This window comes from Streptacidiphilus sp. EB103A, from assembly GCF_041261405.1.
Taxonomy (GTDB): Bacteria; Actinomycetota; Actinomycetes; order Streptomycetales; family Streptomycetaceae; genus Streptacidiphilus.
In genome coordinates this window covers 1-56,634 of sequence record NZ_JBGCAQ010000028.1, presented here as the reverse complement: position 1 = coordinate 56,634, position 56,634 = coordinate 1, and the positions used below count along the sequence as shown (strand labels likewise).

Annotated in this window: 51 protein-coding genes and 1 pseudogene (1 of these 52 only partly in view); 31 read left to right on the top strand and 21 right to left on the bottom strand. The window is 70.2% G+C overall.

Features of this window, described 5'->3' with window-relative positions; all coding sequences use genetic code 11:
* Window positions 1–113 carry the 5' portion of an exodeoxyribonuclease VII small subunit gene (locus ABH941_RS35990; protein ID WP_370134529.1) on the bottom strand. Its footprint begins 130 nt before the window's first position, so 113 of the gene's 243 nt are visible here — the first part of the coding sequence; its start codon is at window positions 111–113; its stop codon lies off the left edge, out of view.
* A gap of 52 nt (window positions 114–165) precedes the next feature.
* The gene (xseA, locus tag ABH941_RS35985; protein ID WP_370134526.1) at window positions 166–1,392 is read right to left on the bottom strand and encodes an exodeoxyribonuclease VII large subunit; all 1,227 of its coding nucleotides are present in this window, start codon (window positions 1,390–1,392) and stop codon (window positions 166–168) included.
* 91 nt (window positions 1,393–1,483) lie between these two features.
* On the opposite strand from xseA, the gene ABH941_RS35980 reads away from it, so the two are divergent.
* On the top strand, window positions 1,484–2,455 hold the full coding sequence (locus tag ABH941_RS35980; protein WP_370134524.1) for a 4-hydroxy-3-methylbut-2-enyl diphosphate reductase: 972 nt from the start codon (window positions 1,484–1,486) through the stop codon (window positions 2,453–2,455).
* Between the two features lie 130 nt (window positions 2,456–2,585).
* Window positions 2,586–3,326 (top strand): polyphosphate--glucose phosphotransferase, encoded by a 741-nt coding sequence (ppgK, locus tag ABH941_RS35975; protein ID WP_370134522.1) that lies wholly within the window; start codon window positions 2,586–2,588, stop codon window positions 3,324–3,326.
* A 168-nt stretch (window positions 3,327–3,494) separates the two neighbouring features.
* Here the strand turns inward: ppgK and ABH941_RS35970 are convergent, their stop codons facing one another.
* Window positions 3,495–4,073 carry a DUF6542 domain-containing protein gene (locus tag ABH941_RS35970; protein ID WP_370134520.1) on the bottom strand — a complete coding sequence of 193 codons (579 nt, stop codon included), beginning with the start codon at window positions 4,071–4,073 and terminating at the stop codon, window positions 3,495–3,497.
* 184 nt (window positions 4,074–4,257) lie between these two features.
* Here ABH941_RS35970 and ychF point away from each other — a divergent pair, with 184 nt between their 5' ends.
* Window positions 4,258–5,331, top strand: a complete 1,074-nt coding sequence (gene ychF, locus ABH941_RS35965; protein ID WP_370134517.1) for a redox-regulated ATPase YchF — start codon at window positions 4,258–4,260, stop codon at window positions 5,329–5,331.
* Between the two features lie 396 nt (window positions 5,332–5,727).
* A complete protein-coding gene (locus ABH941_RS35960) occupies window positions 5,728–7,191 on the top strand; it encodes an ATP-binding protein (protein ID WP_370134514.1) in 1,464 nt (487 codons plus the stop codon).
* 89 nt (window positions 7,192–7,280) lie between these two features.
* Here ABH941_RS35960 and ABH941_RS35955 read toward each other — a convergent pair whose 3' ends face one another.
* Together ABH941_RS35955 and ABH941_RS35950 are read right to left on the bottom strand one after the other, a co-directional pair.
* Window positions 7,281–7,544, bottom strand: coding sequence for a type II toxin-antitoxin system RelE/ParE family toxin (locus ABH941_RS35955; protein ID WP_370134512.1), 264 nt, complete (start codon window positions 7,542–7,544; stop codon window positions 7,281–7,283).
* Complete coding sequence (locus ABH941_RS35950) at window positions 7,537–7,803, bottom strand: type II toxin-antitoxin system Phd/YefM family antitoxin (RefSeq protein WP_370134508.1); 267 nt, start codon at window positions 7,801–7,803, stop codon at window positions 7,537–7,539. The genes ABH941_RS35955 and ABH941_RS35950 overlap by 8 nt, the downstream gene beginning before the upstream one ends.
* A gap of 369 nt (window positions 7,804–8,172) precedes the next feature.
* On the opposite strand from ABH941_RS35950, the gene ABH941_RS35945 reads away from it, so the two are divergent.
* Window positions 8,173–8,367, top strand: coding sequence for a ribbon-helix-helix protein, CopG family (locus ABH941_RS35945; RefSeq protein ID WP_370134506.1), 195 nt, complete (start codon window positions 8,173–8,175; stop codon window positions 8,365–8,367).
* Window positions 8,364–8,732 (top strand): type II toxin-antitoxin system death-on-curing family toxin, encoded by a 369-nt coding sequence (locus ABH941_RS35940; protein WP_370134502.1) that lies wholly within the window; start codon window positions 8,364–8,366, stop codon window positions 8,730–8,732. Before ABH941_RS35945 ends, ABH941_RS35940 begins: the two co-directional genes overlap by 4 nt.
* Window positions 8,733–8,878: 146 nt before the next feature.
* On the opposite strand, the pseudogene ABH941_RS35935 reads toward ABH941_RS35940, so the two are convergent.
* A pseudogene (locus ABH941_RS35935) lies at window positions 8,879–9,448 on the bottom strand (GNAT family N-acetyltransferase).
* A gap of 172 nt (window positions 9,449–9,620) precedes the next feature.
* Here ABH941_RS35935 and ABH941_RS35930 point away from each other — a divergent pair.
* From ABH941_RS35930 to ABH941_RS35895, 8 genes are all read left to right on the top strand, one after another.
* Window positions 9,621–9,773 carry a hypothetical protein gene (locus ABH941_RS35930; RefSeq protein WP_370134500.1) on the top strand — a complete coding sequence of 51 codons (153 nt, stop codon included), beginning with the start codon at window positions 9,621–9,623 and terminating at the stop codon, window positions 9,771–9,773.
* Window positions 9,774–9,797: 24 nt separating this feature from the next.
* Window positions 9,798–10,235 carry an SRPBCC family protein gene (locus ABH941_RS35925; protein ID WP_370134497.1) on the top strand — a complete coding sequence of 146 codons (438 nt, stop codon included), beginning with the start codon at window positions 9,798–9,800 and terminating at the stop codon, window positions 10,233–10,235.
* A 15-nt stretch (window positions 10,236–10,250) separates the two neighbouring features.
* Window positions 10,251–10,526: a hypothetical protein gene (locus ABH941_RS35920; protein ID WP_370134677.1), complete on the top strand. Its 276-nt coding sequence runs from the start codon at window positions 10,251–10,253 to the stop codon at window positions 10,524–10,526.
* A gap of 93 nt (window positions 10,527–10,619) precedes the next feature.
* Complete coding sequence (locus tag ABH941_RS35915; RefSeq protein WP_370134494.1) at window positions 10,620–11,597, top strand: metal ABC transporter solute-binding protein, Zn/Mn family; 978 nt, start codon at window positions 10,620–10,622, stop codon at window positions 11,595–11,597.
* 5 nt (window positions 11,598–11,602) lie between these two features.
* Window positions 11,603–12,466 carry a metal ABC transporter ATP-binding protein gene (locus ABH941_RS35910; protein ID WP_370134491.1) on the top strand — a complete coding sequence of 288 codons (864 nt, stop codon included), beginning with the start codon at window positions 11,603–11,605 and terminating at the stop codon, window positions 12,464–12,466.
* Entirely contained in the window at window positions 12,453–13,361 is a 909-nt protein-coding gene (locus ABH941_RS35905) for a metal ABC transporter permease (RefSeq protein WP_370134488.1), read from the top strand. Before ABH941_RS35910 ends, ABH941_RS35905 begins: the two co-directional genes overlap by 14 nt.
* Window positions 13,358–14,254 carry a metal ABC transporter permease gene (locus ABH941_RS35900; protein WP_370134485.1) on the top strand — a complete coding sequence of 299 codons (897 nt, stop codon included), beginning with the start codon at window positions 13,358–13,360 and terminating at the stop codon, window positions 14,252–14,254. The genes ABH941_RS35905 and ABH941_RS35900 overlap by 4 nt, the downstream gene beginning before the upstream one ends.
* A gap of 255 nt (window positions 14,255–14,509) precedes the next feature.
* Complete coding sequence (locus ABH941_RS35895; RefSeq protein ID WP_370134481.1) at window positions 14,510–15,589, top strand: AbfB domain-containing protein; 1,080 nt, start codon at window positions 14,510–14,512, stop codon at window positions 15,587–15,589.
* 12 nt (window positions 15,590–15,601) lie between these two features.
* Here the strand turns inward: ABH941_RS35895 and ABH941_RS35890 are convergent, their stop codons facing one another.
* A complete protein-coding gene (locus ABH941_RS35890; RefSeq protein WP_370134479.1) occupies window positions 15,602–16,045 on the bottom strand; it encodes a MarR family winged helix-turn-helix transcriptional regulator in 444 nt (147 codons plus the stop codon).
* A gap of 96 nt (window positions 16,046–16,141) precedes the next feature.
* Here ABH941_RS35890 and ABH941_RS35885 point away from each other — a divergent pair, with 96 nt between their 5' ends.
* On the top strand, window positions 16,142–16,945 hold the full coding sequence (locus ABH941_RS35885) for an SDR family NAD(P)-dependent oxidoreductase (protein WP_370134476.1): 804 nt from the start codon (window positions 16,142–16,144) through the stop codon (window positions 16,943–16,945).
* An 86-nt stretch (window positions 16,946–17,031) separates the two neighbouring features.
* Here ABH941_RS35885 and ABH941_RS35880 read toward each other — a convergent pair whose 3' ends face one another.
* On the bottom strand, window positions 17,032–17,217 hold the full coding sequence (locus ABH941_RS35880; RefSeq protein WP_370134472.1) for an antitoxin: 186 nt from the start codon (window positions 17,215–17,217) through the stop codon (window positions 17,032–17,034).
* A gap of 146 nt (window positions 17,218–17,363) precedes the next feature.
* Between ABH941_RS35880 and ABH941_RS35875 the strand changes: the two genes are divergently transcribed.
* The 4 genes from ABH941_RS35875 (at window position 17,364) to ABH941_RS35860 (ending at window position 23,815) form a co-directional block, all read left to right on the top strand.
* On the top strand, window positions 17,364–17,711 hold the full coding sequence (locus ABH941_RS35875; protein ID WP_370134469.1) for a VOC family protein: 348 nt from the start codon (window positions 17,364–17,366) through the stop codon (window positions 17,709–17,711).
* A 42-nt stretch (window positions 17,712–17,753) separates the two neighbouring features.
* Window positions 17,754–18,155 (top strand): (deoxy)nucleoside triphosphate pyrophosphohydrolase, encoded by a 402-nt coding sequence (locus ABH941_RS35870; RefSeq protein ID WP_370134466.1) that lies wholly within the window; start codon window positions 17,754–17,756, stop codon window positions 18,153–18,155.
* Window positions 18,156–18,249: 94 nt separating this feature from the next.
* Window positions 18,250–20,898, top strand: coding sequence for a SpoIIE family protein phosphatase (locus ABH941_RS35865; RefSeq protein ID WP_370134463.1), 2,649 nt, complete (start codon window positions 18,250–18,252; stop codon window positions 20,896–20,898).
* Window positions 20,899–21,298: 400 nt separating this feature from the next.
* Entirely contained in the window at window positions 21,299–23,815 is a 2,517-nt protein-coding gene (locus tag ABH941_RS35860; RefSeq protein WP_370134675.1) for a SpoIIE family protein phosphatase, read from the top strand.
* A gap of 64 nt (window positions 23,816–23,879) precedes the next feature.
* Here the strand turns inward: ABH941_RS35860 and ABH941_RS35855 are convergent, their stop codons facing one another.
* From ABH941_RS35855 to ABH941_RS35840, 4 genes are all read right to left on the bottom strand, one after another.
* Window positions 23,880–24,647, bottom strand: a complete 768-nt coding sequence (locus ABH941_RS35855; RefSeq protein WP_370134460.1) for a succinate dehydrogenase/fumarate reductase iron-sulfur subunit — start codon at window positions 24,645–24,647, stop codon at window positions 23,880–23,882.
* Window positions 24,644–26,626, bottom strand: a complete 1,983-nt coding sequence (locus ABH941_RS35850) for a fumarate reductase/succinate dehydrogenase flavoprotein subunit (protein WP_370134457.1) — start codon at window positions 26,624–26,626, stop codon at window positions 24,644–24,646. The genes ABH941_RS35855 and ABH941_RS35850 overlap by 4 nt, the downstream gene beginning before the upstream one ends.
* Before the next feature lie 15 nt (window positions 26,627–26,641).
* Window positions 26,642–27,427, bottom strand: coding sequence for a hypothetical protein (locus ABH941_RS35845; protein WP_370134674.1), 786 nt, complete (start codon window positions 27,425–27,427; stop codon window positions 26,642–26,644).
* Window positions 27,428–27,559: 132 nt separating this feature from the next.
* Window positions 27,560–27,865, bottom strand: a complete 306-nt coding sequence (locus tag ABH941_RS35840) for a hypothetical protein (protein WP_370134455.1) — start codon at window positions 27,863–27,865, stop codon at window positions 27,560–27,562.
* Between the two features lie 364 nt (window positions 27,866–28,229).
* Between ABH941_RS35840 and ABH941_RS35835 the strand changes: the two genes are divergently transcribed.
* The 7 genes from ABH941_RS35835 to ABH941_RS35805 all read left to right on the top strand — a co-directional run bounded on the left by ABH941_RS35835 (window position 28,230) and on the right by ABH941_RS35805 (window position 38,289).
* Window positions 28,230–29,972 (top strand): ABC transporter family substrate-binding protein, encoded by a 1,743-nt coding sequence (locus ABH941_RS35835; protein ID WP_370134453.1) that lies wholly within the window; start codon window positions 28,230–28,232, stop codon window positions 29,970–29,972.
* A gap of 219 nt (window positions 29,973–30,191) precedes the next feature.
* Window positions 30,192–32,057 carry a translational GTPase TypA gene (typA, locus tag ABH941_RS35830; protein ID WP_370134451.1) on the top strand — a complete coding sequence of 622 codons (1,866 nt, stop codon included), beginning with the start codon at window positions 30,192–30,194 and terminating at the stop codon, window positions 32,055–32,057.
* A 366-nt stretch (window positions 32,058–32,423) separates the two neighbouring features.
* Window positions 32,424–34,064 (top strand): ABC transporter substrate-binding protein, encoded by a 1,641-nt coding sequence (locus ABH941_RS35825; RefSeq protein WP_370134448.1) that lies wholly within the window; start codon window positions 32,424–32,426, stop codon window positions 34,062–34,064.
* 98 nt (window positions 34,065–34,162) lie between these two features.
* Window positions 34,163–35,086, top strand: a complete 924-nt coding sequence (locus ABH941_RS35820) for an ABC transporter permease (RefSeq protein ID WP_370134445.1) — start codon at window positions 34,163–34,165, stop codon at window positions 35,084–35,086.
* Window positions 35,079–36,107, top strand: a complete 1,029-nt coding sequence (locus ABH941_RS35815) for an ABC transporter permease (RefSeq protein ID WP_370134443.1) — start codon at window positions 35,079–35,081, stop codon at window positions 36,105–36,107. The genes ABH941_RS35820 and ABH941_RS35815 overlap by 8 nt, the downstream gene beginning before the upstream one ends.
* Before the next feature lie 18 nt (window positions 36,108–36,125).
* Window positions 36,126–37,184 (top strand): ABC transporter ATP-binding protein, encoded by a 1,059-nt coding sequence (locus ABH941_RS35810; RefSeq protein WP_370134672.1) that lies wholly within the window; start codon window positions 36,126–36,128, stop codon window positions 37,182–37,184.
* Window positions 37,177–38,289 carry an ABC transporter ATP-binding protein gene (locus tag ABH941_RS35805; RefSeq protein WP_370134440.1) on the top strand — a complete coding sequence of 371 codons (1,113 nt, stop codon included), beginning with the start codon at window positions 37,177–37,179 and terminating at the stop codon, window positions 38,287–38,289. Before ABH941_RS35810 ends, ABH941_RS35805 begins: the two co-directional genes overlap by 8 nt.
* Before the next feature lie 72 nt (window positions 38,290–38,361).
* On the opposite strand, the gene ABH941_RS35800 is transcribed toward ABH941_RS35805, so the two are convergent.
* From ABH941_RS35800 to ABH941_RS35765, 8 genes are all read right to left on the bottom strand, one after another.
* Entirely contained in the window at window positions 38,362–40,065 is a 1,704-nt protein-coding gene (locus tag ABH941_RS35800; RefSeq protein WP_370134437.1) for an ABC transporter family substrate-binding protein, read from the bottom strand.
* 91 nt (window positions 40,066–40,156) lie between these two features.
* On the bottom strand, window positions 40,157–42,337 hold the full coding sequence (locus ABH941_RS35795) for a dipeptide ABC transporter ATP-binding protein (RefSeq protein ID WP_370134435.1): 2,181 nt from the start codon (window positions 42,335–42,337) through the stop codon (window positions 40,157–40,159).
* On the bottom strand, window positions 42,334–43,356 hold the full coding sequence (locus ABH941_RS35790) for an ABC transporter permease (RefSeq protein WP_370134431.1): 1,023 nt from the start codon (window positions 43,354–43,356) through the stop codon (window positions 42,334–42,336). Before ABH941_RS35790 ends, ABH941_RS35795 begins: the two co-directional genes overlap by 4 nt.
* A gap of 67 nt (window positions 43,357–43,423) precedes the next feature.
* Window positions 43,424–44,404: an ABC transporter permease gene (locus tag ABH941_RS35785; protein WP_370134429.1), complete on the bottom strand. Its 981-nt coding sequence runs from the start codon at window positions 44,402–44,404 to the stop codon at window positions 43,424–43,426.
* A 596-nt stretch (window positions 44,405–45,000) separates the two neighbouring features.
* A complete protein-coding gene (locus tag ABH941_RS35780) occupies window positions 45,001–47,235 on the bottom strand; it encodes a hypothetical protein (RefSeq protein ID WP_370134426.1) in 2,235 nt (744 codons plus the stop codon).
* Between the two features lie 271 nt (window positions 47,236–47,506).
* The gene (locus tag ABH941_RS35775) at window positions 47,507–47,965 is read right to left on the bottom strand and encodes a DUF6113 family protein (protein WP_370134424.1); all 459 of its coding nucleotides are present in this window, start codon (window positions 47,963–47,965) and stop codon (window positions 47,507–47,509) included.
* Entirely contained in the window at window positions 47,962–48,939 is a 978-nt protein-coding gene (gene mshB / locus ABH941_RS35770) for an N-acetyl-1-D-myo-inositol-2-amino-2-deoxy-alpha-D-glucopyranoside deacetylase (protein ID WP_370134422.1), read from the bottom strand. Before mshB ends, ABH941_RS35775 begins: the two co-directional genes overlap by 4 nt.
* A gap of 103 nt (window positions 48,940–49,042) precedes the next feature.
* The gene (locus ABH941_RS35765; protein ID WP_030257722.1) at window positions 49,043–49,237 is read right to left on the bottom strand and encodes a hypothetical protein; all 195 of its coding nucleotides are present in this window, start codon (window positions 49,235–49,237) and stop codon (window positions 49,043–49,045) included.
* 284 nt (window positions 49,238–49,521) lie between these two features.
* Between ABH941_RS35765 and ABH941_RS35760 the strand changes: the two genes are divergently transcribed.
* The 5 genes from ABH941_RS35760 (at window position 49,522) to ABH941_RS35740 (ending at window position 55,403) form a co-directional block, all read left to right on the top strand.
* Window positions 49,522–51,675, top strand: a complete 2,154-nt coding sequence (locus ABH941_RS35760) for an alpha/beta fold hydrolase (protein WP_370134419.1) — start codon at window positions 49,522–49,524, stop codon at window positions 51,673–51,675.
* Window positions 51,676–51,832: 157 nt separating this feature from the next.
* On the top strand, window positions 51,833–52,825 hold the full coding sequence (locus ABH941_RS35755; RefSeq protein ID WP_370134418.1) for an ABC transporter ATP-binding protein: 993 nt from the start codon (window positions 51,833–51,835) through the stop codon (window positions 52,823–52,825).
* Entirely contained in the window at window positions 52,822–53,544 is a 723-nt protein-coding gene (locus tag ABH941_RS35750) for an ABC transporter permease (protein WP_370134415.1), read from the top strand. The genes ABH941_RS35755 and ABH941_RS35750 overlap by 4 nt, the downstream gene beginning before the upstream one ends.
* Window positions 53,545–53,583: 39 nt before the next feature.
* Complete coding sequence (locus ABH941_RS35745; protein WP_370134412.1) at window positions 53,584–54,801, top strand: sensor histidine kinase; 1,218 nt, start codon at window positions 53,584–53,586, stop codon at window positions 54,799–54,801.
* 29 nt (window positions 54,802–54,830) lie between these two features.
* The gene (locus ABH941_RS35740) at window positions 54,831–55,403 is read left to right on the top strand and encodes a DNA-binding response regulator (RefSeq protein ID WP_370134670.1); all 573 of its coding nucleotides are present in this window, start codon (window positions 54,831–54,833) and stop codon (window positions 55,401–55,403) included.
* A gap of 7 nt (window positions 55,404–55,410) precedes the next feature.
* On the opposite strand, the gene ABH941_RS35735 is transcribed toward ABH941_RS35740, so the two are convergent.
* Window positions 55,411–56,259, bottom strand: a complete 849-nt coding sequence (locus ABH941_RS35735; RefSeq protein WP_370134410.1) for a transglutaminase family protein — start codon at window positions 56,257–56,259, stop codon at window positions 55,411–55,413.
* Between the last annotated feature and the right edge of the window lie 375 nt (window positions 56,260–56,634).

Below are 56,634 nucleotides of genomic sequence, written 5' to 3'. Positions count from 1 at the left end.
AGCGACGTCCCTCCGGTCTCCAGCGTCCGGACGACCTCCAGCAGGGCGTCCCGGGCCTGCTCGTAGCCCAGGGTGTCGTCCACCGCTGCCTCACCCGCCGACTTCTTTGCCATGACCCCAGCGTAGGGGCCTGCTCTGACAATTCGGCCCTACGTCCGCGGAGGCTCAGTCCTGATCCACCGTCACCGCATCCACCGTCACCGCGAAGCCGCCCTCCGCGACCCGGGCCCGCAGCCGCTCGCCGGGGGTGACCTGCGCCGGGTCGCGCACCACCACGCCGTCCTCCCGCTGCAGCACCGCGTACCCGCGCTGCAGGGTCGCCGCGGGGGAGAGGGCGACCACCCGGGCCAGGGTGTGCTCCAGCTCGGAGGCGGCCCGGGCCAGCCGGTGGTCCAGGGTCCGCCGGGAGCGCTCCAGCAGGGCGCCGAGCTCGGCGGCCCGCTCGTCCACCATCCGGTACGGCGCGGCCAGCACCGGCCTGCTGCGCACCGAGGCGAGCCCGGTGGTCTCCCGATCAAGCCGGGCCTGGACGCCGTACCTGGCGCGGTCGCGCAGCCCGTGCACCCGGGCGAGCTCCTCCCGGACGTCGGGGACGACCCGTTTGGCGGCGTCGGTGGGGGTGGAGGCGCGCAGGTCGGCGACGTAGTCCAGCAGCGGCTGGTCCGGTTCGTGGCCGATGGCGCTGACCACCGGCGTACGGGCCGCCGCGACGGCGCGGACCAGCTGCTCGTCGGAGAACGGCAGCAGGTCCTCCACGCTGCCGCCGCCCCGGGCGACGATGATCACGTCCACGTCCGGGTGGTCGTCCAGCTCCTTGACGGCCGCGATCACCTCCGGGACCGCGTGCACCCCCTGCACCGGGACGTTGCGGACCTCGAAGCGGACGGCCGGCCAGCGGCGGCGCGCGTTCTGCAGCACGTCGCGCTCGGCGGCGGACGCGCGCCCGGTCACCAGGCCGATGCACTGCGGCAGGAACGGCAGCGGCTTCTTGCGCTCGGCGGCGAACAGCCCCTCCGCGCCCAGCGTGCGCTTCAGCAGCTCCAGCCGCGCCAGCAGGTCCCCCAGGCCGACCAGCCGGATCTCGGCGGCGCGCAGCGACAGCGTGCCGCGCGGCCCGTACCACTCGGGCTTGGCGTGCACGACGATCCGCGACCCCTCGGTCACCAGCTCCGCGACCGGTTCGAAGACGGCGCGGTAGCAGGTCACCGAGAGCGAGACGTCCTCTGAAGGGTCACGGAGCGTCAGAAACACCACGCCGGCGCCGGGGCGCCGGCTCAGCTGGGTGATCTGCCCCTCCACCCAGACCGCGCCGAGACGGCTGATCCAGCCGCCGATGAGCTGGGACACCTTCGCCACCGGGATGGGGGTGTCCGCCGAAGTGTCCAAGGCCATGCGTCGAGACTATCGGCAGGGTCCGACAGCGCCGAGAGCCACGACCGGTCGGCCCGGGGAGCCGCCGTCCCCTGCCGGTAGGCTGGGGACCATGCCTGCTACCGCATCCCGCCGTGTCCTGCTCGCCGCCCCGCGCGGTTACTGCGCCGGTGTCGACCGTGCCGTCATCGCCGTGGAGAAGGCTCTGGAGCAGTACGGGGCCCCCATCTACGTCCGCAACGAGATCGTCCACAACAAGTACGTCGTGCAGACGCTGGAGAAGAAGGGCGTCATCTTCGTCGGCGCCACCGAGGAGGTCCCCGAGGGCAACATCGTGGTCTTCTCGGCCCACGGCGTGGCCCCCGAGGTCCACGACGAGGCCCAGCGCGGCAAGCTGGCCACCATCGACGCGACCTGCCCGCTGGTCACCAAGGTGCACAAGGAGGCCCTCCGCTACGCGGAGGAGGACTACGACATCCTGCTGATCGGCCACGAGGGCCACGAGGAGGTCATCGGGACGATGGGCGAGGCGCCCGAGCGGACCCACCTGGTGGACGGTCCGGGTGATGTCGACAAGGTGCAGGTCAGGGACGAGTCCAAGGTGGTGTGGCTGTCGCAGACCACCCTCTCGGTGGACGAGGCGATGGCCACCGTCGGCGCGCTGAAGACCCGCTTCCCGCTGCTGACCAGCCCCCCCAGCGACGACATCTGCTACGCCACCCAGAACCGGCAGGTCGTGATCAAGCAGATCGCGGCCGACTCGGACCTGGTCATCGTGGTCGGCTCACGCAACTCCTCCAACTCGGTGCGGCTGGTCGAGGTCTCCCTGGAGGCCGGAGCCAGGGCCGCCCATCTGGTCGACTTCGCCGACGAGATCGAGGAGGCCTGGCTGGAGGGCGTCACCACGATCGGCGTCACCAGCGGCGCCTCCGTCCCGGAGATCCTGGTCGACGGCGTGCTGGAGTGGCTGGCCGCGCGGGGCTTCGGTGACGTCGAGGTGGTCCGCACCGCGGACGAGCACATTCAGTTCTCGTTGCCCAAGGAACTGCGCCGGGACCTGCGCGCCGAGGCTGCGGGGAAGTAGTAGAGGGGAAGCAGTAGCGGGGAAGTAGTACACCTGTACGAAGCACGTCCTGCCGGTACATGAGGCGGCCCGGCGGGGTAGGTCCTACGTTGGCGTTATTCGGTTCAACGACGAACAGGGGATTCTCGACGTGAACGTCTTCGGCGTGGACATCGGCGGTTCGGGCATCAAGGGTGCGCCCGCCGACCTGGATCGGGGCGCACTCGCCCAGGAACGGCACAAGGTGCTCACCCCGCAGCCGTCCGAGCCGAAGGCGGTGGTCGGGGCGGTCCAGGAAGTGGTCCGCCACTTCGACTGGCGCGGCCCGGTCGGCCTGACCTTCCCCGGCGTGGTGGTGGACGGGCACACCCGTACCGCCGCCAATGTCGACAAGGGCTGGATCGACCTGGACGCCAGGGCGCTGTTCTCCGAGGCGCTCGGGCTGCCGGTGGCCCTGGTCAACGACGCCGACGCGGCGGGGCTGGCCGAGGTCGCCTACGGCGCGGGCAAGGACCGCAAGGGCGTGGTGCTGCTGCTCACCCTGGGCACCGGGATCGGCAGCGCGCTGTTCATCAACGGTGAGCTGGTGCCCAACACCGAGCTGGGCCATCTGGAACTGCACGGCAAGGACGCGGAGAAGCACGCTTCCTCGGCGGCCAAGGAGGAGCACGACTGGAGCTGGGCGCAGTGGGCCGAGCGGCTGGACGACTACTTCGGCATGGTGGAGCAGCTGTTCTCACCGCAGCTGATCATCATCGGCGGCGGGGTGAGCCGCAAGGCCGACAAGTTCCTGCCGCTGCTCAAGCCGCTGCGCGCGGAGATCGTGCCCGCGCAGCTGCAGAACGATGCGGGCATCGTGGGCGCGGCGATGGCTGCGGCGAAGCTGGGCTAGGCATCTCTGGGACCTTTGGCTGCGGACCGTAGTTGGCTGGTCGCGCAGTTCCCCGCGCCCCTAGCACGCTGCAACTGACCCACTGTGGGCAAGTTGCACTATCCAGGGGCGCGGGGAACTGCGCGACCAGCCAGGCAGACGCCACGGCCGAAAACAGACAGAAACCCCTCAGCCCCGACGCCGAGCCCGAGTCAGGGCGATGTGGCGAGCCAAAGCGATCACCGCAGACAGCGCCGTGCCCGTGAACAGCCACCCCGCCTGCAACGCCAGCCCCGTGGCCAGACTGACGATCCGTCCGACGAGGCCGCCGCCAGGCCCTCCCCCCAGCACGAGCAGGGTGATCGCGAAGGCGATCGGCCCGCTGATCGGGGCGACGGCCAGGTCCGCGGGGCGCAGCCGCACCGCGACCTGGAAGCAGGCGGCGACATAGGCGAGCCCCATCACGATGCCGGAGCCGCCGAACAGCCAGAAGTCCAGAGTGCCGCCCAGAAAGGTCGCCCCGAGGGTGACCACGGCGCCACCCACCGCGGTGAGTCGATGTGGGGTCCTCGGCCCCGTACTCGCCCCCGCCCCCGCCCGCTGGGCCGGCCGCGCGGCCGGTCGCCGGGCGCCGCCCCCGCGCTGCTCGGGGGTGCGCGGCCCTGGGCCGGCATCAGGGTCGTGGGAGCGTGCCGGTCCGGGCACGGCTGCGGCCCGCCCGGGCACTGCGGCGGCCCCGGGGCGGTCGGTGGTGCGTGCGTCAGACATGCGTCGGTACTCCACGGGTCCAACGTACGGTCGGATGAACGCCACTCCCGGTGACGGACACGCCGGTGCCGCGTCTCCGTCACCCACTGTGCCTAACGTCCCCCCGAACGTCCGTAGACTGGGGCACCGACCCCTTGTCCTTCTCGTCGCCTCCGGGCTGCCTCCTCCACCAGGATCTCGCCACATGTCGCTTTCGATCGGAATCGTGGGCCTGCCGAACGTCGGCAAGTCCACGCTCTTCAACGCCCTGACCAAGAACGACGTGCTGGCGGCCAACTACCCGTTCGCGACGATCGAGCCCAATGTCGGCGTCGTCGGCGTCCCGGACCCGCGCCTCGCGGTACTGGCGAAGATCTTCGGATCGCAGCGCATCCTCCCGGCGACGGTGGACTTCGTGGACATCGCCGGCATCGTCCGCGGCGCCAGCGTCGGTGAGGGCCTGGGCAACAAGTTCCTGGCGAACATCCGCGAGTCCGACGCGATCTGCCAGGTCATCCGCGCCTTCGAGGACCCGGACGTGGTCCACGTCGACGGCAAGGTCTCGCCCAAGGACGACATCGAGACCATCAACACCGAGCTGATCCTGGCGGACCTCCAGTCCATCGAGAAGGTGCTGCCGCGCCTGCAGAAGGAGTCCCGCCTCAAGAAGGAGTCGGCGACCCTGCTCAAGGCCGCCGAGGCGGCCCAGGCGGTGCTGAACTCCGGCAAGACCCTCTTCGAGTCCGGCTTCGACCGCGACTCGGTCCGCGAGCTGCACCTGCTCACCGTCAAGCCCTTCCTCTACGTCTTCAACGTGGACGAGGACGAGCTGACGGACGAGGACTTCAAGGAGGCCCAGCGCGCCCTGGTGGCCCCCGCCGAGGCCATCTTCCTCAACGCCAAGATCGAGTCCGAGCTGATCGGCATGGACGAGGACGAGGCCCTGGAACTGCTCCAGTCCATGGGCCAGGAGGAAGCCGGCATGGCCACCCTCGGCCGCGTCGGCTTCGAGACCCTGGGCCTGCAGACCTACCTCACCGCAGGCCCCAAGGAGGTCCGCGCCTGGACCATCAAGAAGGGCGCCACCGCCCCTGAGGCCGCCGGCGTCATCCACACCGACTTCCAGAAGGGCTTCATCAAGGCCGAGATCGTCTCCTACGACGACCTGGTCGCATGCGGCTCCATCCCCGAGGCCCGCGCCAAGGGCAAGTCCCGCATCGAGGGCAAGGACTACGTCATGCAGGACGGCGACGTGGTCGAGTTCCGCTTCAACGTCTGAACGGTCACCTGGGATCGCTCTGAATCCAGCATGGGATAGGCCGAGGATACGGATGTCCGGGGGATTTGAACGCGATCTGGGTGCTGGATTTTCTGCCGTTCCGTCATGAGCGTCGTCGCAGGTCAGCCGAAGCGCCGGGCCGACTTGTCGGTACACGTTCCAACTGCAGTGCTGGATATGTGCTGGATCTCCGTGAGGCGCGGTCCGCCCTGATTCCGCTGGTCGGTGCATGCGTCGTGGGGGTCGTGCCGCGCGGAATGTGGGGAGCGTCGCCAGTCGGTCTGTGGGGCCCGTGTGGTGACGGGGCGACGGAGCGGGTGCGAGGTTCCCGCCCTCGTATCCATGCTGAGATATACTTCAGTGAAGTATGATTCAGTATGTTTGGCTGGAGACGGCGTGACCAGGAAGCCTGCGCATGTGTTCGACCGAGCCCAGGAGTGGGGCGGCCTTGCTGCCTTCGTCGCGCGTGAGCAGCCTCCGGCCACCTTGGGTGTGGTCAGCGGTCGGCGGCGGCAGGGGAAGAGCTTCCTCCTTGAGGCGCTGGCCCGGGAGACGGGGGGCCTGTACTTCGGCGCGACCGAGGCCACTGAGGCCGAATCGCTGCGCCTGTTCGCGGACGCGCTTGTTCGTCACACCCGGGCAGTGATCGAGCATCCCTTCCGCGACTGGAACGATGCGGTCTCCTACCTGTTCCAGCAGTACCGCGATCATCCGACCGCCGTCGTCATCGACGAGTTCCCCTTCCTGGCCAGGACGTCACCTGCGCTGCCGTCGATCATCCAGCGCGAGCTGGGGCCCGGCGGCAGCGGGCGCGCAAGCCAGGCCCGACTGCTGCTCTGCGGGTCCGCGATGTCCGTGATGGGTGGGATGTTGTCCGGCCAGTCACCGCTGCGCGGAAGGGCTGGACTCGAAATGGTCGTCCAGCCCTTCTCCTACCGCGAGGCCGCGCTGTTCTGGGGCATCGAGGATCCACGACTCGCGCTGCTCGTGCACATGGTGGTCGGCGGAACTCCGGCCTATCGTGAGGAATTCGTCAGCGGTGACGCTCCCTCGAGCCTCGCGGACTTCGACGCCTGGGTCCTGCGGACTGTGCTCAATCGCCAGAGCCCGCTGTTCCGCGAAGCCCGCTATCTCCTGGCGGAGGAGTCCGACATCAGGGACCCGGCCATCTACCACTCCGTCCTGGCCGCGATCGCCACCGGGAACACCGCCAACGGCGCGATCGCGAGCTATACCGGCCGCAAGTCGGACCAGATCGCGCACCCGCTCAACGTGCTCGAGGGCTGCGCCCTCATCGCCAAGGAGCCCGACCTCTTCCGCGCCGGCCGCTCCCACTACCGGATCGTGGAGCCGCTCATCACCTTCTACGAGGCGATCATGCGACGCCGCTGGACGGAACTCGAGCGCGGCAGGAGCGAGGCTGTCTGGGAGGCCACCTGGCCGACCTTCACCAAACAGGTGGCCGGACCGCACTTCGAAGCCGTCTGCCGTGACTTCGCCGCAGAGGCGGAGGGCGACCTGTTCGGAGACCTGCCCGCCGAAGTCGGATCCGGTGTGGTCAATGACCCGGCCGCGCGCAGTCAGATCGAGATCGACGTGGTCGTACTCGCGGCCCAGGACTCGAACGCACCACGCAGAATCCTGTCCCTCGGCGAGGCCAAGTGGGGCGAGGTGATCGGGCACAGTCATGTGCAACGGCTCGAACGCGCCCGCGAGTTGCTCGCAAGCAAGGGCTACGACACCCGGGAAACCGTGCTGGCCTGCTACTCCGGGGCGGGATTCACCCAGGAACTATGGGCTGAACGCCGCCGGGACCTCGTCCTGATCGGCCTGGATCAGCTCTATGCACACAAAGGCTGATGGGGCTTTTTCGCGGCAGGAAACTCCGATGTCCCTCCTCGGCCCCCGCGTCGGATCGGTGCCGGGATCTGTGGCCCGGTATAAGGGGGTCACGTGTCGTAGACGGTGGATCGGTGTCCGACGTGGACGACCCATACCACCAGTTCCCCGTTGTCGATCGTGTAAATGACGCGGTAATCGCCGACTCGGACGCGACGACGGTCGGGCTGGGACACGAGAGCTGTGGTGTTGAACCCGAACGGGTCGCTCTCCAGTTCTGTCAGCTTGGCCAGGATACGGAGAGCCATGTCCCGGGGGATCTTGCGAAGTTCGGCCTGAGCCTCGGGCCGGAAGACGGTGCGGTAATCACTCACTGCGCGCCAGCGTCTCCCTCATGACATCCTCGATCGGGACACCGGCGGCCGGATTCGCCATGCGCTCGTCGATGATCCGGTTGATCTCGCGCTCTTCCCATTCCTGGTACTTGCGCAGTACCTCGATCGACACGACGGCAGCGACCTGCTTGCCGCGGCGTGTGATGACCGTAGGTACGTCGTCGTGGTCGGCCCGCTCCACGACCTCGGCCAGGTGTGCGCGGACATCGCGGATGGACTCTATGGGCATCTGGCTCATGGGCTTAAGTGTACCGGGTGTCCCATGTGTACACAAGATGTATCCTTCCCTGGCTCGGGCGGGGAGGTGGCAGGATGCGCGGACTTGATGAGAGGGGCCGGGCCGCACTGGGGGTCCGCGACCTCTTCGAAAGCCTCGATGGCGGTCAACTGGCCGAAGCCAGATCGGCTCCGCGCGGGCGTTGTGCGATGCGCTGGCCATCAGTCCAGTTGCTGGACGAGCGCCCGCCGTCCCTCGTTGGCCGCCATTCAGAGCCACTGCGGCTCGGGCACCCGCCGCGGTGCTCCGGGGCGAATGCATGTGCGTGACCCGGGTCGAGCAGCCTGACGGTCTGCGTCCCGCTTGATACCATGGTGATACCATGATGCTATGGCGATGACACTGCGACTTCCCGAAGACGATGACAAGCTGCTGACCGAGCGCGCACGGGCCGAGGGTCGCAGCAAGCAGGAGTTGGCCACTGAGGCGATCCACATCTTCGTGACCCGGCGAACCGAACTGTTGGGCGACATTCTGGATCAGATCATGTCGGAGGATGCCGAACTTCTGGAGCGTCTGGCGTGATCTACCTGGAGTTGGCGGAGCTGCTGCTGATCGTGGAGCGCGTCACCGGCTCCCGTCACACGGTGCGCGACTTCGGCCTCCTGCAGTCCGCGCTGTACCGCCCCCGGACCGACGTATTCGGCGTCGAGGCATACCCGACGCTCATGGAGAAGGCTGCCGCCCTGTTGCATTCCTCGGCGCGCAATTACGCCCTCGTGGACGGTAATAAGCGCGCCGCTTGGGTCGCCGTGCGGGCCATGCTGCGGCTGAACGGTGTCAGCCTGACCGCTCCGGTGGACGACGCTGAGGTGTTCGTCAATGCCGTGGCCACGGGTGAGCTAGAGGTCCCCGAGATCGTCAAGCAGCTACAGCTCTGGGTTTCCTGACCCACGACCGACGGCGGCCCTTCGTCGACCGTGCTGGATGTTCCGCTTCGATGTATGGAAAGCTCGTGCCATGGGTTGAAGAGGCCACTCCCGGTCGGGAGTGGCCTTTCGTCAGGACAGAGCCGGGCAGCACGACGGGGAGAGGGTCAGCGCTGCTCCCACTGCTCCTTGGTGATCTCGTACCGCACGCCCCCGTGCTCGGAACCCTCGACCATCTCCATCTCCATGTCGGAAGGAGTGGGGATGGTGTGCGCGAGCCTCATGGCGAGCTTCTCCATGACGTTGCGCGAGCCGCGGTTCACGGCCATCGTCTCGGCCCAGACCATGCGCACTCCGAGCCCGGTGAACCCCTTGTGCAGCAGAGCCTGCGAGCCTTCGGTGGCATAACCCCTGCCCCAGGACGCCTGTCGCAGCCGTTAGCCGAGTTCGGGCTCGTCCCGCGGGCCGTCCGGCTCGGGGCGCAGGCAGAACCAGCCGATGAACGCGCCGCCGTCCCGCTCCTGCGCGGCGAACAGGCCAAAATCGCCGTGCCACTTCTCGTAACCGGCGATGACGGACGGCAGGTGGCGTTCGCGGACGATCTCCGGGGCGGTCGCCTCGCCCCCGGTCAGGTATCGCATCACCGCTGGGTCGCTGTCCAGCTCGATCAGCAGGTCCGCGTCGTCGGCCGTGAAGCGGCGCAGGGTCAGGCGCTCGGTCTCCAGGTAGGTGTCCACGGAGCGGATCATGCCCGAGGCGGGCCGGGCCGTTCCACGGCTTTTCCCGGCGGGGCCGCGGTTGCCGCCGGCCTGGATGGCCGTCGGGGCTGGGGAGGAGGACCCTGGAAGGTGGCGGCGAGCGTTCGTTCCGGTCCGGCCCGGCCGCTCTCATTCCGTGAAGGAGGAACCCATGCCGACCGTGGAGGCCCCGGATGGGGCCGGCGAGCGCGTCGAGAACGAGGACGAGGACGAGGCTCCGGTGGAGGGCCAGACGTCCGAGCAGACCCTGCACGCGCAGGACGAGTCCCGGGCCGAGGGCGAGCCGTACGAGGCTGAGGAATGACCAGCCGAGGAGGCCAGGTTTCAGATGCCGACACTCGAAGAACAGATTGACGTTGCGGTCCCGGCTCACACGGCCTGGCTGCAACTGCACCGCGTCGATGAGTTTCCGCGGTTCGTCGGCGGCGTGCTGCACTCGCACGCGGACGACACGCACCATGCCCGCCTCGACATCAAGGCCGGCGGGAACGAGCAGAGCCTCGACATCGAGATGGACGATCGCGACCAGGACCGGCGCATGGTCCTGCAGTCGGTCGACGGACCGCACCTCAAGGGGGAGTTCACGCTCCTCCCGCTGGACCCGGAGCACACGAGGTTGCAGATCCGGCTCGAGTACGACCCCGAGCTCGTGAGGCAGCACTTCCACGGCTCCAAGGGATTCGCGCTCGTCAACGCGATCCAGCGGACGGTCGAGGAAGACCTCAAGCAGTTCAAGGGGCTTGTCGAGGGCGGAACGAAGGGTTAGCCGTCTCCCCAGCTCCTGGCCAAGGCCGAGCGCGACGAGGTCGACGAGGCCGAGTTCGTCCAGACTGTGCGCACGTCGCTGCCCTACGCCTGCCGCACGGTCACCACCCCGCCGCCCTCGGAGGCCGCGCGGGGCCAGCTGCTGCGCGCGCTGGCCAGCGATGGCATCCGCGGTTCGCTGGAGCGCCGCTTCGGTGTGCGCCTGGCCTTCATGAACTGCCGAGTTCCGCGACTGCTGACGCCAAGGGCGAGCGGTTTCTGGTCAAGATTTGGTAATGGTTTTCATCCTTAGGTCATATGAGGTGGTGGTGAAAACCGTTTCCATCTAGCGTTGCTCCTAGCCCGCAGACCTGTCCTGCCTGCCCTGCTCAAGGAGATTCGCACCATGAAGGCCATACCGTCCCGCACCGTCAGCCGCAGGGCGCTCCGGTTCGTGCTCGGTGCCGCAGGCGTCGTGGCACTCGCGGCCACCAGCGCCTGCGCCACCAGTTCCCCGGCCGCGTCCACTGCCCCGGCCTCCGGCAGCAGCGGTGCGGGCAGCGGCACGGTGATCCAGGTGGTGGCGGCGGAGAACTTCTGGGGCAGCATCGCCGGCCAGCTCGGCGGCAGCCACGTCCAGGTGCACAGCATCATCACGAACCCGGACACCGACCCGCACTCCTACGAGCCCACCGCCGCCGACGCGCGGACGGTGACCACCGCGCAGTTCACGATCGTCAACGGCATCGGCTACGACGCCTGGGCGGACAAGCTGCTGTCCACCAACCCCGGCAGCGGACGCACCGAGCTGAAGGTCGGCGACCTGGTCGGGATCAAGCCCGGCGGCAACCCGCACCGCTGGTACTCACCGGAGAACGTGCACCAGGTCATCGAGGCGATCACCGTCGGCTACAAGAAGATCGACCCGGCCGACGCCGCCTACTTCGACCAGCAGAAGACCGCGTTCGAGACCCGGACGCTGGCTCCGTACAACCAGGTGATCAGCGACATCAAGGCCAAGTACGCAGGCACCCCGATCGGTGCGTCCGAGTCGATTGTCACCCCGCTGGCCGAGGGCCTGGGACTGAAGATGCTCACCCCGGAGAGCTTCCTGGACGCGATGAGCGAGGGCACCGACCCCACCGCCGCTGACAAGGCAGCCATCGACCAGCAGATCAGGACCAAGCAGATCAAGGTCTACGTCTACAACAGCCAGAACTCCACCCCGGACGTGGTCGCCCAGGTGAACCTGGCCAAGTCCGAGGGCATCCCGGTGGCCACCGTCACCGAGACGCTCGCCCCGGTCGGCGACACCTTCCAGCAGTGGCAGGTCGCCGAACTGCAGGGCATCGAAGCCGCCCTCGCCAAGGCCACCGGGAAGTAGGACCGATGAACCCGATCACCGGAGCCCCTGCCAAAACCGCCGCCCCGGCAGCGCAGCCCGTGCTGGAACTGCGCGGCGCGGCCGCGCACGTCGGCGGACGGACCCTGTGGTCGGGCGTCGACCTCACGGTCCGCGCGGGGGAGTTCGTCGCGGTGCTGGGCCCCAACGGGGTCGGCAAGTCCACCATGGTCAAGGTCCTGCTCGGGCTGCTGCCCGCGGCAGCCGGCGAGGTCCGGGTGCTGGGCGGTCGGCCGGGCCAGACAGCCGGGGCCCGGATCGGCTACCTGCCCCAGCGGCGCAGCTTCGACCCGAGTCTGCGGATCCGCGGTCTGGACGTGGTCCGGCTCGGTCTGGACGGCGACCGCTGGGGAGTGCCGCTGCCGTTCGGCAGCGCCCGCCGCCGCGACCGGGAGCGCGTCGCGGAGGTCGTCGAGCTGGTCGGCGCGAGCACGTACGCGCGCCGTCCGATCGGGCAGTGCTCCGGGGGCGAGCAGCAGCGGCTGCTGATCGCCCAGGCGCTGGTGCGCCGTCCCGAAGTGCTGCTGCTGGACGAGCCGTTGGACAGCCTGGACCTGCCCAACCAGAGCGCCGTGGCGGCGCTGATCGGACGGATTTGCCATGAGCAGGGCGTGGCGGTGGTCATGGTCGCCCATGACGTGAACCCGATCCTGCACCACCTGGACCGGGTGGTGTACCTGGCCGAGGGTGGCGCTGTGGCCGGCACCCCGGCCGAGGTCATCACCTCCGAGACCCTCACCCGGCTCTACCGCACCCCCGTCGAGGTACTGCGCACCGGCGACGGCCGCCTGGTCGTCGTCGGACAGCCCGAAGCCCCCTCCACGCACGGGGGCCACCATGCTGCTCGCTGACGCCGCGACCCCGTTCTCGTGGAACCTGCTGACGGACTTCCAGCAGATGTGGTCCTACCCGTTCATGGTCAACGCCTTCCGCGCCGGCGCGATCGTGGCCGTGGTCGCCGCGGTGGCGGGCTGGTTCATGGTGCTGCGCCGGCAGACCTTCGCCGGACATTCCCTGTCGGTGGTCGCCTTCCCCGGCGCGGCCTTCGCGACCCTGGTCGGGATCAGCCTGAGCCTCGGCTACTTCGGGTTCTGCGTGGCGGCCGCCCTGGCCATCGCCGCGCTGCGACGCGACGGACAACCCGGCGGCGCGGGGGAGTCGGCCGCCACCGGTGTGGTCCAGGCGTTCCTGCTGGCCTGCGGCTACCTCTTCATGGCCCTCTACAAGGGCCTGCTGGAGGGCCCGCAGGCGCTGCTGTTCGGCAGCTTCCTGGGCATCACCACCGGCCAGGTGCTGACCCTGGGCATCGTGGCCGTGGCCGTCCTCGCGGTGCTGGCGGTGATCGGGCGTCCGCTGCTGTTCGCCTCGGTCGACCCGCAGGTCGCCGCCGGACGCGGAGTTCGGGTGCGGCTGCTCTCGACGCTGTTCCTGGTGCTGCTCGGCGCGGCAACCGCCGAGGCCGCCCAGATCACCGGCGCGCTGCTGGTGTTCGCGCTGATGGTGCTCCCTGCCGCCACCGCCCAGCAGCTCACCGCCCGACCGGGCCCGAGCCTGCTGCTGAGCGTGGTGATCGGCCTGGCGGTGACCTGGCTCGGGCTGGTCGCCGCCTTCTACTGGCCGTACCCGCTGGGGTTCTTCGTCAGCACCTTCGCCTTCGCCGCCTTCCTCGCCGCCCACGCCGTGCGCGCACTGGCGGGCGTCCGTGCCCGCTCCGGCCGCCCCGTCCTGCTGGGAGGCGCCGCATGAACCAGCTCGCCGTCTCGGCCTGGTCCCAGCCCTTCTTCCACCACGCCGTGCTCGCCGGAACGTTCATCGCGCTGGCGGCCGGGCTGGTGGGCTACTTCCTGGTGCTGCGCGCCCAGGTCTTCACCGGCGACGCGCTCAGCCACGTCGCCTTCACCGGCGCCATGGCCGCCCTGGCCGGCGGCTACGACCTGCGCCTCGGCCTGTTCGTCGGCTGCATCGGCGCCGGACTGCTGCTGGCCGGGATCGGACGGGCCGGACGCGCCGACGACGTGGTCATCGGCAGCGCCTTCGCCTGGACCCTGGGCCTGGGCTCCTTCTTCCTCACGCTCTACACCACCTCCCGCAGCGGGGCGACGGGCGGCGCGGGCACCACCGTCCTCTTCGGCTCGATCTTCGGCCTGAACAGCAGTCAGACCCTGGTCGCGGTCCTGGTCGCCGCCGCGATCAGCGCCGTGGTGCTGCTGATCGCCCGGCCGCTGCTGTTCGCCACCCTGGACGAGGCCGTCGCCGCCGCGCGCGGCGTCCCGGTCCGCGTGCTGGGGTTCGGGTTCCTGGCCCTGGTCGGCGCCTGCGCCGGGGAGGCCACCCAGGCGGTCGGTTCACTGCTGCTGCTCGGCCTGCTCGCCGCCCCCGCGGGGGCCGCGGTCCGGCTGACGGACCGGCCCTTCCTGGGGCTGGCCCTGTCCGCGGGGCTCGCCGTGGGCGAGATGTGGGCGGGTCTCGCTACCAGCGCGCTGATACCCGGCCTGCCGCCGAGCTTCGCCGTCATGGCCGCCGCCACCGCCGCCTTCGGCGCCGCCCTCCTGGTCCGACCCATGGCTCGGGTAGGGCGAACTCTCGTTCGTAGTCGCTCAGTTGGCCTGGAGCCGCACGCTGCACACCAGTCACTGTGATTTCAGCGGATTCAGTCACCATTCGGGCAAACGTTGGATACCGTGACGCCTGCCGGTAGGCCGACACGAACTCTTCACAACACCTCGGCCGACCGCCACCGCATGCGCGGAATCAGTCGAAGGGGACTGCGAATGACGGCCGACGAGCCGAACATCGACTCTCAGGTGCCAAGCCCACGCCCCTCGATGCGAATACCGCCGTATCTGGGGCCGGTGGTTGACGGTTCGTCGGGTCCGGCTGCGATTCCCGGTGCGATGCCCGCCGAGACAGCGCCCGCCGATACCGCGCCCGCTGAGACCGTGCCCGCGGAGCAGGGTGCCGGGGGCGGGGACTCGTCCGCGTCGGAGACCACGGCGGTGCTTCCGGTGGTGTCCGTACCCGAGGCGGCGTCCCAGGCGGTCCCGCCGGGCCCCGACGGACCGGGCGTGGCGGCGACCGGTGCCGAGCTCGTCCTCAGGCCGGTCCACCGCCCCGTGCGTCGGGCCGTGGTGCCGTCCGCCCTGCCCCGACTGCGTGACCCGCGCCGGGTGATGACCCTGGTCCTCAGTACCGCCGCGGTCTTCTCACTGGCCACGGCCGTCTTCGTCATCTACGAGGCGACCCGGGGCGACACCGGGACCAGGCCGGCAGCCGGGGCACTGCCGACACCGGCCCCGACGGACGCCACGACGCCCTCCGCCACGGCTTCGGAGGTGAGTCCCTCGGCCGTGCCCTCGTCCGCAGCGGCCCAGCCGGTCACCGTCACCAGTCGATCCGCGTCGACCGGCAACCCCACCGCGCTCACCCGCTCGGGGGGCGGGGCCTCCTACGCCCCGACCACCCCTGCGAGCACACGCGCCGCCACACCGACTCCCACGCCGACCGCTGCCACGGGCGGAACGGGACTGACTGCGGGGACCACCTACTCGATCGAGTCGGTCGACGCACCCGGCCAGTACTGGTTCGTCCAGCACTATCTGGTGTACCTGGGGTCGGCCCAGGCCCAGCGGGGGCCCGGCCCCGGGCCCGGGGCCTGGAACGAGACGGCGTTCAGGCTGGTGGCCGGACTGGCCGATCCGAGCTGTTTCTCCTTCCTCGCGGCCGACGGTGACTACCTGCGGCACCAGAACTTCCGTCTCAAGCAGGCGCCCGACGACGGCTCCCCGCTGTTTCAGCACGACGCGACCTTCTGCCCGCGCGCGGGGTCCGCCACGGGCTCCTTCGCCTTCGAGTCGGTCAACTACCCGGGCTACTACCTGCACCACCGCGGCGACGAACTGTGGCTGGACCAGGACGACGGTTCTTCGTCCTTCCGCTCCGACGCCTCCTTCTGGGCGACCAGCCCGGTCCTCTGACGCCAGGGGGTCTCAGCTGTCCTTGGTGGCGTTCGCCGCGAGGCGGTCGAGGATGTGCTCGAAGCGGTCCAGGTCCTCGTCGGCGAGGCCGGCGCGGAGGCGGTGGTTGAAGTCGAGGGCGACCTCGCGGAGGCGGAGGAAGAGCTCTTCGCCGGCGGGGGTGAGTTCGACCGCGTGGACGCGCCGGTTCTCGGGGTTGCGGGCGCGGGTGACCAGGCCGGACTTCTCCATGCCGTTGAGGTGGTGGGTGAGCGTGGCGCCCTGGATGCCCATGGTGGCGGCGAGCTCGCGCTGGTTGCCGGTCTGACGGCTCTTGACCGCGATCAGCACCTGCCAGATCGCCATGGAGCCCCCGGCGGCGGCCATCTCCTCGTCGAAGGCGCGGCTGATCGCCTTTGCGGCAGCCGCGAGCCGCAGGCCGACGGGAGGGCGGAAGGGGACCGGCGGATTGGTCATGGGGTCGATTTTAGCATTGACTTCTAAGCGTTCGATATCTAATGATGAGATATCGAAGGGATCGGGGGAGAAGAGACGAAGAGACGGGGTATCGCGATGACCAGTACCAGTACCGACTCGACCTACCGGCCGCTCGCCGGAGCGGTCGCGCTGGTCGCCGGGGCGAGCAGAGGCATCGGCGCGGCCACCGCGCTGGCGTTCGCGCGGGCCGGGGCCGCCGTCGTGCTCGGGGCCCGGGACGGGGACGGGGTCGAGGCGGTGGCCAAGGAGATCCGCGCCGCGGGCGGCCAGGCGCTGGCCGTGCGCACGGACGTCGGCGACGCCGGGTCGAGCGCGAACCTGGTGCGGCAGGCGATGGACGCGTACGGGAGGCTCGACGCCGCCTTCAACAACGCCACCGACGGCCCGCGTCCGGCGCCGCTCGCCGAGATCGACCCGGACGACTTCGACCGTGGGATCAGGACCAACATCCGCGGCACGTTCCTGGGCATGAAGTACCAGATCCCGGCCATGCTCGCGTCGGGCGGCGGCGCGGTGGTCAACATGGCGTCGACGGCCGGTACGCACGGCGTCTCCGGGCTGGCCGCGTACAGCGCGGGCAAGGCCGGGATCATCGGGCTGACCAAGGTCGCCGCCCTCGACTACGCGGACCAGGGCGTCCGCGTCAACGTGGTCGCGCCGGGCCCGATCCTGACCCACCACCTTGAGGCGGCCGGCCCCGAGGCCCGCCGTGGTGCGGCGATGGCGGTGCCGATGGGCCGCGCCGGCCACGTCGACGAGGTGGCGGCGACGGTGGTCTGGCTCTGCTCCGCGCAGGCCTCGTTCATCACCGGCGCCTTGATCCCGATCGACGGCGGCCAACTCGCGGGCAACAAGATCCGGCGGCCGATGGGCAGTTGACCCCGATCGCGGTACGCACGCCTGCGCCCGCCCGGAGGGTTCTCCGGGCGGGCGGGACGGACGGGAGTGATCAGCGACAGGCGTGATCAGGAGGGGTCGGTCGGGGGCGTTTCGCCGAACTGCTTCTTGGCCTGGTCCTGGACCATGTCGACCTGGCTGGTGAACTTGTCGCCGGTCTTCTGGTCGACCATGTCGCCGGCCTTGTCGACGGCCTGACTGGCCTGGGCCTCGTGGCCCTTGAGCGCACCCTTGATCTTGTCGAGCACGGACATGACGGTCCTCCTCACGGGTTACTGACCTCACCAGCATCAGCGCCCCGCACGCAGTCCGCATCTTCAACGCCTCCCGCACCGCGGCGCCGGGGATATTGCCGTGCCCTCCGGCCGGTCCGTCGCTAACCTCGATCCGGAGGTGAGCGATGCCCACAGCGCGTTTCAAGGACCTGTGCCTGGACGCCAACGACGCCCCGGCGCTGGCGGACTGGTGGTGCACGGCGATGGGGTACCGGCGCCGTGACGACGGTCCCGACGGCGGGGGCTCCATCCCGATCGAGGACCCGTCCGGCGCCGGGCCGCTGATCTGGGTCAATCCGGTGCCCGAGGCCAAGTCGCTGAAGAATCGGATGCATCTGGACGTCGTCGGCAGCACCGAGGAGCTGGTCGCCCTCGGCGCCACCCTGGTCCGTCCGATCGGCGGCGACATCGAGTGGGACGTCCTGGCGGATCCCGAGGGCAACGAGTTCTGCTGCTTCGCCCCGGGGGACTGAGCCGGCGTCAGCCATGCAGTGTCAGCCATAGAGTTCTGCCCCATGAGTGAGATGCGGATCGTCGTCGGCGGGGCGTTGCTGCACCGGGGCCGGGTGCTCGCCGCCAGGCGCAGCGCGCCGGCCGAGACCGTCGGGCGCTGGGAGTTCCCGGGCGGCAAGGCCGAGCCGGGGGAGACTCCGCCGCAGGCGCTGGTGCGTGAGCTGCGGGAGGAGCTCGGGGTCGAGGCCAGGGCGCTGGAGCGGATTCCCGGCGCCTGGCCGGTCCGGGCCGGCCTGGAGCTGCACATCTGGACGGCCGAGCTGCTGTCCGGCACCGCCGCCCCGCTGCAGGGCCACTCCGAGGTCCGCTGGCTCTCCGCCGCCGAGCTGCACCAGGTCGACTGGCTGGACCAGGACCGCTTCGCCCTCCCCGAGGTGGCCCGCAGGCTGTCGTCAGCGGTATGACCCGAACGGCGGGGTACGTAAAGGTTTGAAAGGGTATGCCCGTATTTGGCCACCGTCGACGAGTGGCCCACGAGCCTACCCGGACGGGGACTACGTGAGGGAGCCACGCCGCAGGCCCAGCAGCGCAGCCGCCCATGCCCGGCTGCGCCGCGGCGCCGTCGCCGCACGGGCGGAGGCCCCGCACACGCCCCCTCGGTCAACCCGTACGGACCAGCCGGCCACCCCCACTCAGCAGCGCGCCCGTCCGGCCGCCCCGTACCCCGTCGCCGACGACCCCGCGGTCCCGAACGGCCCGCGCGGCGGCGGGGTGCTGGACGTGGTCCGGGTCGCCATCGTGATGATGGACACCTCCGGCCGGTTCGTCCTGTGGAGCCCCGCCGCCGAGGAACTGCTCGGCTGGCCCAGCGAGACCCTGGTCGGCCGCGGCCTGGAGGCCCTGCTGGGTGACGACCCCGAACTGCTGCGGCGCGGCCGGGAGGTGATCGCGGCGGTGCTGCGCGACGGCGGCTGGCGCGGCCCGGCCCTGCTCCGCAACCGGGACGACGAGGAGGTGGCCCTGGACGCCCGGCTGTCGCTGCTGGTGGACGGGGACGGCGTCCCCTTCGTCCTGGTACGGCTCGCCGACGCGGCCAAACTCGGCGCGGTCGAGCGCGACCTCGCCCTGCAGGACGCCCTGTTCGAGCAGTCGCCGCTGGGCATCGCGGTGTTCGACCGGCAGCTGCGCTATGTCCGCGTCAACGAGACCCTGGCCAGGATGAACGGTCTGCCGATCGCCGACCACCTGGGCCGGACGGCCGGCGAGACCCTGCCGGAACGCGCCGCCGACGAGGTCAGCGCGATCCAGCGGCAGGTGCTGGCCACCGGCGAGCCGGTGGTCGACCTGACCGTGGCCGGGCCCGACCCGCGCAAGCCCGGTTTCCGCTCCATCTCCTACTCCCGGCTGCACGACCGCACCGGGCGGGTGCTGGGCGTCACCGGAATGATCATGGATGTCACCGACCGCTACCGCGCCGTCGCCAAGCTGGAGCACGCCCGGCGCCGCCTCGCCCTGCTCAATGAGCTGGGCACCAGGATCGGCGACCTGCTGGATCCGGTCCGAATCGCCCAGGAGCTGGCCTCCGCCCTGGTCCCGGCGCTGGCCGACTACTCCGGAGTGGTGCTGCTCCAGGCCGTCGCCGACGGTGACGACCTGCCGCACCACCCGCACACCCGGCTGACCCCGCTGGTCATGAGCGGCACCGCGGCCGCCGAGCCCAGCCCGCTCGCCGACACCATGATGACGCCCGGAGCCCCCATCACCATGACCGAGGGCTCGCTGTTCGCCCGGGTGCTGCGCAGCGGTATCGCCGAGCAGCTGGAAGCCCCGGCGCTGCTGGAGGAGGCCACCACCCCCGACGACCCCCGGCTGCGGGCCAGCTACGAACTGGGCGTGCACTCGATACTGACGGTGCCGCTGCGGGCCCGCGGCATCGTGCTGGGCCTGCTGGTGCTCAGCCGGGCGGGCCGGCGCGAGGGCTTCGACCGCGACGAGCTGGCCTTCGCCGGGGAGTTGGCCGACCGCGCGGGTTCCTCCATCGACAACGCCCGGCTCTACGCCCGCGAGCGCGCGGCCGCGCTGATGCTGCAGCGCAGCCTGCTGCCGCAGTCCGTGCCGCAGCTGCCCGGAGTGGAGATCGCCCACCGGTACGTCCCCGGCAGCATCGGCACCGAGGTCGGCGGCGACTGGTTCGACGTGATCCTGCTGCCGCAGGGGAGGGTCGCCCTGGTCGTCGGCGACGTGATGGGCCACGGCCTGCGCGCGGCGGCGACGATGGGCCGGCTGCGCACCGCCGTCCGCACCCTGGCCGGCCTGGACCTGCCGCCCGCGACGCTGCTCCAGCACGTCCACGACCTCGCTGACGACCTGGCCCAGGGGCCGGAGGAGGCCCTCATCGCGACCTGCGTCTACGCCGTGTACGACCCCGCGAGCCGGCGGCTGGTGCTGGCCAAGGCCGGGCACACCCCGCCGCTGCTGATCCCGGTCGGCGAGTCGGCGCAGGTCCTGGACCTGCCGTCGGGAACGCCGCTGGGCGTCGGCGGGGTGCCCTTCGCCTCGGTGGAGCTGACCGTCGCCGAGGGGACGCTGCTGGTGCTCTACACCGACGGGCTGGTCGAGTCGCGCACCGAGGACATCGACGTGGGGACCTCGCGGTTGAGCGCGGTCCTGGAGGGCAGCGACGCCTCGGTCGAAGAGCTGTGCGACCGGGTCATCGGCACCCTGCAGCGCGAGCAGGAACCGGACGACGTGGCGCTGCTGCTGGCCCGGCTCGGCAGCAGCGGCCCGCTGGTCGGCGGCGGTTCCGACCCGTCGGTGCTGAGCCTCGCCTGGACCCTCGCCGCCGAGCCCACCGCGGCCTCCCGGGCCCGTCGGCTGGTCCGGGCCACTCTGATCGACTGGGGCCTGCTGCCCCTGCTGGACACCGCGCAGCTGCTGGTCAGCGAGCTGGTCACCAATTCCGTCCGGTACACGGAGGCACCGATCGGGCTGCGGCTCAGTCGTGGCCGGACGCTGCTGGTGGAGGTCTCCGACCCGTCGCCCGACCCGCCGCTGGAACGGGACTCGGCCGGCACCGACGAGGGCGGGCGCGGGCTGCAACTGGTGCACCGGCTCGCGGACCGCTGGGGCACCCGGTCCGAGGGGAGCGGCAAGGTCGTCTGGTTCGAGCAGGCAGTACCCCCTGACCCTCCCGTTCATGGTGGCTGAGGCGTAGGGTTCCGTTCCTCTGCGGGTCTCGTCTGTCGGTGATGGGTCCTGTAGTCGGAGCTGGGCCGACTGGGACAGATTTGGCAATTCCTTACCTCGATTTGATGTTGTGTACTCCTGGGACGTGTGCCGCTGCCCCGGGATGATGAATACTCGGACCAGCGACATCCAGGTGCCGAAGGCTGGAGGAGTCGGGCAGTTGAGCGATTTGCCGACACGCAATGCACCTCTGGGCAGCGGAACGGGCCCAGGGTCCGCCGAACACGACCGGAGGGGCGGCATCCCGCGCCCGGCCGCCGGTGACGGTCCGTCCGACCATCCCCAGGAGCTGCAGCACCCGGACCCGCAGCACCAGGACCGCCCGCAGCACCCGGACCCCGACGGCATCGGCTCTGGAGCCATGGACCCCGCACCCTTCACGCCCCCCGCCGCCCCCGCCGGCTCCTCCGTCGGCTTCGACGCCGAGGCGATCGAGAACTGGGGCCATGGCGAGCCGGGCTCGATCTACGACTACATACGGGTCGCCGCCTTCGCGATCGGCCCGGACGGCCTGATCAGCCAGTGGAGCGACCGCGCCGCCGAGTTCTTCGGCATCCCGGCCGAGGAGGCCGTCGGTCACGACCCGGTCACCAGCTTCGCGCCGCGCGAGCTGTGGCGGCGCGGCCGGGAGCGGATGGCCGAGATCCTGGCCGGCCAGGAGTGGGTCGGCACCGCCCCGTACCGGGACAGCGAGGGCAACGAGAGCATCGCCGAGCTGTACCTGATGCCCGCGCAGGGCGAGGACGGCCGCAACGGCGCCGTGTGCATGGCCGTCGACCTGCGCAGACTCCGCCGGATCGAGACCGACCTGGCCGCCTCCGAGGCGGTCTTCGGGCAGGCGCCCACCGGATTCGTGCTGTTCGACCGTGACTTCACCGTCCAGCGGGTCAACGACAGCTTCGCCGAAGGGCTCGGGACGGCCCCCGCCGACCTGCACGGACTCTCCGTCAAGGACCTGCTGCCGCGGCCCGAGGCGGAGCGGCTGGAGCAGGCGCTGCGTACGGTGATGGAGTCCGGCGAGCCCGTCGTCGACCTGCGCTTCAACGGCGCCGTGCCGACCCGTCCCGGCCGCCGCCGCTGGTCCATCTCGCTCTACCGGCTGCTCAGCGCCGGCAACCGGCCGATGGGCGTGGCCGGACAGGTCGTCGATGTCACGGGCCGTCAGCGGGCCGAGCGCGAGGCCGCCAGCGTGCGCCGCAGCCTGGCCCTGCTGAACGAGGCCGGTGCGCACATCGGCTCCACGCTGGACCTGGAGACCACCGCCCGCGAGCTGCTGGACGTCACCGTCCCCGGCTTCTGCGACGTCGCCGCCGTCGACCTCTACCAGGGCGTTCTCGCCGCCGACACCGACCTGGGCCTCGGCCACCTGGGCCGGCCCGACGGCGCCGGCGAGCTGCGCCGGGTCGCCTCCGCCAGCACCGTCTCGCACTTCTCGGTGCTGCACCCAGAACCGGAGCACCGGGGGCCGCGGGCCGAGATCGGCGGCACCTTCTGCTACCCGCCCGGCTCCGCCTACGCCAAGGCGCTGCGCACCGGACGCAGCGTCACCCTCACCGGTCCCGGCAACCCGGACCCCGACCCGATGATCGCCAGCACCGTGATCGTCCCCATGGTCGCCCGCGACATCGTGCTCGGCCTGGTCCAGCTGTCCCGGGCCAAGGGCAGCGAGCCCTTCGACCCCCGCGACGTCGCCATCGCCAACGAGCTGGTGGCCCGCGCCGCCGTCTGCATCGACAACGCCAGGCTCTACCGCCGCGAGCACGAACGCGCCCTGATCCTGCAGCGCAGCCTGCTGCCCCCGGGCAGCCCGGCCGCCTCGGGCCTGGAGATCGCCTGCCGCTACCGCCCCGGCAGCAGCGGCACCGAGGTCGGCGGCGACTGGTTCGACGTCATCCAGCTGCCCGGCAACCGCACCGCCCTGGTCATCGGCGACGTCATGGGCCGCGGCCTGCGCGCCGCCGTCGCCATGGGCCAACTCCGCACCGCGGTACGCACGCTGGCCATGCTGGACCTGGACCCGGCCGAGGTGCTCACCGCCCTGGACGAGATCGCCCGCGGCCTCGGCGACGGCGACGAGCCGGAGCCCGACGACTCCGACCGGGTCGAGCTCTACCTCGCCACCTGCGTCTACGCCGTCTACGACGCGGTCACCCGCCGATGTACGTTCGCCAACGCCGGGCACCTCCCGCCGGTGCTGCGGGTCCCCGGCGAGGAAGCGCTGATGCTGGACGTGCCGCCGGGACTGCCCCTGGGCGTCGGCGGCGAACCGTTCGAGGAGGTCACCGTCGAGCTCCCGGACGGCGCCCTGCTCGGGCTCTACACCGACGGACTGGTCGAATCCCGCAAGCACCAGCTGGAAGAGGGCCTGTCCGCGCTGCGGGACACCCTCTCCGGGCCGCCCCGCGAGCTGGAGAACCTCTGCGACCACCTGCTCACCGCACTGGACCCGCACCACGGCGAGGACGACATCGCCCTGCTGATGGCCCGGGTGCACGCCATGCCGGACGACGCGGTCGGCGACTGGACCCTCCCCTCCGAGCCCACCTCGGTCGCCCGGGCCCGCGAGCTCGCCTGCGCCTGGCTGCTCGCCCGCGGCCTGGACGACCTGATCGACACCGTGGAACTCCTGGTCAGCGAACTCGCCACGAACGCGCTGCGGCACGGCCGCGGGGACATCCGGCTCCGGCTGCTCCGCGACCGCACCCTGGTCTGCGAGGTCTGGGACAACGGCTACGCCCAGCCCCGCCAGCGCCGCGCCCGCGACACCGACGAGGGCGGCCGCGGCCTCCAGCTGGTCAGCCTCCTCGCCGATCGCTGGGGCTCACGCCGCACCCCCATGGGCAAAACCGTCTGGTTCGAACTCAACCTGCCCAGATAGCCCCGACAGGGGCGCGGGGAACTGCGCGGCCAGCCCCCCGCCGAGGTAGAGCCCCTCATCGACCCTAGTTGCCGCGGCGGAGGATCTTCGACCCCAGCCACACCAACGGATCGTACTTCCGATCCACGGCCCGCTCCTTCAACGGAATCAGCGCATTGTCCGTGATCTTGATGTGCTCCGGGCACACCTCCGTGCAGCACTTGGTGATGTTGCACATCCCCAGCCCGTGCTCCTCCTGCGCCGACCGCTTCCGGTCCAGCCCACCCTCAGCGGCAGCGTCCAGCGGATGCATGTCCAGCTCTGCCACTCGCATGAGAAACCGCGGACCGGAGAAGGCCGTCTTGTTCTCCTCGTGGTCGCGGACCACATGGCAGGTGTTCTGGCAGAGGAAGCACTCGATGCACTTGCGGAACTCCTGCGACCGGTTCACATCCTCCTGCTGCATCCGGTACTCGCCCGGCTTCAGCTCCGCCGGCGGGACAAAGGACGGCACCTCCCGCGCCTTGGTGTAGTTGAAGGACACGTCCGTCACCAGGTCCCGCAGCACCGGGAAGGTCCGCATCGGAGTGATGGTGACCGGCTCGTCCGCCGGCAGCGTGGACATCCGGGTCATGCACAGCAGCCGGGGCCGTCCGTTGACCTCGGCGCTGCAGGACCCGCACTTGCCGGCCTTGCAGTTCCAGCGGACCGCGAGGTCGGGGGCCTGGGTGGCCTGGAGCCGGTGCACGATGTCCAGCACCACCTCGCCCTCGTTGACCTCCACCTGGTACGGCTCCAGGCCGCCGCCCGAGGAATCGCCGCGCCACACGCGGAAGTTGGCCTGGTAGCTCACTGCTCGGCTCCGTCCGTCACGTCGGCGTCCGCGTCCTGTCCAGCACTGCGTTGTTCCGGGATCTGGACCGACGGCAGTTCGCCCTCGGTCAGGTACTTCTTCAGCTCCGAGGTCTCGAACAGCGCCAGCAGGTCCGGCCTGATCGGCGGGTTGTCCTGGTGCACCAGGGCGATCTGCCCGTCCGAGCCGCCCTTCTCCGCCAGCGAGCAGATCAGGTTGACCTTGCGCCAGGCGCTGTCCATCTCCGGGTGGTCCTCACGGGTGTGGCCGCCCCGGCTCTCGGTGCGTTCCAGGGCCGCCCGGGCGACGCACTCGGAGACCAGCAGCATGTTGCGCAGGTCCAGCGCCAGGTGCCAGCCGGGGTTGAACTGCCGATGGCCCTCGACGACCGCCCGCTCGGCCCGCTCCCGCAGCCCGACCAGCCGCTGCAGGGCCTCCGCCACCTCCGCCTCCCGGCGGATGATGCCGACCAGGTCGTTCATGGTCTGCTGGAGCTCCTGGTGCACGGTGTACGGGTTCTCCGACGGGCCGTCGGTCACCGCTCCCTCGAACGGGTTGAGCGCCTCGGCGGCCGCCGCGGTGATCTGCTCCTCGTCCAGCTCGGGCCGTTCCGCCAGCGCCGCCGCGTACAGCGAGGCGTGCAGCCCGGCCCGGCGGCCGAAGACCAGCAGGTCGGAGAGCGAGTTGCCGCCCAGCCGGTTCGAGCCGTGCATCCCGCCGGCCACCTCGCCGGCCGCGTAGAGCCCTGGCACCGACGCGGCCGCCGTGTCCGGGTCGACCTCGACCCCGCCCATGACGTAGTGGCAGGTCGGCCCGACCTCCATCGGCTCGGCGGTGATGTCGACGTCCGCCAGCTCCTTGAACTGGTGGTGCATCGACGGCAGCCGGCGGCGGATCTCCTCGGCCGGGAGCCGGGTGGAGACGTCCAGGTAGACCCCGCCGTGCGGGGTGCCGCGACCGGCCTTGACCTCGGAGTTGATGGCGCGGGCCACCTCGTCCCTGGGCAGCAGTTCCGGGGGGCGGCGGTTGTTGGCCTGGTCGGCGTACCAGCGGTCGCCCTCGGCCTCGGTCTCCGCGTACTTCTCCCGGAAGACGTCGGGGATGTAGTCGAACATGAAGCGCTTGCCCTCGCTGTTGCGCAGCACCCCGCCGTCGCCCCGGACCGACTCGGTGACCAGGATGCCCTTCACCGACGGCGGCCAGACCATCCCGGTGGGATGGAACTGGACGAACTCCATGTTCACCAGGGTCGCCCCGGCCAGCAGCGCGAGCGCATGGCCGTCCCCGGTGTACTCCCAGGAGTTGGAGGTCACCTTGAAGGACTTGCCGATGCCGCCGGTGGCCAGGACCACCGCCGGCGCCTCGACGGTGAAGAAGCGGCCGGACTCGCGCTGGTAGCCGAAGATCCCGCTGACCCGGTCCTCGCCGCGGGCGCTGCGGCCCTTCAGAACCCTGGTGACGGTGTACTCCTGGAAGACCCGGATCCGGGCCTCGTAGTCGCCGTACTCCTTGAAGTCCTCCTGCTGCAGCGAGACCACCTTCTGCTGCAGGGTGCGGATCAGCTCAAGCCCGGTCCGGTCGCCGACATGCGCCAGCCGGGGGTACTCGTGCCCGCCGAAGTTGCGCTGGGAGATCCGGCCGTCCTTGGTGCGGTCGAACAGCGCGCCCCAGGTCTCCAGCTCCCAGACCCGGTCCGGGGCCTCCTGGGCGTGCAGCTCGGCCATCCGCCAGTGGTTCAGGAACTTTCCGCCGCGCATGGTGTCGCGGAAGTGCGTCTGCCAGTTGTCGTCGGAGTTGACGTTGCCCATGCTGGCGGCGATGCCGCCCTCGGCCATCACGGTGTGGGCCTTGCCGAACAGCGACTTGCAGATGATCGCCGTCCGCATCCCCTGCTCGCGGGCCTCGATCGCGGCACGGAGCCCGGCGCCCCCGGCTCCGACCACGACCACGTCGTACGTGTGGCGCTCCACCTCGGTCATTTTTCTGGGTATCCCTTAGAAGAGGCGCGGGTCGGTGAAGGCACCGCTGGCGAGCAGGTAGACATACAGGTCGGCGACCCCGACGCTGATCAGCGAGGCCCAGGCGAGCTGCATGTGACGGGCGTTCAGCTTCCCCACCAGGTTCCACATCCGGTAGCGGACCGGGTGCTTGGAGAAGTGCCGCAGCCGGCCGCCGACGATGTGCCGGCAGGAGTGGCAGGAGAGGGTGTACGCCCAGATCAGCCCGATGTTGGCGAGCAGCACCAGGGTGCCGATCCCGGCGTGCCCCCACTGCCCGGCCGGGTTGCGCCAGGCCAGCACCGCGTCGTAGCTGAGGATGCCGGCGACCACGATGGCGAAGTAGAAGAAGTAACGGTGGATGTTCTGCAGGATCAGCGGGAAGCGGGTCTCGCCGCTGTACGAGGCGTGCGGTTCGGCGACCGCGCAGGCGGGCGGTGAGGACCAGAACGCGCGGTAGTAGGCCTTGCGGTAGTAGTAGCAGGTCAGCCGGAAGCCCAGCGGGAAGATCAGCACGATCAGCGCGGGGGAGAGCTGCCACCAGCTGCCGAACAGCGCCCAGTCGGCGCCGGATTTCATGGCCGGGCAGTTGGCGGCCAGGCAGGGCGAGTAGAAGGGCGACACATAGGGGGCCGCATAGGCGGTGTGCAGCCCGAAGAAGGCCCGCCAGGTGGAGTAGCCGATGAAGACCAGCAGGCCGAAGCCGGTGAGGGCGGGGGAGGCCCACCACCGGTCGGTGCGCAGATGGCGGGCGGCGATGGCGGCCCGCCCGGGGGAGTGCACCCCCCGTCCCGCCGCCGGTGCCGGGCCTGACGGTGCTGCTGCGCTCTGCGGTTCTCCCGGCTGCTGCGGGGGCCGGATCTCGGTGGTCACGCGGGTTTCTTCCTCCAGTATGTCGGGCGGCGGGAGCCCGGTTCAGCGGTGGCGGCAGCCGATGCCCTCGTCGTCGGCGTCGCGCCACATCGCCGGGTCGTACGGCGTGTCGGAAATCTCGATCACGCCGGGCCGCGGAATGCGCGGCGACCCCGGTGCGGCTTCGGCGCCGTCGGCGACGGCCGCGGCCAGCAGGGCGAGGCTCTCGCGCAGGTGCACCAGGTCGGTGCGGACCCGGCGCACGTCGAGTCCGCCGCCGAGTCGCAGCCGGGAGTCGCTGAGAGCCCGGTCGAGTTCCTCCAGGCAGCGGCTGGCCTCGGCCAGCGCTCCGGCGGTTGTCGACGGCATGGCTGGGGGCATCGCAGAGCCACCTCCGCACTTCACTGTTTGATGCTCGCCATTTTTGATCAAGGCTCAGCCTGATCAAGGTTTCTGATGTCTCGTCAGTCAGTTGTGCGCAAGCGAGTGTGGCTCCGATCACGGGCCGCTGGGAAGACCTTGAACGCGATTGACCCGGGAATGGCGGGAATTCCTGATCGCGGGCCTCCGCCGCACGCCCGGCGCGCACTGCGACCGCTGCCCCGAACGGGTGACCGTTCGTCTCCCCGTAGCCGTGTCGGAGGGGCTGACCGCGGCGTTTGCTCTTCAGTAGGGGGGCGGAACGTCAGAAAAGCCATGAGATGTGCCTATATGCACACGCGCGGAGGTCCCAGTGCCCCAGCCCCACCCCCGCCCGTACGGGACCCTCGCCGTCGTCGGCGCCGCCGCCCTGGGCGTCGTCCTCGCAGCCTGCTCCGGCGGCGGCCCCGCGCCCAAGGCCTCGGACCTGTCCTCCGCCGACCGCGCCAAGGTGACTGCCGGAGGCACCCTGCGCTGGGCCCTGGACGCCGCGCCGACCACCCTGAACACCTTCCAGGCCGACGCCACCCCGGACACCTCCCTGCTGGCCGAGGCCGTCCTGCCGACCCTGTTCACCCTGGACCAGCACGCCGACGCCACCCCCGACCCGGACTACCTCACCGGCGTCGAGCAGACCTCCCAGCAGCCGCAGACCATCGTCTACCACCTCAACCCCCAGGCGGTCTGGAGCGACGGCAAGCCGCTCTCGGCGGCCGACTTCGCCGCCCAGTGGCAGGCCCTGAACGGCCGGAGCTCGGCCTACTGGACCGCCCGCACCGACGGCTACGACAGCATCGCCTCGGTCGGCCAGGGCGCCGGACCGCATGACGTCAAGGTGGTCTTCGCCAAGCCGTACGCGGCCTGGAAGGGCCTGTTCACCCCGCTCTACCCGGCCGCGGCGACCGGCACCGCCGACGCCTTCAACGACGGCTCGCACGCCCGGCTCGCCGCCGACGCCGGCCCCTTCACGCTCAGCGGCCTGAAGGACCTGAAGCAGTTGCAGGGCGGCCCCGTCACCGCCGTCCGCAACCCGCACTGGTGGGGCGCCCCGGCGAAACTCGACGCCATCGCCTTCACCCCGGCGGCCCCGGACACCCGCCTGGCCGCCCTGCGCGCCGGAAAACTGGACATCGCCGACCTCAGCCGCGCGGTCGAGGACGGCACCCCGGTCGGCCAGGCCGCGTCGGTCCCGGGCACGGTCCTGCACCGAGCGTCGGCCCCCGCCTTCCTGCAGCTCACCCTGAACGGCGGCAGCGGTCCGCTGGCCGACGCCGACCTGCGCCGGGCCGTCGCCCAGGCCGTCGACCGCGCGGCGATCGCCGACGCCGTCCTCAAGCCGCTCGGCCTGCCCGTCCTGCCGCTCGGCAACCACCTGGTCATGGCCGACCAGCACGGCTACGAGGACGACAGCTCCGCGCTGGCCCCCGGCGCCGACAACGCCACCCGCCACCTGGACGCGGCCGGCTGGCACCTCGGCCCGGCGCCGGCCGGCGACGCGGCACATGGCGCGCCCGCCGCCGCACCCGTTCGTACCAAGGACGGCCACCCGCTCGCCCTCACCCTGCTCACCCGCACCGGCTCCGCCGAGGACGCCCAGGTGGCCCGGCTGCTCACGGACCAGCTGGCCAAGGTCGGCGTCCCGCTGCGCACCGTGACCGTCGCCGGCGACTCCTTCTTCGCCGACCATGTCGCCGCGGGCTCCTTCGACCTGGCGCTGTTCTCCTGGCCGGCCGCCCGCTTCCCGGTCGCCGACGAGCTGCCGCTGTACGCGAAGCCCTCGGTCCAGGCCGACGGGTCGCTGAACAACGGTCAGAACCTCTCCGCCACCGGGACGGACGAGGTGGACCGGCTGCTGGCGAAGGCCGTCGCTGCCCTGGACCCCGGCACGGCCGCCGCGCTGACCACCGAGGCGGACACCCGGATCTGGCAGGAGGCCCCCTCGCTGCCGCTGTTCCAGCGGCCCGAGCTGGTCGCGGTCGGCTCCGCCGTCGCCAACGCGGGCGCCTTCGGCTTCACCGCGCCCCGTTTCCAGGACCTTGGCTTCACCCACCGCTGAGGCTGAGCTCCTGTGTGCGAAATGCAGGGCGATCCGTAGTTGTGACCCGCATCGCGGGGGCGCGGGCGGTGTGAACGCGCGCGGCCCCGTACCATAGAGGTAAGCCGTGGCATGTGGTGCCCGGCAGGTGGACCGGCGGCAGGTGGCGCGAACGACTCGGGAGGGTCGGCGCAATGACGGCGGTTACCACGCCCCACGACCCGGGAGATTCACCCCCGTATGCCCACGCGTAATGACATCCGAAACGTCGCCATCGTCGCCCACGTCGACCACGGCAAGACCACGCTGGTCGATGCCATGCTGAAGCAGGCGGGCGCCTTCGCCGCTCACCAGCACCTGGACGAGCGCATGATGGACTCCAACGACCTGGAGCGCGAGAAGGGCATCACCATTCTCGCGAAGAACACCGCGGTCAAGTACCACCCCAAGGGTGGCGGCGACGTGGTGACCATCAACATCATCGACACCCCCGGCCACGCCGACTTCGGTGGCGAGGTCGAGCGCGGCCTGTCCATGGTCGACGCGGTCGTCCTGCTGGTCGACGCCTCCGAGGGTCCGCTGCCGCAGACCCGCTTCGTGCTGCGCAAGGCCCTGACCGCGAACCTGCCGGTCATCCTGTGCATCAACAAGACGGACCGCCCGGACTCCCGGATCGACGAGGTCATCAACGAGACCTACGACCTGTTCCTGGACCTGGACGCGACCGAGGAGCAGATCGAGTTCCCGATCGTCTACGCCTGCGCCCGTGACGGCGTGGCCTCGCTGACCAAGCCGGAGAACGGCACCGTCCCGGCGGACAGCGACAACCTGGAGCCGTTCTTCTCCACCATCCTGGCGTCGGTCCCGGCCCCGACCTACACCGAGGGCGCCCCGCTCCAGGCCCACGTCACCAACCTGGACGCGGACAACTTCCTCGGCCGTATCGCGCTCTGCCGGGTCGAGGAGGGCGAGCTCCGCAAGGGCCAGCAGGTCGCCTGGATCCAGCGGGACGGGACGATCAAGCAGGTCAAGATCACCGAGCTGCTGATGACCGAGGCGCTCACCCGCAAGCCGGCCGAGCTGGCCGGCCCCGGCGACATCTGCGCCATCGCCGGCATCCCGGACATCATGATCGGCGAGACCCTGGCCGACCTGGAGAACCCGGTCGCGCTGCCGCTGATCACGGTGGACGAGCCGGCCATCTCGATGACCATCGGCACCAACACCTCGCCGCTGGTCGGCAAGGGCGGCAAGGGCCACAAGGTCACCGCCCGGATGGTGAAGGACCGCCTGGACCGGGAGCTGATCGGCAACGTCTCGCTCCGGGTCCTGCCGACCGAGCGCCCCGACGCCTGGGAGGTCCAGGGCCGTGGCGAGCTGGCGCTGGCGATCCTGGTGGAGACCATGCGCCGGGAGCTCTTCGAGCTGACCGTCGGCAAGCCGCAGGTGGTCACCAAGACCATCAACGGCAAGCTGCACGAGCCGGTCGAGCGGATGACCATCGACGCCCCCGAGGAGTACCTGGGCGCGATCACGCAGCTCATGGCGGTCCGCAAGGGCCGCATGGAGACCATGACGAACCACGGCTCCGGCTGGGTCCGAATGGAGTTCATCGTCCCGGCCCGGGGCCTGATCGGCTTCCGCACCCAGTTCCTCACCGACACCCGCGGCACCGGTATCGCGCACAGCATCTTCGAGGGCCACGAGCCGTGGTTCGGTGAGATCCGGATGCGCAACAACGGCTCGCTGGTCGCCGACCGGGCCGGCGTGGTGACGCCGTTCGCGATGATGGGCCTGCAGGAGCGCGGCGTGATCTTCCTGGAGCCCACCACCGAGGTGTACGAGGGCATGATCGTCGGCGAGAACTCCCGCGCCGACGACATGGACGTCAACATCACCAAGGAGAAGAAGCTCACCAACATGCGCTCCTCCTCCTCCGACACCACCGAGAACCTGGTGCCGCCGCGCAAGCTCTCGCTGGAGCAGTCGCTGGAGTTCTGCCGCGAGGACGAGTGCATCGAGGTCACCCCGGAGACCGTGCGCATCCGCAAGGTCATCCTGGACGCGCAGACCCGTGGCCGCCAGCGTGGTCGCCTCAAGGCCTGAGGCCCCCGCAGTACCCCGCGGTACCCGGCCGCTGCCCCGCCCTCCTCCAGGGCGGGGCAGCGGCTTTTGCATGCCTTCCGTTCATCACACTGAGTAGTTGCCCTCCGGGCGAGTGTCAGTCCCGGATGGTACGGATATCGGTGACAGGATTCCTGTGGACAGGAAAAGGTGTCCGTTTGATGGCTCCTTGCACCCACCTGGACACGCCCAGGTTGCGAGATATGAGTCACAGGCGTGTGATCAAATCGAAATCCCATTTGGTCATAGGCATCTCTGACGGTGACAGATAGTAGGAATTGTGCCGCTCGGGTCACCGGTTTCCGGGCGCAGGGAACGACTGGACAGCACGTCTGAGGAGGCACGTCCATGCGTGGAGCCACGCGAGTCACATTCGCGGCCGGGGCGATCGCGATCGCCCTTGCGGCCACCGCCTGCAGCAGCAGCAAGAGCACCAGCAGCTCCTCGGGCAGCAATGCCAGCGGCGTGGTGACCGCGTGGTGGGGTGACCCGCAGAACCCGCTGATCCCCACGGACACCAACGAGGTGAACGGCGGCGCCGTCCTCAACATGATCTTCGCCGGGCTGCAGAGCTACGACCCGAAGACGGGCAAGGCCCAGCTGGCGAACGCCTCGTCGATCACCACGACCGACCAGCAGAACTTCACCATCAAGCTGAAGCCGGGCTGGAAGTTCAGCGACGGCACCGCGGTGACCGCCCACTCCTACGTGGACGCCTGGAACTACGGCGCCTACCTGCCGAACGCGCAGAACAACACGGACCCGTTCTTCACGTCGATCCAGGGCTATGCCGACGTCCACCCGGCGAGCGGCTCGGCGAAGGCCAAGACGATGTCCGGCCTCAAGGTCGTCGACGACAACACCTTCACCGTCGCGCTGACGCAGAAGTTCTCGCTGTGGCCCGACACCCTGGGCTACTCGGCCTTCTATCCGCTGCCCAAGGCCTTCTTCAGCAATCAGACGGCGTGGGAGGCCAAGCCGATCGGCAACGGCCCCTACGTGATCAACTCCTGGAACAAGGGCTCCGGCATGCAGCTGCGCCCGAGCTCGACCTACACCGGCGACTTCAAGCCGAAGAACGGCGGCATCAACCTCAAGGTCTACACCGATGCGAACGCCGCCTACGCCGACCTGCAGGCCGGCAACCTGGACATCGACAACGGCCTGTCCACCAGCGCCCTGAAGACCGCCCAGTCCGACCTCAGCGGCCGCTTCATCAACCAGCCGGCCGGCATCCTGCAGACCATTTCCTTCCCGCTCTACAACGCGGGCTGGAGCACCGCCAACGCCAAGCTGGTCCGGCAGGGCATCTCGATGGCCATCGACCGGGCAACGATCACCAAGGTGATCTTCAACAGCACCCGTACCCCGGCCACCGACTGGACCTCCCCGGTCCTCGGCGCGGAGGGCGGCTTCAGCTCCACGCTCTGCGGCGACGTCTGCACGTACAACCCCACCAAGGCCAAGCAGCTGATCCAGCAGGGTGGCGGCATCCCCGGTGGCCAGCTGACCATCAGCTACAACGCCGACAGCTCGCACAAGGAGTGGGTCGACGCGGTCTGCAACAGCATCAACAACGCGCTGGGCAACACCAGCGCCTGCGTTGGCAAGCCGGTCGGCACGTTCGCGTCCTTCCGCAACCAGATCCAGAACAAGCAGGAGACCTCCGCCTTCCGCAGTGGCTGGCAGATGGACTACCCGCTGATCCAGGACTTCCTGCAGCCGCTGTACTTCACCAACGCGGCGTCGAACGACTCGCACTACAGCAGCTCGCAGTTCGACAGCCTGGTCAACCAGGCCAACGCGGCGTCCGACAAGGCCACGGCCGTCTCCGACTTCAAGTCGGCCGAGAAGCTGCTGGTCACCGACCTGCCGGCGATCCCGCTGTGGTACCAGAACGGCCTTGTCGGCTGGTCCTCGAAGGTCTCCAACGTGGCGCTGGACCCGTTCAGCGTGCCGGTCTACACCAACATCACCGTCAACAAGTAAGTCGTCCGTCCGCCGGCAGCCGACCGCCGTGCGATCGGGCGGCGGCCGGGAGCCCACAAGGCTCCCGGCCGCCGTCGCGACGAATCCCTGGAGGTTTCATGGGGCGCTACGTCATCCGACGACTGCTCCAGATGATCCCGGTCTTCATCGGGACCACGTTCATCATCTTCGCGATGGTGCACGCGCTCGGTGACCCGGTTGCCGCACTCTTCGGCGACAAGTCACCAGACCCTGCTGTCGCCGCGCAGATCCGGCAGCAGCTCGGCCTGAACGATCCGCTCATCGTGCAGTACGGCAACTACATGAAGGGGATCTTCACCGGGAACCTCGGGAACGCCTTCAACGGGCAGCCGGTCACCGAGCTGCTCAAGTCGGCCTATCCGACGACGCTCAAGCTCACGCTGGTCGCCTTCACCTTCGAGGTCGTCCTCGGCATCACCCTCGGTGTGATCAGCGGCATGCGCCGTGGACGGTTCGCGGACACCGGCGTCATGGTGATGACGCTGATCGTCATCTCGATCCCGACCTTCGTCATCGGCTATGTGCTGCAGTACCTCTTCGGTGTGAAGTGGGGCCTCGTCAGCGCCACCGTCGCCACGGGCGCGCCGATCGGCGACCTGATCCTTCCCGGTTTCGTGCTCGCCTCGGTCTCGCTCGCCTACGTGGCCCGGCTGACCCGCACGACGATCGCAGAGAACACCAAGGCCGACTACGTGCGCACCGCGGTCGCCAAGGGTCTGCCGCGCCGCCGGGTCATCACGCACCACCTGCTCCGCAACTCGCTGATCCCGGTGATCACCTTCCTCGGCACCGACCTCGGCGCCCTCATGGGGGGCGCGCTGGTGACCGAACGCATCTTCAACATCCAGGGCGTGGGATACCAGCTCTACCAGGGCATCGTCCGCCAGAACACGCCGACCGTCGTCGGCTTCGTGACCGTCCTGGTCATCGTCTTCCTCCTCGCCAACCTGCTCGTCGACCTGCTCTACGCAGTCCTGGACCCGAGGATCCGTTATGCCTGACCAGCAGCCGAACAAGCCGAACGGCGTCCCCGACGACGAGAACACCGAGCTGTCCAGCGCCTTCCCGCAGACGCCCACCCTGGGCGCGCTGGAAGCCGGCGGCCTGCTCGAGAACGAGGACCTCCACCATGCGGCGGCTCCGCCCGCCGAGACGGTGGCCCTGACCGACCGTGAGGTGCCGCGCAGCCTCTGGCAGGACGCGTGGCGCGAGCTGCGCCGGAACCCGATCTTCCTGGTCTCGGGCGTCCTGATCGTCTTCCTGGTGATCGTCGCAGCCTGGCCGAGCCTCTTCGACTCGACCAGTCCGCTGAAGTGCAACCTGGCCGACTCGCAGCAGGGGCCGACCTCCGGTCACCCCTTCGGCTTCGACACCCAGGGCTGCGACGTCTACGCCCGCACCGTCTACGGAGCCCGCGCCTCCATCACCGTCGGCGTCTTCGCCACCCTCGGCACCGCCTTGCTGGGCACGATCCTGGGCGGCCTGGCCGGCTTCTTCGGCGGCTGGATCGATGCCGTCGTCTCGCGGATCGCGGACATCTTCTTCGGCATCCCGATTCTGCTCGGCGGCCTGGTCTTCCTGTCGGTCATCCCGAGCGCGTCGATCTGGATCGTGGTCGGCTTCATCGTGGTCCTCGGCTGGCCGCAGATCGCCCGTATCGCCCGCGGTGCGGTGATCACCGCACGGCAGCAGGACTATGTGACGGCGGCTCGCGCGCTCGGCGCCGGCAACGCGCGTCTGATGCTGCGCCACATCCTGCCGAACGCGCTCGCCCCGATCATCGTGGTGGCCACCATCGCGCTGGGCACGTACATCTCTCTGGAGGCCACCCTCTCCTACCTGGGTGTGGGGCTGAAGCCGCCGACGGTCTCCTGGGGCATCGACATCTCGAGCGCCGCGGACACCTTCCGCAACGCACCGCACATGCTGCTGTTCCCGGCCGGGGCGCTCTGCATCACCATCCTGGCGTTCATCATGCTCGGCGACGCGGTCCGCGACGCTCTCGACCCCAAGCTGCGCTGAGAGAGGCGAACCGTGGGTATTCAGACATCCGAAATCACCGCCGTCGTCGGACGGGGCCGCACCGCCGACTCCGAGGACGCCCCGCTGCTCCAGGTGCGCGACCTGCACGTGGAGTTCCGCACCCGCGACGGCCTGGCCAAGGCCGTCAACGGCGTGAACTACAGCGTGCGCGCCGGCGAGACCCTCGCGATCCTGGGCGAGTCCGGCTCCGGCAAGTCGGTCTCCTCACAGGCCGTCATGGGCATCCTGGACAGCCCGCCCGGTTTTGTCACCGGCGGAGAGATCGTTTTCAAGGGCCAGGATCTGCTCAAGCTCTCCAACGAGCAGCGCCGCAGGATCCGCGGCACGCAGATGGCCATGGTCTTCCAGGACGCGCTGTCCTCGCTGAACCCGGTGCACACCGTCGGAACGCAGTTGGGCGAGATGTACCGCGTGCACGCCGGCACGTCGAAGAAGGACGCCAAGCTCAAGGCCGTCGAGCTGATGGAGCGGGTCGGCATCCCCGGGGCGAAGGAGCGGGTCAACCAGTACCCGCACCAGTTCTCCGGCGGTATGCGCCAGCGCGTCATGATCGCCATGGCGCTGGCCCTGGAGCCCGACCTGATCATCGCCGACGAGCCCACCACCGCCCTGGACGTCACCGTCCAGGCCCAGGTGATGGAGCTGCTGGCGGACCTCCAGCGCGAGTACAACATGGGTCTGATCCTGATCACCCACGACCTCGGCGTGGTCGCCGACGTGGCCGACAAGATCGCGGTGATGTACGCGGGACGGATCGTGGAGACCGCGCCGGTGCACGAGCTCTACGCACGCCCGGCCCACCCGTACACCCGCGGCCTGCTGGACTCGATCCCGCGTCTGGACCAGAAGGGCCAGGAGCTCTACGCGATCAAGGGCCTGCCGCCGAACCTGCTGCGCATCCCGCCCGGCTGCGCCTTCAACCCGCGCTGCCCGAGGGCGCAGGACATCTGCCGCTCCGAGGTTCCGCCGCTGCACGCGGTCACCGAGCAGGACGGGCGGGCACTGCCCGGCCGGGGCAGCGCCTGCCACTTCTGGAAGGAGACCCTCCATGGCTAGCCACGCTTCCAGGACGGACCCGTCGGCTCTGCCCACGGAGGATGCGATCGAGGCCGCCGTCGAGCGGCCGGTCCAGCGCGGTGAGCCGATCCTGCAGGTCCGCGATCTGGAGAAGTACTTCCCGCTGACCCAGGGAATCCTGATCAAGAAGCAGATCGGTGCGGTCAAGGCCGTCGACGGCGTCTCCTTCGATCTGTACCAGGGCGAGACCCTGGGCATCGTCGGCGAGTCGGGCTGCGGCAAGTCGACGCTCGCCAAGGTGCTGATGAACCTGGAGCGGGCCACGGCCGGCCAGGTGCTCTACAAGGGCGAGGACATCTCCAAGGCGTCCGGCAGGGCGCTGAAGACCATCCGCCGCAACATCCAGATGGTCTTCCAGGACCCGTACACCTCGCTGAACCCCCGGATGACGGTGGGCGACATCATCGGCGAGCCGTTCGAGATCCACCCCGAGGTGGCCCCCAAGGGCGACCGTCGCAAGGCGGTGCAGGACCTGCTGGACGTGGTCGGGCTCAACCCCGAGTACATCAACCGCTACCCGCACCAGTTCTCGGGCGGTCAGCGCCAGCGCATCGGCATCGCCCGCGGCCTGGCCCTCAAGCCCGAGATCATCATCGCGGACGAGCCGGTCTCGGCGCTGGACGTCTCGGTGCAGGCCCAGGTGATCAACCTGCTGGAGCAGCTGCAGGAGGACTTCAACCTCTCCTACATGTTCATCGCCCACGACCTCTCGATCGTGCGTCACATCTCCGACCGGGTCGGCGTGATGTACCTCGGCAAGATGGTGGAGATCGGCAGCGACGAGGAGATCTACGAGCACCCGACCCACCCGTACACCCAGGCGCTGCTGTCGGCGGTGCCGGTGCCGGACCCGTCCGGGCGCGAGGGCCGCGAGCGGATCATCCTCTCCGGCGACATCCCCTCGCCGGCCAACCCGCCGTCGGGCTGCCGCTTCCGCACCCGCTGCTGGAAGGCCCAGGAGAAGTGCACGACCGACGTGCCGCTGCTGGCCGTCCCCGAGGTCTTCCGCGGACAGGACACCCCGGCGGCGCACGCCTCGGCCTGCCACTTCGCCGAGGACGTGGACGTGGTCGGCGCGGGCTGACATCCGGTACGGCCGAGGCCCGCACCCCACGTGCTCGGGGTGCGGGCCTCGGCCGTGAGCCGGACGATCGGATCAGCCGGTGAAGCCGATGTTCTCGTAGACGACCTCGTTCTGGTCCTGGGGGGCGCCCAGGTTGGCGAGGGTCTTCTTGGCGCCGTAGATGTCGGCGCGCTGGTAGAGCGGGAAGACGCCCGCGTCCTGCCAGATGGCCTTGTCGGCGGCGTTGGCGTCGGCGATGGCCTGGGTGTGGTCGGTGTCGGCGATGCTCTTGTTCATCAGGGAGTCGACGTTGGGGTCGCTGGTCCAGGCGAAGTTCTGGAAGTTGTTGCTGCCCACCGGCGACTGGTAGATGGAGTAGTTGGACGAGACCGGCCAGGCGTTGCCCAGCCAGGAGAACGCAGTCAGGTCGAACTTGCCCGGCTGGACGTACTTGTCGAAGAAGTCGTTCGACGGCACGGCGCTGATGTCCAGCTTGACGCCCACGGCCGCGAACATGGCCTGCAGCAGCACGCTCTCGTTCTTGGAGACCGCGGTGCCGTCCGGGTAGACGAAGGTCAGCTCGAGCGTCTTGCCGTCCTTCTGACGGTACTGGCCGTTCAGCTTCCAGCCGGCCGCGTCCAGGGCGGCCTTGGCGGCGGTGGGGTTGTAGACGCCGAGCGTGCCGGCGTTGTCCTGGTACCCCTCCTGGTTGTTCATGAAGAAGTGGTTGTTGAGCAGCAGGGCCGGCCAGCCCAGGCCCTTGAGGTCCGAGTTGGCGATGGCGGTGCGGTCGATCGACTGGAACAGCGCCTGGCGGACCTTGACATCGGTGAGCAGTGGCGACTTGGAGTTGAAGGTGACGTGGCGGAACTGCGGGCCGGCGGCCTCGCGGATCTCGCCGTCCGCGCGGCCCTTGGCCTGCTTCACGCCGGCCGCGCTGGGGCCGATGTTCAGGTAGTCGACCTCGCCGTTGGCGTAGGCGCCGTCGGCGGCGTCGGTGGTCATCGCCCGGAACACGATCTTGTCCAGGATGGCCGCGTCGCCCCACCAGTTGGGGTCACGCGCGACAGTGACGGTGTTGGTGGTGGCGTTCATCGACTCGATCTTGAACGGACCCGCGGTGACCGGGATCTTGTTCAGGAAGCCGGTGTTGAACGCGGCCGGGGTGCTCTGGGCGCTCGCCGGGTACAGCGGCGTGAAGAGCGAGGTCCAGTCGCCGAAGTTCTGGGCGAAGGTCACCACGACCTGCTGCGGGGTGGTGCCGGCGACCACGCTGGAGATGTTGGCGTAACCGGTCGAGCTGCCGATCTGGTACTTGGTGTTCTTGCCGTTCAGGGCCTGCCACTGAGCGGCGAAGTCCTTCCAGCTGATCGCGGTGCCGTCGGACCACTTGGCCTTCGGGTTGATGTTGTAGGTGACCGTCTGCTTGCCGGCCACCGTGGTCACCGTGGGCTCGCCGGTGAGGTAGTTGAGGTTGGGCGTGACCTTCTGGGTCGCCGGGTCCACCCGGAAGATGATCGGCTCGACGGCCTCGATCACGGCGTCGGTGGAGTACTCGGCACCGTTGATCTGGTTGTAGTTCCACTGCGTGGAGTACTGGTCGATGGCCCAGGTGAGGGTGCCGCCCTGCTTGAGGGCTGACCGCGGCTGAGCATTGATCTTGATGGTGTTCGCAGCCAGCGAGGTCGCGGAAGGCTTGGCCGCCGTGCTGCCCTTGCTGCTGCTGCAGGCAGAGAGGCCGAGGCTGGCCACGGCCATAGTCGCCACCAGCGCGACCGGGATCCTGGTGTGCTTCAAGGAAGTCTCCTCACGAGAGCGGGCGTTGTCAGTAGGTACTGCGTCTGCGGGTAGTGCGCCTTGCATCCACCGGCCGTGGTCCGACGGGGCGTCAGACCACGGCCAGGGCCTCCGCGAAGTGGCAGGCCGCGGTGTGGTCGGGGGCCAGCGAGTGCAGCTGCGGGTCCTCGGACTGGCAGCGCTGCTGATCGCCGGCGTCGAGCTGGAGGTACTTGGGGCAGCGGTTGCGGAAGCGGCAGCCGCTGGGCACATTGGCCGGGCTCGGCAGGTCGCCGGTCAGCAGGATGCGCTCGCGGGCGCGCTCCTTCCGCGGGTCCGGCAGCGGCACGGCGGAGAGCAGCGCCTGGGTGTAGGGGTGCGAGGGCTCGTGGAAGACGCTGCTGGTCTCGCCGAGCTCCACGATCCGGCCCAGGTACATCACCGCGATCCGGTCGGCGATGTGGCGTACCACCGAGAGGTCGTGGGCGACGAAGAGGTAGCTCAGCCCCATCCGGGACTTGAGCTCGTCCAGCAGGTTGAGCACGCCCGCCTGGATGGAGACGTCCAGGGCGGAGACCGGCTCGTCCAGCACGACCAGCTTGGGTTCCAGGGCGAGTGCCCTGGCGATGCTGATGCGCTGGCGCTGGCCGCCGGAGAACTCCTGCGGGAAGCGGTCGGCGTGGTCGGGGTTGAGGCCGACCAGCTCCAGCAGCTCGGGGATGCGGGCGTCGGTCCTGGCGCGGTCCCAGCCGTGGGTCTTCAGCGGCTCGGCGAGGATGTCGCCGATCGGCATCCGGGCGTCCAGCGAGGCCATCGGGTCCTGGAAGACGATCTGCATGTCCCGGCGCAGGTCCTTGCGGGCCTTGTTGCCCTTGAGGGTGCGGACGTCCTTGCCGAAGACGGTGACGCTGCCTGCCTGACCCCCGGTCAGGTCCATGATCTCCAGCAGGGTGGTGGTCTTGCCGCAGCCGGACTCGCCGACCAGGCCCAGGGTCTCACCCTCCTTGATCTCCAGGGTGATCCCGTCCACGGCCTTGACGTTGCCCACCTTGCGCTTGAACACCGCGCCCTTGAGCAGCGGGAAGTGCTTGACCAGGTTGTCCACCTCGAGGACGGACGTACGCTCGTCGCGCGGCAGCCGCTCGATCGCGTTGGCCTCGGGGATCGGCGGGACCGGGTAGATGGTCGCCGGGTCGAGCAGACCCTCGCCGCCGCCCTCGACCAGCTCGCCGGAGCGGTGGCAGGCGGAGGGGTGGTTGGCGCCGCGGGCGGTCACCAGCTCCGGCTCCTGCTCGCGGCAGATGTCGATCGCGATCGGGCAGCGGGCCTCGAAGGGGCAGCCCCTGGGCAGCGCGACCATGGACGGCGGGGTGCCGTCGATGGGGGTCAGCGCCTTGCGCTCGTCGATGTCCACCCGGGGGATGGAGCCCAGCAGTCCGATGGTGTAGGGCATCCGCGGGCGGTAGTAGACCTCCTCCACCGGGCCGTTCTCGACCGGGCGCCCCGCGTACATCACCATGACCCGGTCGGCGAAGCCGGCGATGACGCCCAAGTCGTGAGTGATCATCACAATGGCGGCGCCGGTGACCTCCTGGGCCTTCTTCAGCACCTCCAGCACCTGGGCCTGGATGGTGACGTCCAGGGCGGTGGTGGGCTCGTCGGCAATGATGATCTTGGGGTCGTTGGCGATGGCCATGGCGATCATCGCGCGCTGGCGCATACCGCCGGAGAACTCGTGCGGGAAGGCGTCCACCCGCTGGTGCGGGTCCGGGATGCCGACCAGGTCGAGCAGTTCGATGGCCCGGGTGCGGGCCTTCACCTTGTCCATGTCCTGGTGGACCTGGACGGCCTCGATGATCTGGGTTCCGATGGAGTACACCGGGGTCAGCGCCGACAGCGGGTCCTGGAACACCATGGCGATGTCCTTGCCGCGGATCTTCGACATCTTGGCGTCGTTGAGACCCAGCAGCTCACGGCCGTCCATCCGGATCGAGCCGCGGACGTCGGCGCTGTCGGGCAGCAGCCCGAGCACGGCCATCGAGCTGACGGACTTTCCGGAGCCGGACTCGCCGACGATGCCGAGCACCTCGCCGGGCCGGACGGAGTAGGACACCCCGCGTACGGCCTTGACCGGACCCGCCTCGCTGGGGAAGGAGACATGCAGGTCGGTGACCTCCAGCAGCGGCGGGACGCCGCCGTGGCGGTCGGCCGCCGGCTCCTTGCTCGTCTCGATCACGGGGGTGAGTCCTTCCTCGGTGGTGCTGTCCTGAGAGGTGCGTTCCGGTGTGCTCATGCCTGGCTCAGCACCTCGGTCGATCCGACGCGCTGGCCGGGGACCCCGTCCGCCTCGTCGCCCTTGTTCCTGCCCTTCTCCTTGATCGCCTTGGCCTGGGCCTTGGCGTTGGAGGAGTTGGGGTCGTAGGCGTCCCGCAGGCCGTCGCCGATGAAGGCGATGGCGAGCCCGAAGAGGACCAGGAAGCCGGCCGGGAACCAGAACAGCCACTGGTAGGTGGTGGCGGCGTCGGTGCCGTCGGCGATGACCGTGCCGAGCGAGACGTCCGGGGGCTGGATGCCGAAGCCGAAGTAGGAGAGCGAGCTCTCACCGATGACCGCGAGGCTGACCTGGATGGTGCCGTCGATGATCAGCAGCGAGGCCATGCTGGGAAGGATGTGCCGGAAGATGATCCTGATGTCGGACACGCCCATGTACTTGGCGGCCTTGACGAATTCACGGTCCTTCAGCGTCAGCGTCATGCTCCGGACGATCCGTGCCGTGATCATCCAGCTGAACAGGGCGAGCAGGACGACGAAGATCAGCCAGGTGGACTTGGCGAAGGCGGGGGAGAGCACCGCGATGATCAGGAAGCTGGGGAGCACCAGCAGCATGTCGACGAACCACATGATGACGCGGTCGGTCCAGCCGCCGAAGTAGCCGGCCGCGGCGCCCAGGGTGGCGGCGAGGCCGGTGGTGATCAGGCCCACCAGGATGCCGATGATCAGCGACTTCTGCAGGCCCCGGGTGGTCAGCGCGAACATGTCGGTACCGGACTGGTCGGTGCCGAACCAGTGGCTGGCGGTGGGGCCCTCCAGGAAGGAGGTGAAGTCGTGGTCGCTGTAGCTCCACTTGTCCACCAGCGGACCCAGGTAGGCGAAGGCGAACAGCAGGACCACGATGCCGATGCCGACCAGGGCGAGTCTGTTCCGGGCGAAGCGGCGCAGGGTCAGCCGGCCGCGGCCGGAGCGGCGCGGCGGCAGCAGCGCCGGGGTGGCGTCCGCCTCGGGTTCGTGCTCGATGTTCTGCTGGATGCTCATCTCTCTTCACTCTCCTGATCGTGCGGTCACTGCTGCGGTTCCGATGGGCCCCGAGGGGTGTTGGGGCTCAGCTGAAGCGCACCCGCGGATCGAGCGCGGAGTAGATCAGATCGGACAGGAGGCCGGCCACCAGGACGACCGCGGCGGTGAACAGACTGACCGCGGCGACGGAGTTGACGTCCTGGGTGGTGATCGAGTCCACCAGCCACTCGCCCATGCCGTGCCAGCCGAAGATCTTCTCGGTGAAGGTGGCCCCGGTGAACAGCAGAACGATGTTGTAGACCAGCAGCGGCACGATCGGCAGGATCGCGGTGCGCAGACCGTGCTTCATCAGCGCGGTGCGGCGGCGCAGGCCCTTGGCCCGCGCGGTCCGCAGGAAGTCGCTGCCCAGCACGTCCAGCATGGTGTTGCGCTGGTAGCGGCTGTACTGGGCGATCTGGAACAGCGACAGGGCGATGGTCGGCAGGACCAGGTGCTGGAGCCGACTGATCATCACCGGCCAGAAGCCGCTCAGCGTGGGGTCGTACTCACCGATGTACTGGATGAGCGTGCCGCCCGCCGACTGGTTGATGTTCACCGCGAACATCTCCAGGGCGATGGCCACCACGAACACCGGCATCGCCAGCAGGAAGAAGGAGGCCAGCGTGGTCCATCGGTCGAAGAACCGGTACTGCTTGATGGCTCCGTAGGCGCCCACCAGCACACCGCCGATGGAGCCGATGAAGGTGGCGATGACCAGAAGTCGGGTGCTGACGCCGACCCGGCGGCCGAAGTCGGCGGTGACCGAGCCGCCCTTGATGTCGAGACCCAGGTTTCCGTGCGCGACCCCGTCGACCCAGCGGGCATACCGGACGACCACGGGGGTCTCCGGGTTCAGGTTGTAGGTCTCCAGCGTGGCGTCGATCTGGGCCATCGTCGGGCGCGGCTTCTGCTGCTCGAAATTCGCACGCGGGTTGAGGCTCAGGGCCGCCAGGAAGTAGGCCACTGATGTGGCCACGATGACCAGAATCAGGTAGTTGGCCAATCGGCGCAGCATGTAGCGACCCAACGCTGTTCATCTCCTTCGTGCGTTTCCCGCGCTCGACCCCGCCGTCCTGCGCACCTGTGCGGATGGGCAGGTCGCGCACGGGCAGGAAATCTTTCGGGATCAGTGAGTCCGGGACTAACATCCGCCGCTGTTCAACGGCTTGAGGACTCATCCTGATGGGACGAGATGGTCATGTCGACAGAGCGCTGATCAAAGATTGGTAACGCTCTAAACGTCGGTAATAGATGCTCTGGTCTACAGGTATTACAGTGCCACCACTGGGGCGGGTGACATGCAGTTTTGCTGAGAGCGACAGTTGCAGCAGAGTTGTCCGGAATGCGGACGGGAAATGCCCACCAAGCTAACTTTCGCCCCGATATTATCTATATGCTGATATGAGTCTCAAAGCGGACATACAGGTCAAAGCTAAGCGGTAGTTGAAGCATGGATTTCATTGCCGCAGACCAATTCGACGGGCTCGGTCGCGAGAGTTCTTCCACCGCACAGGCTCCGTGTAACCCACTTGTCACAATGGAATAGTGCCGCCGACATAGCAGTGAAGTGGCCGGTACCTGAGGGTCAGGTACCGGCCACTCCGGGGCTGCGGGAAATGTCGGTTACAGAGAGATTGTCCGGTCGCCGTTCGGCTTGCTGATCAGCTGGGCCAGCGCGGTCGCGATGTCCTGGGTGGTGACCAGGGAGCCCTGCTTGGTCTTCAGGCCGTCGAAGGTGCCGCCGATCGCGCTCTGCAGTTTGCCCAGGTCGAAGACCGGCACGACCTTGCCGCTCGGGTCCGGCTGCAGGCTGAGGGACGAACTGAAGGCGGTCTTGCCGAACAGCAGGGAGACGCCCTTCACGGTCACCGTGAACTTGTGCTTCCCGGCCCACGCGCCGATCGAGTCGGCGGCGGACCTCAACTGGGCCGCCGAGGCCTTCGGTTGGGTCGTGGTCACCGGGATGGTCACCGGCTTGTCCGGGAGCCCGGCGGCGCGGTCCCGGTAGGCCTGCTCCACCAGCGCCATCGCGGCCTCGATGTTCGGGCTCTGGCCGGACTGCGGTGCGGTGATCTGGGTGCTGCCGTCGGAGCCGAAGTGGACGCTGCCCTCCTTGGCGCCGGCCCCGCTGCCGGAGGCGAGCTGCTGGAGCGCGGACCGCAGCTTGTCCTCGTCGATCTTCACGACCGGTGCGACCGGGTGCTCGCCACCGAACAGCGAGGGCAGCACCGAGGCCGGGTTGTAGCTGTGGTGCGCGATTCCCTGCACGGTGGCGGTGGTGTCGATGGTCAGCCCGGCCACCGAGGGGTTGAGCTTCACCTGCTTGGAGCCGACGACGAGCGTCAACGACTTGGCGGCGAGGACGCCGACGGTGCCGTCCAGGGTGTGCACCGCGACGTCCCGGGTGTCCCCGCCGATGTTCTGGCCGAGGACGGTGGTGCCCTTGGGGACGTCCGACTGATTGAGCATCAGGCCGGCGCCGTAGGCCACGCCCACCGCCATGACGAGCAGGCCCACGGAGGTGACCAGCAGCTTTCGGCTGCGCCGGGCGGCGGAGGGGCGCTTCTTGGTGGACGGCGGTGCCGCTGGGGCGCTCTCCTCGGTGGGCTTGCGGGGCGGGGCGCCGACACCGCCGGTGCCACCGGCGAAGCCGTCGCCGACCGGCGGCGTCGCGGTCTGGCGCGCCGACTGCTTCTGCTGCCCTCCGCCGGGGGGCGCCTCCGGCACGGTGGCGGGCTCGCGGAACAGCGGGAGAGCGGCGGTGGCCTCCGGATCCTGCTGCTGGGGCGGCCGGTTGCGCTGCCGGGTGTCGGGGGCGCCGACGGCAAGTCCGCCGTTGAGCCCGACCGGACGGCCGGAGTTCTGCGGGCCGGTCGTCAGCGGGCCGGTCGTCAGCGGGCCCGGCGTCAGGGGGCCCGGCGTCAGGGGGCCGGTCGTCAGGGGGCCCGGCGGTGGCGCCGGTTGGGTGTAGGACTGCTGCTGGTACGGGCTGCCCTGGTACGGCTGCTCGTACAGGGCCTGCTGCGGGTAGTCGGCCTGGCCGAAGGCAGGCGGCTGCTCGAAGCCGGACTGCTGCTGTTCGTAGGGGGACTGCTGGAAGCCGGGCCGCTGCTGTTCGTACGGGGACTGCTGGTAGCCGGACGGCTCGTACCCGGGCTGCGGAATGGCCTGGGTCTCCTCCTCCGCGGCCACGTACCCGGGCTGCTCGAAGACCGGCTGCTCGAAGCCCGGCAGCTGGTACGAGGTCGTTGGGGCGGCGGTCGTCGGGGCGGCGGTCGCCGGGGGAGCGGCCTGCAGCGGGGGCGCCGGGGTGGGTTCGGCGGCCCCCGGCTGGGACTTCTTGCGCGGGGCGAACCAGGTGCTGGGCGCCTCCGGCTGGTCACCCGGCGCCGGGGTCCCCGCTCCGTCCTGGGTACGCCATTCCGGCGGAAGGTCGGGCATCGGCGCGGTGGTCGCACCGCGGTCCTCCATCACGCCCAGCACGGGTGAACTGCCGCTCCCCGACCGGTGCCGGGGTGCGTTCGCCCCGTTTGCCCCGTTCGCCTCCGCCGAGGTGTCGCCGTCCGCGGCGGGGTCCTTGCCGGCGCTGGGCACCGTGCTGCGCACGACCACCGGCGGGATGGGCCGGGAGCCGGGGATGTTGATCCGGATGCGCGTGGTGAGCGTCGTCTCGGTGCGGGGTTCCTCGGGAGGAACCTCGTCCGGGTCCGCGCCGGGAGGACCGGCCGGCTGTCCGGCCGGCTGCCCGGCCCGGGAGAAGGCGGGGTCGCTGGAGAGGCCGTACGGGGGAGTGCCCGACGGATAGGCATCCGGACCAGGACGGGGCGGGGTCGACGGATTGTCAGATTCTCGGCTCACTGCGTCTGCTCCGGTTCGCTCCGCGGCCTGTGGGGACGGGGTGCGGTTGTGGATCGTCGGTCTTGCGCCGTGTGCGCGCCGGCGGACAGGTCGTCAGGAATCCAGCTCTGGATCGACCGTCGGCTTCCGCCTTGGGGGCCTGCCGCCGTCGGGCCCCTTCGCCCCGGCGGCAACACTCCCCCCGTGTGTTGGTCCACCACCTTACTGGGCGGCAGGTGACTCTGACACGCTGACCGATTATCAGGTTTTGTGGCGAGTTGACCGTATCTGCTCAATGGCTCTGGGCGTCCCGCACGGCCCGTAGCGTGGCCCGCGAAGGGAGCGTGGCGCAGATCACAGCGAGGGCCATCCCTCCCAGCAGAAAAACGTATGACCCGGTGCTAGCGGCCAGCAGGAAATCGCCCTCGGGCCGGGGGGTATTGGCCAGCAGCAGTATCGCGAACCAGCCGACGGCCGGCAGCGCCGCTCCGAGCCGGGTGCCGGTCAGCGCCCGTCCGCCGTGGAAGAGCGCGAACGAGGCGCCGAGCGCCAGCAGCAGTCCGCCCGGGAACCACAGCGCCTGGACGAAGCACCCGGCCAGGCCGACGGCCACCCCCAGCACGGTGAGCAGCACATAGGCGGTGATCCGCGCCCCCCGCCCCAGCGGCACGGCGGGGTCCGGTGCGGAATGGGGCGAGGAGGAGCGCGGCGCGGGCACGGTCGCGCGGGCGCGGTCCTGGGGGCGGCTCATCGGGTCGGATTCCTCACGGCGTCGGACGGGGCGGACGGGACGGCGATCCCGGTGACCCCCGCGATCCCGGCGAAGAGGTCCTCCTCACGGCCGGACGCGCCGGGCGGTCCGGCCTCGCCGTACACCAGCCGGTATGCCTCCATGGTCGGCACCGGCTGGCCGAGGTCGTTGGAGAGGGAGAAGAAGGGGCCGTCCACCGCAATCTGGGTGGCATGGGCGCGCATCGCCTCGATCTTGCGGTCCGCGTAGGCGCTGCCGTCCACCGTCGCGGTGACCTGCTCGTCCGGGACCACGCCGGGAACGTCCGCGGGGCCGGCGACGCCGGGGAAGGGGAACTCCCGGCCCTGGGAGCGCAGCGACGCGAAGAAGTCCTCGATCACCGAGAGCGGCACGCAGTTCCAGTAGACCTTGTCGATCCGGTGGGCCGGGCCCAGTTCGGGGTGGAACTCCGGGTCGGCCGCCAGCTCATGGGCCCGCATCGCGGTGCGGTGCGCCTGGATGTGGTCGGGGTGGCCGTAGCCGCCGTTCTCGTCGTAGGTGGCCAGCACCTGCGGCCTGGTCTCGCGGATGACCGCCACCAGGTGGCCCGCCGCCTCGTCCAGGTCGGCCTGCCAGAAGCAGTCGGGGCGCTTGTTGCTCTCCACGCCCATCATCCCCGAGTCGCGGTAGCGGCCCGCGCCGCCCAGGAAGCGGTGGTCGGTCACTCCGAGCGCCCGCATCGCCGCGGCCAGCTCGCCGATGCGGTGCTGCCCCAGGGTGTCGTCCCGGTCGGCCGCGAGGTGCTGCAGATCGTCGCCGATCACCTCGCCCTCCTCGCCGAGGGTGCAGGTGACCAGGGTCACCAGGGCGCCCTCGGCGGCATAGCGGGCCATGGTGGCGCCGTTGCCGATGCTCTCGTCGTCCGGATGGGCATGGACGAGCAGGAGTCGGCGCGCCGCCGAGGGGGAGGCAGGAGGGACGGTCGGGTCGGTCATGGAGTCAGCGTAAGGGCAGGCGCCGACAGCGGCCCCGACGGAGCCCCGGAGGCCGGCTGACGGCCGGTCAGGGCCGGCCGGGGTCGGTCGAAGACGGATCTTCTCAGAGTCGGATGCCGGAGATCATCCCGGCGACATTGGTGCTCAGCGTGTGGATCGGCTGCGCGATGGACGTGGACGCGAGGTAGAAGCCCAGCAGGGCGCAGACCACGGCGTGCACGAGCTTCAGTCCGGAGCGCCGGACCAGCAGGATGACAATGACCAGCATCAGGACGGCGGCGGAAATCGGCAGAACCATCGCGACTCACCTCTCAGCAGCGGCACGGCGGGGACTGCCGAACCGGTCGGGGGCGGGTGTGCAGCGCAGCTTCTGTGCGGCGCAGCTTGTTGATACCCAGAGAGTGACCGAAAGGTCACTTTCCGTCATCATGCATATGCCGGAGCATCGGTGCACGACAGGGGCGCACGCGTCGCGGGCGTGCCGTCCCCGCCGGGCGTCCGAACGGGCGAGCGAAAGCCAGGTCGGGTTTGACCCTCCTGGGGGACGATCTACGTCCCGGCCTGCGGCTCTAAGGTCGGAACATGACCACTCAGGACACGACGCCGGAGAACTCCTTCCCCCGCCAGTACTCGCGGACCCTGCGCTTCACCCTCGGGGCGCCGCGGTCGTTCACCGTCTCCCCGGACGGGCGCAGGGTCGCCTTCCTGCGCTCCGCCGGTGCGGCCGAACGGGCGAACCTGCTCCAAGTAGTGGATCTTCCGGAGGGCAGTACTCCGTTCGAGCGCATCGTCGCCGACCCGTCCGCTCTGCTCGGCAGCGGGGAGGAGCAGCTGAGCCCGGAGGAACGGGCCCGACGCGAACGCAGCCGCGAGGGCTCGGCGGGCGTCGTCGGCTATGCCACCGACGCCGCGGTGACCATGGCCGCCTTCGCCCTGTCCGGACGCCTGTTCACCGCGGACCTTAGGTCAGGAGGCGCAGCTGAACTGCCGGCCCATGGCTCGGTGCTCGATCCGCGTCCTTCGCCGGACGGCTCCCAGATCGCCTACGCCACCGTCGCCGGCGAGCTCCGAGCGATCGGCGCCGACGGCAGCGGGGACCGGGCGCTCGCCGGACCCTCCGGCGCCGAGGACGGCGAGGTGGCCTGGGGCCAGGCCGAGTTCATCGCGCAGGAGGAGATGGACCGCAGCCGGGGCTTCTGGTGGTCGCCCGACAGCGACCGGCTGCTGGCGGCCCGGGTCGACTCCACCCCGGTCCAGCGCTGGTGGATCGCCGACCCGGCCAACCCGGACCGCCCGGCGAGCGAGATCGCCTACCCGAAGGCCGGCAGTCCCAACGCCGAGGTCACCCTGGCCGTACTGAGCCTGGACGGCGGCCGGACCGAGGTCGTCTGGGACCGCGAGGCCTACCCCTACCTGGCCCGGGTGCACTGGTCGGCCGGCGGTCCGCCGCTTCTCCTGGTCCAGGCCCGGGACCAGCGCAGCCAGCTCACCCTCGGCGTCGACCCGGAGACCGGTGCGACCACGGTGCTGCTGGAGGAGCAGGACCCGGCCTGGCTGGAGCTCTTCTCGGGTGTCCCGGCCTGGACCCCGGACGGACGGCTGGTCCGGATCTCGGACCAGGGCGGAGCCCGCTCCCTGATCGTCGGCGACACCCGGCTCACCGGCCCTGAGCTGCAGGTACGGGCGGTCCTCGACCTCGGCTCGGAGGATGTGCTGATCACCGCCTCGGCCGGGGAGGCCGCCGCCGACCCCGAGATCGGCGAGGTGCACCTCTACGCCGTCGGCACCGGAAGCACCGGCAGCGGCGTCACCCGGGTCAGCACCCAGCCCGGCCACCACGCGGCGGTCCGCGCCGAGGGGGTCACCGTGCTCGCGTCCGCCGCCCTGGACCGCCCGGGAACGGTGGTCCGGATCCTCAGTGACGGCGTCCCGGTCCACACCGTGGAGTCCCGGGCCGACACCCCGGTGATCACCGCCCGTCCGGTGCTCACGCTGGCCGGCAAGAGCCGCATCCCGGCCGCCGTGCTGCTCCCCACCGGCTACGACCGCGAGCGGGACGGCCTGCTGCCGGTCCTGATGAACCCCTACGGCGGACCGCACGGGCAGATGGTGGTCGCCGCCCAGAACCCCCACCTCACCTCGCAGTGGTTCGCCGACCAGGGCTTCGCGGTGGTGGTCGCGGACGGCCGCGGCACCCCGGGGCGCAGCCCGGCCTGGGAGAAGGCCGTCGCCTTCGACTTCGCCGGCGCCACCCTGGACGACCAGGTGGAGGCCCTGCAGGCACTCGCCGAGGAGCACCCGCTGGACCTCACCAGGGTCGGCATCCGGGGCTGGTCCTACGGCGGCTATCTGGCCGCGCTTGCCGTGCTGCGCCGTCCCGACGTCTTCCACGCCGCCGTCGCCGGGGCTCCGGTGACCGAATGGGAGCTCTACGACACCCACTACACCGAGCGCTACCTCGGCCACCCCGCCGAGCGCCCCGAGGTGTACGCGGCCAACTCGCTGACCGCCGACGCCCCGAGGCTGACCCGTCCGCTGCAGCTGATCCACGGCCTCGCCGACGACAACGTGGTGGTCGCGCACACCCTGCGGCTCTCCTCGGCGCTGCTCGCCGCCGGGCGCCCGCACGAACTGCTGCCGCTGTCCGGGGTGACCCATATGACCCCGCAGGAGGAGGTGGCGGAGAACCTGCTGTTGCTCCAGGTGGCCTTCCTGAAGCGCTCGCTGGCCCGGTAGGACCCGCTGGGACCCGTGCGGGAACCGCAATCCCGGCATGACATCCGTCATGCCGGGTTCGGGACCGGCGGCACTGCCGTCGCGCCGACCGCTCCGCCAGTCTTGAGGCTGACAGGAAGAGCCGACGTCGCAGGTCGACGAGGGAGCAGGCGAAGCGATGAGCACGTCCACAGAGCAGGTCACGGGGGCGGCCCGAAGGGGTCGGGGCTCCGGGGAGGTCGCGGCCTTCCGCAAGGTCAGCAAGCACTTCGGCACGGTGAGGGCCGTCCACGACATCAGCCTCACCCTGCACCCCGGCGAGACCGTCGCCTTCCTCGGCCCCAACGGGGCCGGCAAGTCCACCAGCATCGACCTGCTGCTGGGCCTGCGCGAACCCACCTCGGGCAGCGTCACCCTGTTCGGCGGCAGCCCGCGCCAGGCGATCCTGGACGGCCGGGTCGGCGTGATGCTGCAGAGCGGCGGCCTGATGCCGGACGTGACGGTCCGTGAGCTGATCAGGTTCGCCGGCGACATCCACCCCCGCGGCTACGACGTGGACGACGTGCTGCGGACGGCCGGCATCACCGAGCTCGCCGACCGCATGGTCGACAAGCTGTCCGGCGGCCAGGAGCAGCGGGTCCGCTTCGCGCTGGCCACGGCCGGCGACAGCGACCTGATCGTCCTGGACGAGCCCACCACCGGGATGGACGTCTCCGCCCGGCAGGCCTTCTGGGCCGTGATGCGGGCCCAGGCCGACGCCGGACGCACCGTGCTGTTCGCCACCCACTACCTGGAGGAGGCGGACACCGTCGCCGACCGGGTGCTGGTGGTGCACAGGGGCCGGCTGATCGCCGACGGCACCGCCGCCGAGATCAAGGCCCGCGCCGGGCTGCGCAAGATCTCCTTCGACCTCCGTCCGGCGGACGGCGCGGACCTCTCGCTGCTGAACGCCATTCCCGGGGTGACCTCGCTGGACGTCAGCGGGCACACGGTCCGGATCAACAGCGCCGACGCCGACGCGGCCGTCGCCGCGATCTACCGGGCCGGCTTCTACCCGCGCGGCCTGGAGGTCACCGGCGTGGGCCTGGAGCAGGCCTTCATCACCATCACCGGCGAGCAGGATGCCGCAGACCAAGACGCCGCAGACCTCTCCGAGGAGACAGCGCGATGACCACGTTGATCAAGCTGGAGATCCTCCGGGTGCTCCGCAACCGTCGCTACCTGATCTTCACCATCGTCATGCCGGTCGGCCTGTACCTGCTGATGGTCAGCGCCTACAGCGGGGTGGACACCCTCGGCGGGGTCTCCGTCAAGGCGTACTTCATGGTCACCATGGCGACCCTGGGCACCGTTTCGGCCTCGATGAACACCAATGCCACCCGGATCGCGCTGGAGCGCAAGAGCGGCTGGGCCCGCCAGCTGCGGCTGACCGCGCTGCCCGGGTACGGCTATGTGGTGGCGAAGATCGCCGCCACCGCAGCCTCCACCCTGCCGGCGATCGTGGTCACCTTCGCGGTCGGCCGTGCCGAGGGAGTGAGCCTGTCCGCGAGCACCTGGCTGCTGCTCGGTCTGGTGCTGTGGGTCGGCGGCTTCGTCTTCGCCGCCCTGGGCGTGGCCCTCGGCTACTCGGCCGGGCCCGACTCGCTGCAGCCGATCGTGATGATCGTCTACATGGCGCTGCTGATGCTCGGCGGCACCTACTTCCAGTTCACCGGCTCCATGGCCGCCTTCGCGAAGTGGACCCCGATGGCGCTGTACAACCAGCTCGGCCGGGTGGCCCAGGCCGGGGGCCCGGTGAGCGGCGGGGAGCTCGCGGCGATCCTCGCCTACGCGGCCGCCTTCGCCGCCCTGGCATCCTTCCTCTACCGCAGGGACCGCAGGGAGGCCTGACGGCCGGTCAGTGATTTCGTCGGAGGAGGAGGGAGGGCCATGAAGGACCCGGTCACGCCGCACATCGGACAACCGCCCGAGAACCGCCGCCAGGCGTTCGTCAAGCTCTGCTGGATCAGTCTGTGGATGATCTACCTGGCCTATCCGGTCAGTGACCTGCTCGGGGGTCCGCACGGGGCCGCCGCCCGGATCGCGGGCTGGATCCTGCTGGCGCTCTTCCTCGGCTGCTACGCCGTCCTGGTGCTGCGCCGGACGGTCGCCGGAGGCGGCTGCTGGAGCCCCGTCCGCGGGTGGCTGCTCGGGGCGATGCTGCTGATCTCGCTGGCGACCTGTTTCACCCTCGGCGACAACTGGCTGGCGCTCTACACCTACACCGCGGTCAGCGCCGGATTGATCCTCCCGCAGCGCTTCGCCATGTACGGAGTGGGCGTGGTCACCGGATGCGTTGCGGTCACCGGCCTGGCGCTGCACAGCTACGGCGCCGTACTGATCCCGATCACCCTCTCCGCCTTCCTCGGCGGCTCCGCGATGACCGGACTGCAGCGGCTGGTCCGCACCATGCAGGAGCTGCGCGAGGCCCGGCAGGCCGTCGCCGCCCTGGCCGCCTCCGACGAGCGGCTGCGGATGGCCAGGGACCTGCACGACCTGCTCGGCCACTCGCTCTCGCTGGTCACCCTGAAGTCGGAGCTGACCTCGCGCTTCATGGACCAGGAGCGCTACGCGGAGGCCCGCGCCCAGGTGGACGACATCGAGAGGGTGAGCCGGCAGGCGCTGGTCGACGTGCGCGAGGCGATCGGCGGCTACCGCAGGCCCAAGCTCGCCGTCGAGGTCGCCGCGGCCCGCACCGCGCTCACCGCCGCCGACATCTACGCCGACACGGACCCGGCGATCGCCGACCCGCACCCCGGGCTCGGCCCGGACGAGGAGGGCGCGCTCGGCTGGGCCTTGCGCGAGGCGGTCACCAATGTGGTCCGCCACAGCGGCGCCGGACACTGCACCGTCCGGCTGTCGGAGCACATGGAGCCGAACGGGTCCCGTTCGCTCTGCCTGGAGGTCGCCGACGACGGCGGCGGGGCGAAGAAGGCCGGGCACGGCAACGGGCTGACCGGGCTGGCCGAGCGCCTGGAGCTCGCCGACGGCCGGCTGGAGGCCGGGCCCGGCGAACACGGCCGCGGTTTCGCTGTGCGCGCCTCGGTGCCGTTGCGCGCGGTAACAGGCCCCGTCGAGGAGGTGGTGCCCGGTACCGTGCAGCAGTGATCAGAATTCTCCTCGCCGAGGACCAGGGCATGGTCCGCGAAGCCCTTGCCGCGCTGCTGGGCCTGGAGGGCGACATCGAGGTCGTCGCTCAGGTGGCGCGCGGGGACGAGGTGGTCGCCTCCGCCGTGGCCAACGACGTGGAGGTGGCGATCCTGGACATCGAGATGCCGGGCCTGACCGGCATCGAGGCCGCCGCGCTGCTGCGGCGCAGGCGCCCTGCGACCAAGATCGTGATCGTCACCACCTTCGGCCGCCCCGGCTATCTGCGCCGGGCGATGGAGGCCGGCGCGGACGCCTTCCTGGTGAAGGACGCACCGGCGTCCCAGCTGGCCGAGGCGGTCCGCCGGGTGCTGCGCGGGGAGCGGGTCATCGACCCGACGCTGGCCGCGGCCGCGCTGGCCGAGGGCGCCAACCCGCTCACCTCCCGCGAGCGCGACGTGCTGGCAGCCGCGGCCGACGGCTCCGCCAACGCCGAGGTCGCCCAGCGGCTGCACCTCTCCGAGGGCACCGTCCGCAACTACCTCTCCGCCGCGATCCAGAAGACCGGAGCCCGCAACCGCGCCGAGGCCGTCCGGATCGCCCGGGAGAAGGGCTGGCTCTGAGAGGCAGTCAGTTCAGCCGGTATCGGGCCGCCCGGGCCTCCTGCCGGACCCGCTTGGCCGACTCCGGATCGAAGGCGTCCAGGATCTCCGCGTAGGCGTCCATCTCCGCCGCTCCCGCCAGGAACGACCCCGTCTTGACCAGCAGTTCCGCCCGCTCCAGGCGGAGCTGGGCCGGATGCCGGGGCAGCAGCAGCGACAGCTCGGTGGCCCAGAGCTGGGTCCGGGCGTGCTCGGGCCGCGCTGCGGCCCAGGCGCGGATGTTGCCCAGCACGCGCAGCACTATGTCCAGCGGCTCGGCCGGGCGCAGCAGCGCCTCGTCCAGCGGGTAGCCGCCCTCCTCGGCGATCTCCTCGGCCTCCTCGCGGGTGAGCACCCGGCCGCCGTGGAAGGGGTCCGCCAGCACGTACTCGCCGTCCGGGTCGCCGATGCCGACGACGAAGTGGCCCGGCAGGGCGACCCCGTAGACGGGCAGGTCGAGCGTGCGGGCGACGGTGATCCAGACGATCGAGACGGTGATCGGCAGCCCGCGCCCGCGGCGCAGCACCTGGTGCAGCAGCGAGGACTCCAGCCGCTTGTAGACCCCGGGGCCGCCGCGCAGGTCCGCGGAGCCGGCCAGGGCCCCGGCCAGCAGCGCCGCGGTCTCCGCCGGCGACGGCTGGTCCACGGCGCGGAAGGCGGTGGCGGTCAGCGCGCCCAGCCGGTCCAGCGCGCGCCGGGCCGGGGCCAGACATGCCTCGATCCCGCCGTCGGCGGGATCGAGATCCGTCTCGAAGCCCATCAGCAGGCACAGCAGAGCGAGATCCGGCGTCTCGCCTCGCGCCTCGGCGGCGAACCGCTCTCTGCTGTCCTCGGTCATCCCGGGGGATTCTATGCGGCGGCGGTGTGCCTGAGGGCATATCAGGCGCTGTGCCCCGGGTTTCGTGGGGTCGCTGCCCGAGGGGACTGCGGCGTGGGGGTTCGGGGGGTCGCTCCCCGAGGGATTGCAGCATGCGGCGGCGGTGTGCCTGAGGGCATATCAGGCGCTGTGCCCCGGGTTTCGTGGGGTCGCTGCCCGAGGGGACCGCGGCGTGGGGGTTCGGGGGGTCGCTCCCCGAGGGATTGCAGCATGCGGCGGTGGTGTGCCTGAGGGCATGTCAGGCGCTGTGCCCCGGGTTTCGTGGGGTCGCTGCCCGAGGGGACTGCGGTGTGGGGGTTCGGGGGGTCGCTCCCCGAGGGATTGCAGCATGCGGCG

Coding starts and splice junctions, on each gene's coding strand:
- mshB (WP_370134422.1), bottom strand. CDS start 48,939: ATGACCGACCCGACCGTCCCTCCTGCCTCCCCCTCGGCGGCGCGCCGA.
- ABH941_RS35860 (WP_370134675.1), top strand. CDS start 21,299: ATGGACCCCGCACCCTTCACGCCCCCCGCCGCCCCCGCCGGCTCCTCC.
- ABH941_RS35760 (WP_370134419.1), top strand. CDS start 49,522: ATGACCACTCAGGACACGACGCCGGAGAACTCCTTCCCCCGCCAGTAC.
- ABH941_RS35745 (WP_370134412.1), top strand. CDS start 53,584: ATGAAGGACCCGGTCACGCCGCACATCGGACAACCGCCCGAGAACCGC.
- ABH941_RS35890 (WP_370134479.1), bottom strand. CDS start 16,045: ATGACCAATCCGCCGGTCCCCTTCCGCCCTCCCGTCGGCCTGCGGCTC.
- ABH941_RS35735 (WP_370134410.1), bottom strand. CDS start 56,259: ATGACCGAGGACAGCAGAGAGCGGTTCGCCGCCGAGGCGCGAGGCGAG.
- ABH941_RS35765 (WP_030257722.1), bottom strand. CDS start 49,237: ATGGTTCTGCCGATTTCCGCCGCCGTCCTGATGCTGGTCATTGTCATC.
- ABH941_RS35915 (WP_370134494.1), top strand. CDS start 10,620: ATGAAGGCCATACCGTCCCGCACCGTCAGCCGCAGGGCGCTCCGGTTC.
- ABH941_RS35910 (WP_370134491.1), top strand. CDS start 11,603: ATGAACCCGATCACCGGAGCCCCTGCCAAAACCGCCGCCCCGGCAGCG.
- ABH941_RS35805 (WP_370134440.1), top strand. CDS start 37,177: ATGGCTAGCCACGCTTCCAGGACGGACCCGTCGGCTCTGCCCACGGAG.
- ABH941_RS35740 (WP_370134670.1), top strand. CDS start 54,831: ATGGTCCGCGAAGCCCTTGCCGCGCTGCTGGGCCTGGAGGGCGACATC.
- ABH941_RS35880 (WP_370134472.1), bottom strand. CDS start 17,217: ATGTCCGTGCTCGACAAGATCAAGGGTGCGCTCAAGGGCCACGAGGCC.
- ABH941_RS35870 (WP_370134466.1), top strand. CDS start 17,754: ATGAGTGAGATGCGGATCGTCGTCGGCGGGGCGTTGCTGCACCGGGGC.
- ABH941_RS35900 (WP_370134485.1), top strand. CDS start 13,358: ATGAACCAGCTCGCCGTCTCGGCCTGGTCCCAGCCCTTCTTCCACCAC.
- ABH941_RS35925 (WP_370134497.1), top strand. CDS start 9,798: ATGCCGACACTCGAAGAACAGATTGACGTTGCGGTCCCGGCTCACACG.
- ABH941_RS35970 (WP_370134520.1), bottom strand. CDS start 4,073: ATGTCTGACGCACGCACCACCGACCGCCCCGGGGCCGCCGCAGTGCCC.
- ABH941_RS35885 (WP_370134476.1), top strand. CDS start 16,142: ATGACCAGTACCAGTACCGACTCGACCTACCGGCCGCTCGCCGGAGCG.
- ABH941_RS35850 (WP_370134457.1), bottom strand. CDS start 26,626: ATGACCGAGGTGGAGCGCCACACGTACGACGTGGTCGTGGTCGGAGCC.
- ABH941_RS35750 (WP_370134415.1), top strand. CDS start 52,822: ATGACCACGTTGATCAAGCTGGAGATCCTCCGGGTGCTCCGCAACCGT.
- ABH941_RS35930 (WP_370134500.1), top strand. CDS start 9,621: ATGCCGACCGTGGAGGCCCCGGATGGGGCCGGCGAGCGCGTCGAGAAC.
- ABH941_RS35820 (WP_370134445.1), top strand. CDS start 34,163: ATGGGGCGCTACGTCATCCGACGACTGCTCCAGATGATCCCGGTCTTC.
- ABH941_RS35905 (WP_370134488.1), top strand. CDS start 12,453: ATGCTGCTCGCTGACGCCGCGACCCCGTTCTCGTGGAACCTGCTGACG.
- ABH941_RS35815 (WP_370134443.1), top strand. CDS start 35,079: ATGCCTGACCAGCAGCCGAACAAGCCGAACGGCGTCCCCGACGACGAG.
- ABH941_RS35945 (WP_370134506.1), top strand. CDS start 8,173: ATGGCGATGACACTGCGACTTCCCGAAGACGATGACAAGCTGCTGACC.
- ABH941_RS35825 (WP_370134448.1), top strand. CDS start 32,424: ATGCGTGGAGCCACGCGAGTCACATTCGCGGCCGGGGCGATCGCGATC.
- ABH941_RS35790 (WP_370134431.1), bottom strand. CDS start 43,356: ATGAGCATCCAGCAGAACATCGAGCACGAACCCGAGGCGGACGCCACC.
- ABH941_RS35895 (WP_370134481.1), top strand. CDS start 14,510: ATGCCCGCCGAGACAGCGCCCGCCGATACCGCGCCCGCTGAGACCGTG.
- ABH941_RS35875 (WP_370134469.1), top strand. CDS start 17,364: ATGCCCACAGCGCGTTTCAAGGACCTGTGCCTGGACGCCAACGACGCC.
- ychF (WP_370134517.1), top strand. CDS start 4,258: ATGTCGCTTTCGATCGGAATCGTGGGCCTGCCGAACGTCGGCAAGTCC.
- ABH941_RS35980 (WP_370134524.1), top strand. CDS start 1,484: ATGCCTGCTACCGCATCCCGCCGTGTCCTGCTCGCCGCCCCGCGCGGT.
- ABH941_RS35775 (WP_370134424.1), bottom strand. CDS start 47,965: ATGAGCCGCCCCCAGGACCGCGCCCGCGCGACCGTGCCCGCGCCGCGC.
- ABH941_RS35950 (WP_370134508.1), bottom strand. CDS start 7,803: ATGAGCCAGATGCCCATAGAGTCCATCCGCGATGTCCGCGCACACCTG.
- ABH941_RS35755 (WP_370134418.1), top strand. CDS start 51,833: ATGAGCACGTCCACAGAGCAGGTCACGGGGGCGGCCCGAAGGGGTCGG.
- ABH941_RS35795 (WP_370134435.1), bottom strand. CDS start 42,337: ATGAGCACACCGGAACGCACCTCTCAGGACAGCACCACCGAGGAAGGA.
- ABH941_RS35840 (WP_370134455.1), bottom strand. CDS start 27,865: ATGCCGTCGACAACCGCCGGAGCGCTGGCCGAGGCCAGCCGCTGCCTG.
- xseA (WP_370134526.1), bottom strand. CDS start 1,392: ATGGCCTTGGACACTTCGGCGGACACCCCCATCCCGGTGGCGAAGGTG.
- typA (WP_370134451.1), top strand. CDS start 30,192: ATGCCCACGCGTAATGACATCCGAAACGTCGCCATCGTCGCCCACGTC.